Below are 57,194 nucleotides of genomic sequence, written 5' to 3' on the forward strand. Positions count from 1 at the left end.
GTCAAGCGCCTTTGCACATCCCCGCACCATTCGCATATTTTCATCGCAAATTTGCGATACCTTTTGCAGAATTACGAAACAGAGGCGCTCACCCCGCCGTACAAACGTGGCGGGACAGTGGCACAGCACTTGCTTTATCTGCTGATGAAAGGGGGGAGAGAAGGAGTCCATACGCTGTGATCTGATGATCGTGAATACTTCGTCAAGATGGAGGAGATGGGCTGTGAATTTACGAACTATTCTAACAAAGGAATATGTAGACAGGCATAAAACGCTTTGGCCGAACAAGACGATGATCGATTATCTCTCCGAGGCGATCCGAAAGTACCCTGACAAGACGGCAATCGTCGACCGCAAAAGCCGCTATACCTACCGGGAGTTGGGACATCTGGTCGACCGGGCGGCGCTCGGCTTGCTGGAGCTGGGGCTTTGCAAGGGGGATGTCATCTCCTTTCAACTGCCCAATTGGAACGAATTCGTGATTTTGCATCTCGCCGCGACGCGCATCGGGGCTGTCAGCAATCCTCTGGTTCCGATCTACCGGGAACGGGAGATCGGCTACATGGTCGGGATGGCGGAAGCGAAGATGATCGCCATCCCTGATGAGTTTCGCGGGTTCCGCTATCCAGAGATGATTGAGCGCCTGCGGCCCAACTGGCCCGCGCTGCAGTCCGTGATCGTGGTCGGGGATCGCGTGCCGGCCGGGATGCATTCCTTCCACTCGCTAATGCAGGAGCCGTGGGAGGAGCGGCGCAGCCCTGCCGAACTGGAACAGATAACGCTTGACCCCAACGAAGTCACCGAAATCATTTTTACCTCCGGAACGACGGGCGAGCCCAAGGGGGTTCTGCACACGCACAATACGCTTTGCGTGTCGCAGCAATTGATGATCGACCACTTGCAGATGGGTGCGGACGATGTCGTCTTCATGGCCTCTACCTTTGCCCACCAGACCGGTTTTCTCTACGGCGTGAGGATGCCGATCCAGATGGGCGGCACAGGGGTATACCAAGACGTCTGGAATCCCGCCGAATTCCTCCGTTTGATCGAACAGGAAAAGATCACGATGACGACGGCGGCGACTCCCTTTTTATTCGATACGACCCAGGCCGCAGAACGGCAACATCACGATTTGAGCTCTTTGCGGGTGTTCTCCGCGGTCGGCGCCCCCATTCCAAGGGCACTGGTACGGGAAGCGTCCGAGAAGCTGCCCTGCAAGATCTTGTCGGGGTGGGGGCAGACAGAAGACGGACTCGTCACCTTGACTTTCTTGACCGACCCGGAGGAGAAACTGGCGCAGACTGACGGATACCCCTTTCCGGGAATGGAAGTGCGGGTTGTGGATGCAAACGGGGATCCCTGTCCGCCCAATGTCGAGGGCGATCTGTTGTGCCGCGGTCCGGCTCTGTTCGTCGGCTACCTGAAGCAGATCGAGTACACGCTTGGCCAATTTCGGGACGATTGGTTTATCACCGGTGACCGCGCGGTGATGGACGAGGACGGGTATATCCGCATTGCCGGCCGCAGCAAGGACATCATCATCCGCGGCGGCGAAAATATCCCGGTCGCCTACGTGGAAAACGTGCTGCATGAACACCCCGATATTTCCGTCGCCCAGCTTGTCGCGATTCCGGATCCGCGGCTTCAGGAGCGGGCCTGTGCCTACATCAGCATGAGACCGGGAAAACAGGCGCTCACCTTGGCGGAGCTGCAGCATTTTCTGCAGCAAAAAGGGGTGACCAAACAGTATTGGCCGGAGTATTTGGAGGTCATTGAAGAGGTTCCCAGAACACCAAGCGGCAAAATCCAAAAATACGTCCTGCGGAACATGGCAAAACAGAAGGTGTCAGGACAGACGTGACAGGAGTGAACGACATGGCAAGCAAAACGATGGAGAAAATTTACATCGGGCAAATGGCCCGATTGCAGCGGACTTTTACCGAAGAAGATGTGAAGCGCTGCATCGCGTTGACGGGGGACGACAATGCTGTCTACCGGAGCGACGCGTTCCAGTGGGGGCCCTATCGGCCGGTCATTCCCGGATTGTTGAGCGAAGGGTTGATGACCGAGGTGATCACCAAAAAGCTCCCCGGCACCCCTGCCCTGCTGCTGCAAAAGGAACTGGTCTACTGTCATCCGGTCTACGTCGGAGACACGATCACGGCCGAGTTGGAAATCATCGATATCGACTTGAAGCGAAGCTGGATCACATCCATGGTCCGCTGTCTGAACCAATTTGGCAGGGAAGTCGTAAAGGGGCAGGTCGTCGTCTTGGTCGTTGCCGACATGGATGAGCAGGTGGTGTGAAACCTGTGGAAACGGCGCAAACCGGCAAATCGATGGGAAGTTACGGCACCTTCGAAGCAGATGCCAGAGGGAAGATTCGCTGTCTGTGCGATGATTTTTGCCGATATTTTGGGTTTGACCGGAAGGAGCTTGTCGGGCTGCCGGTTGAACGTCTGTTCAAAGGCCCTGTGCGGAACGACCTTGGCAGGGAGGCAGTGAGGAGGATCATTTTTGGGGTGATCGGGGAGGAACCGTGTCTGGTCCATGTATCGCCTGATCCTGATGGCGGTTATTGCTGCCGTGTGGTCTTGCGGGCACAAGACATTCAGGCAAATGAAGTCTTGGCTTTCTGGCAATCCATAAAGCCAGGAGAGGATTGGCAGGTGAGGAAGGCGGGTCGAAGCGATTATGCCCATCGCTACAGTTTTGACCAAATTATCGGTGTAAGTCCGGCGATGGAGAGAATGAAAGAACTGGCGGCCAGGGTAGCCAAAAGCAGTTCGACGGTCTTGGTCACAGGGGAAAGCGGTACGGGCAAGGAACTATTCGCTCAGGCGATCCACGATTTGAGTCCGCGTCGCAGCGGGCCCTTCGTCGCTGTCAATTGCGCGGCGGTCCCCGAGGAGCTGTTCGAATCGGAACTCTTCGGCTATGAAAGGGGAGCGTTCAGCGGGGCCAGACGCGAGGGGAAAGCGGGAAAGGTGGAATTGGCCCAGTACGGAACGCTGTTTCTGGACGAAGTCTCGGAGCTTCCTATGCCGGTGCAGGGAAAACTCCTGCGTGTCCTGCAGGAGCGGGAAGTGGAGAGGATTGGCGGAACGGGCCGAAGGGACGTGGATATCCGGATTGTCGCTGCCACCAACAAGAACCTGAGGAAGCTTGTCCAGGAGGGGAATTTCCGCCAGGACCTGTACTATCGCCTTCACGTTTTCGAGTTGAAAATTCCGCCGCTGCGCCATCGGAAGGAAGATATTTTGCGCTTGACCGAGTACTTTATCGACCATTTTAACAAGCGGATGGGTACAGACGTAAGGCAGATCGACGCTGTGCTCAAACAATGGCTGCTAGACTATCACTGGCCTGGAAACGTGCGGGAGCTGCAGGCCGCGATTGAAAGAGGCATGAATGTGGTGGAAGGCAGCACACTTACGCTCGAGCACGTCAGGGGGTACCCGGATGCGGATGAGCCAGAGTCAGATGAGGGGATGACGCAGGGCAGTTCACCCGCGGAGTGCTTGCCATTGGAAGAGGAGGTAGCTAAGGCAGAAATAGCCGCGATTCGCCGCGCCCTGAAAAAATCGGGCGGCGACCGGATGATTGCGGCGCAAATCCTGAAAATCCACATCGCCAGCTTGTACAGAAAGCTGTCGAAATACAACCTGAAGTAAGTGTTTGCGAAAAGAGGGAGTAGAACAGATGGTAGATTTCTCATTCACCGGGGAGCAGGAGGAGCTTCGCCGGGTTCTCAAGGATTTTTCCAGGTCTGAGCTCTTGCCGTACTACACGCGGTGGGATCGGCAGGGTACATTCCCTTGGGAGACGTGGAAAAAAATGGGTTCACTGGGGATTACGGGGCTGCGAGTCCCTGCCGAGTACGGCGGCAGTGAGGTGGACTGTGTGACGGCGGGGATCGCCGCTGAAGAAATCGGGCGCGGGGATTTCAATATGACCTATGCTGTGATGCTCAATGCGCTCATCGCAGAAATTCTCGCCAAGCATGCATCGGAAGAACTGAAACGGGACTGGCTGCCGCCGCTGGCCAGCGGGGACAAGATCATCGGCATCGCCATTACCGAACCGGGAGCGGGGTCGGATGCTGCGGGGATGCGCACGAAGGCGGAACGGCGGGGAGACGCCTATCTGATCTCGGGAGAAAAATCGGGAATCAGCATGGCGACGGTAGCGGATGCGTTCATCGTGTTTGCCAGAACGGGGGCTGAGCCGGGGGCCCGCGGCGTGAGCGCATTCCTGGTGCCGGCAGACCTTCCCGGCGTCGAACGCAGCAGGTATGAAGATATGGGGAACGTGCCGATCGGCCGGGGTTCGCTTTACTTCGACAAGGTAGAAATACCGGCGGCCAGCTTGATCGGCGAGGAAAATCACGGATTCTACCAGGTGATGAACGGGTTTGACCTCAGCCGCATCTTGATCGGACTGCAGTGCCTGGGCGCCGCCAGGCAAACCTTGGAGGAAACGATCGATCACGTCAAAACGCGGCACGCTTTCGGGCAGCCGCTGGCCAAGTTTGAAGGCGTTACTTTTCCGATCGTGACTCACTTCACACAAATGGAGCTGGTCCGCTGGCAGTGCTACCGGGGGCTGTGGCTGCGGGATCAAGGCAAGCCGCACACGACCGAAGCGGCTATGTGCAAATGGCTGGGGCCCAAAGTAGCCGAGGAGACGATTCACCAGTGCCTGCTGCTGAACGGGCATTACGGGTACACCAAAGAGATGCCGATCGAACAGCGGCTGCGGGATGTGATCGGCCTGGAGATCGGGGACGGCACGGCTCAGATACAGCAGATCGTCATTGCCCGGGAGCTGTTGGGCAAGGAATTTCGCCCCTATTAAAGACGACCATTAGGCAAGGAGAAAGATGGGAGGAAAAGCGATGGAACTGACGGATATTCTCTATGAAAAAAAACAGGGGACAGCCAAAATCACGATCAATCGGCCGCGTGTCTACAACGCATTTCGCGCCCGGACAGTCCGGGAGCTGATCTGGGCCTTCCGCGACGCCTGGGATGACAATCAGATAGGCGTCGTAGTACTGACGGGAGCGGGAGAGAAAGCCTTTTGCGCCGGGGGGGACCAAAAAGAACGGGATTCCGAGGGGTATGACGGTTCCGGCGGCCTCGCGGGCGGCATTGGCCTGGAGGTGGAGGCGCTGCACGCCGCGATCCGCAATATCCCCAAGCCGGTCATCGCCGCAGTAAACGGCTATGCGATTGGCGGAGGACATGTGCTGCACGTCATCTGCGATCTGACCATCGCTTCGGACCGGGCTATTTTTGGCCAATCAGGTCCCAAAGTGGGCAGCTATGACGCCGGTTTCGGAAGCGCCTATCTAGCCAGGATCGTAGGCGAGAAAAAAGCGCGGGAAATTTGGTACCTGTGCCGACAGTACACAGCGGAGGAAGCGCTGCAGATGGGGCTGGTCAACATAGTCGTCCCCCACGAAAAGCTGATGGAGGAAGTGGAGGACTGGTGCAGGGAAATTTTGGAGAAGAGTCCGACGGCGCTGAAGATGCTGAAGTACTCGTTTAATGCCGACAGCGCCAATATCGAGGGGATTTCCCAGCTGGCGATGGGCAGCCTGGCCATGTTCTACAACACAGAAGAAGCGATGGAAGGGCGCAATGCCTTCGTGGAAAAGCGGCCGGTCAATTTTGACAGGTTCAGAAAATAGCGGCTTCACGATGACACGGGAGGGGATCATGCTATGACAAAACAGCGCATTGCCTTTGTGACCGGCGCCGGAAGGGGGATCGGCCAAGCCATAGCGCGAACGCTGGCTGCCCGCGGGATGGCGGTGGCGGCGGCGGAGATCAATCTGGAGAACGCGAACGAAACGGTCCGTCTTATCGAAGAAAGCGGCGGGAGGGCCGTCGCGATCCCCTGTGATGTGACGAGTTTGGCCGCTGTGAGCGAGGCGGTGGAGAAGGTGAAGGCCCTTTACGGTAAGATCGACGTCCTGGTAAACAACGCCGGGTGGGATAAGGTGGAGCCTTTTTTGCAAAGCGAGCCGGACACCTGGGACAAGGTGATGAAAATCAACCTGATGGGCCAGATTCACACCTGCAAAGTGATCTTGCCGCTGATGATCGAACACGGGTACGGAAAAGTCGTCAACATCGCCTCCGATGCCGGAAGGGTAGGGTCGAGCGGAGAGGCAGTGTACTCGGCAGCCAAAGGCGGAGTGATCGCCTTTTCCAAGACGCTGGCTCGGGAAATGGCGCGGTACAAAATCAATGTCAACTGTGTCGCACCGGGTCCCGCCGACACGCCGCTGTTCGCGGAGATTGGAACGTACAACCGGGGGATTTCGGAGGCACTGGAGAAGGTGATTCCCTTCCGCAGGCTGGCGCAGCCAGAGGATATTGCCGGCGCTGTCGCCTATTTTGCCTCCGATGAAGCGAATTACGTCACCGGGCAAACCCTGTCGGTCAGCGGGGGGTTGACGATGGTATAAGGATGTAAAGCGGTTGTAGCCGTTTCCTCTCTATATAGGGGGACAAAAGTGCCATCCGCGAGCGGTCACATCCATGTTTTATGACAGAGTGCCTCAGCGTAACATCTAGCATCAGCTTCGGTAAAAACGTCGAGACGGATTTCACAGAGTAAAGCACGGATTTACTCGTTCGCGGGTTTTTCATTCGTGCTTGGTCGTGTATATACTATAACATAATCCTCGCATTGATCCGGGTTGGAGGTGGATGTATGGAACAGCAACAGGAGGAAAATAAACCAATTGTTTGAAATCCCCTGTCATGAATATAATCCGGAATTCCAAATCCGCCTGCTCGGAATGGAATTGTCCCAACTTCCAGAACCGATACTTGATATCGGTGCGGGAAAAGAGGGTAAACTGGTTCGCTTCCTGCGGGAAAACGGCTGTGAGGCGTACGGCATCGATAAATTTTGCGAGCCTGACGTCTATATGTATCGGGCAGATTGGCTCGCTTTTTCCTTTGAAGCAAACAGTTGGGGGACGGTTATTTCCCAAATGGCCTTTTCCAATCACTTCAGGCACCATTATCTGAGAAGGGATGGCCAGCCCCGCAAATACGCGGAAAAGTATATGGAGATCCGATTCCTTAAATAATGTACTGAAGTTCAACCGAGGAATCCGGGCGAATCTTTCCTTCCTGGGGGGAGATGGGAGAGGGGTAGACCGGATCCTCGGTTTATTGGTCGTATTGACGATTTGAAAGAGAAAAGTCTACGATGGACGCCCATATATTCCCCCGCTATGATTGCGAGCCGAAGGAACAAATCCCTTACCCGGTATGGCGGTACACCGACGAACAATACCAATACGATGGGAGCAAGCATGGCGTGATGAAAAGCGAGACTACCAGGCATTTGCTAGAGTTGATAAAGCAGGCGTATCGGCGATCGAGCAAGGAGCAGCTAAACTGTTGATTGCACAATATGAAAACGATAACCCGACCATTCACTAGATGAATCGGGTTTCTTCACTTGCTTGCACCCATTTTTTGAATTTCTGTTTGATCGGGCAGATGACGATACGAGATCAGACTGAGCGCAGTTCGGTCTATAATTTCAATTTTCCCGCGCTGGGTGATGATCCATCCGGCTCTTCTCCATTCCCCCAGTATTCTCGCTACAGTCTGCCTGGCCAAACCGCAGCGCTGGGCAAGGTATTCTTGCGAGACCGATAAAGATCCGCGCCCTCCTTCTTCTTGTTCCAATGAAAGTATCCGGTAGGCCAGGTAAGTGTTGGCGTCCATCAATGTGAGGGCAACCAGCCGCTCTCCGGAGATTTTTAATCGCTGTACAAGGGTTTTGAGCAGATACTGCATGAGCCCCAGCTCCGATCTCAGCAGCAACAGGAACTGATCACGGGGAATGGTGACAAGTGAGCTCGGTTGCGAGGCAATCGCGGTAACCAAGTGCGGCTCTTCGATTAACATGCCCATCTCACCAAAATAATCGCCTTCACACCGCTTCTTCACGACAATCTCCAGATCGTTAGAACCGGAGAAATACTCGGCAACACTGCCCGACCGGACAATATAGACCGCGTCAGCCGGATCGCCTTGGCTAAAGATGATATTGTCTTTGGGGACGTGCTTGATGCGGCAGTTGGCAGCCAGTACGGCAAGCGACGAATCGTCTATCCCATCCAACAGGGGGACACGTTTAAGGAATGCATGCAATTCATTAGAAGAACTACGCGGCTCCGTCATGGGATACCTCCTGTATATGTAACGAACTGTCGGAAGTACAAGTTGATGGGGGGTGAATTAACCGAATATTATCACATCTGAGCCCTACGATTCAAGACTTTGCACGGGATACGGCAAGTCCTGCCGCTTTGTGTCACAAATGCGATAGACAGTCATTCAGAAGGCCATCTAAACTGGAGTAAATTTTTAGAAGGAGGATAACAAATGACCGAACTTTTAGAAAAAACAGGACTCCCTTCCATTCCCCCTTATTGGGATGCAAGGTATGCTAAAAATCTCGACAAGCTCTCAAAACCGGTATACAAGGTAAAGGAAGAAAGAGATGTCAAGATGACCCTGCGAGATGGCACAACGATATATGTTGACATCTTTCGCCCGGATGCTCCAGAGAAGTTTCCCGCCCTGTTGTCATGGGCCGCGTACGGAAAGACCATTCAATCGATGAAAAGAGGATCACTGCCGGCAGCTTCGTTGCTGTTTGACCACAGCTTGGAGGCGGGAGACATCGATTTTTTCGTGACGAGAGGGTACTCTTTCGTCATTCCCGATCCCCGCGGAATCGGTAAATCGGAAGGGGAATTTTACGGCGTATACAATCCGCAAGAGCAAGAAGATACGTACGATGTAATCGAATGGATCGCCCAGTTGCCCTGGTGCGACGGGAATGTGGGGATGATCGGGTACTCCTATTTCGGGATTATTCAGATGCTGGCGGCAGCCCAACAACCGCCCCATTTGAAGTGCATCATGCCTTTATCGTTTACGAATGATTACTACCAGCACGGTTACTACGGCGGTGTGCCCAATACCTACATGAGCATCTATTGGGAGCTTAGTCCGGCAAACAATCCCGTTCCCTGGTCGACCAAGCTGTACTCCGAAGAAGACCTCAAACGAAAGATGGCAGAGAGGCTGGAAGACCCGGATATCGGCGTAAACTCTTATTTCACCAAAATTCTTACGACTTGGCCGCCCAGGTACCATACCTTTTATCTCGATTACCTGTTGCATCCGTTGGACGGCCCTTTCTGGCAGGAACGGTCTGCCAAAACGATATACGACAAAGTAAAGGTTCCGGTGTATTTGAAATGCGGTTGGGCTCCGTTGGGGAGGTGGAGCGCACCGGTCTTTCATGCGATGAATGATCCGCGTCTTGACGTACCTAAGAAAGCGGCGGTCATGGAGGCGTACAACGGGCTTGAATTGCCGTACCGGTTTATGAATGAAGAGTCGCTCAGGTGGTATGATCACTGGCTGAAGGGCATAGATACGGGGATGATGGACGAGCCTTCGATCAAGCTTAACATCATCGGCTCCGGCTTCCGGTTTGAGAACGAATGGCCGTTGGCCCGGACGCAGTGGCGCAGGCTGTATTTGCGCAGCTTCGGCAAACTCCGCTGGGAAGCTGATCCAGAGGAAAATATTCCGCCCGACAGTTTTAGCCACTTGCCGCCAAATATTACGGCAGATGTGCACTCGCTAACGTACACGACCGATCCTTTTACACGCCCGACAGAGTTTACAGGTCCGGTCACACTTTATCTCCATGCAGCGATAGATGCCGAGGACGCCAATTTTATCGTGAAACTGTGGAACATCCTGCCGAATGGAGATAGGCTGCCGATTTCACGCTGGGGGGCACTAAGAGCTTCGCACCGGTTGGACCAAGAGAAGTCCAAGCCTTGGGAACCTGTCCATGATCACACCAAAACGGTGCCGGTGAAGCCTGGGGAGATCAACGAGTTCGTCATAGAGATCAATCCCATCGGCATGGTGTTCCAACCCGGCCAACGGATACAGCTTGAAATAAAAAGCATGGACCCGGGGGCTTATCAGCAGTATAGCTGGACGGGAAAGGTAGGCAATATGGGGCCTGTCCCCAGCGCTAAGACGATCAACTACAAGATTTTTCGCGACGCGAAGTTCCAGTCTTATCTCCTGATGCCCTGCATCCCATTCACATCAAAGGAAAATCAGGTGCAGCCGCTGTCTTAAAGCAGCGTGTTTCTTGGGTTCACCCCGCAGCCTTTGTGCGATGTAGCGGGGTGAACGCGAATGAAAAGCAGGAGGTGTCGGTAAAAATGTCTAGCAATCCGTCTCATCGGACATTAGCGGGCAGAGTGGACAACATGCAGGTAAGCGGTTGGCACTGGAAACTGCTGCTGTTGTGCGCGATGGGGATTATGTTGGAAAACTATGATGCCATCTCGTTGGCAATGGTGATGCCGGTGATCGCGCGGGAGTGGGAAATACAGCCTTCTATGATCGGCGTGCTTCTATCGGGCAGTTCACTGGGCCTTTTAATCGGAGCTTTTGTTTTTGGAACGCTGTCAGATATCATTGGCCGAAAAAAATCCTTTCTCTTTACTACAGCCGTTTTCTCTTTGTTCGTATTTCTATCTACTTTTTCTAACAGTTTTACACAGCTTTACATCGCCAGGGTTCTGGCAGGGATTGGGCTTGGGGGGTTCATTCCGGTGGCATCTGCCTATGTCAGCGAATTTGCTCCCGTAAAAGTCAGGGGGCGTTTCATGGGTCTGTTCACGATAGGCAATGGAATCGGTTACTGCTCGGCTGTCGTGGCCGCCATGTTTCTTGTGCCGGCCATGCAGGACGGTTGGCGTTTGGTATTTGCGGTTGGCGGAATCGGGGTTCTGCTGATTCCTATCGTTTACAAAACGCTTCCGGAGTCGGTAAAGTGGCTTCAGGGCAAGGGGAGAATAGCAGAGGCGATCAGTACCGTGGAGGGGATAGAAAGGAAAGTTCTAGGCAAGATAACGGTGCCGCACGATGAGGCGGTCGAACTATCGCAACAGGGGGCGCAAGCATCTGGACCAAAACAGAATCGGTTTCGCACCCTGTTTACCAAAGATCTTCTTACTTCCTCCGTTTTGGCGGCGATAATCTGGTTTGTTTCGGGGTACACCTTCTACGGTTTTATCCAGTGGATGCCAACTTTTCTCACCAAGAACATGGGTTATACGCTAACCGCGGGATATACCTTTACTTTGATCGGCGCTCTTATTGGAACAGGTACACCCGGAATCCTTGTCGGATGGAGCAGCGATTACCTCGGGAGGCGTCCCACGCTGATTCTGTGCATGCTGATGTACGCAGCAGCGGGTTTTCTCTTTCTTTGGTTTGGGGGATGGTGGATTTTGCCTCTCTATTGGTTTTCATCGGCCATGACGTCCGCCCAGTATGTATATTCACCGGAATTGTTTCCCACCACGGTTAGAGGAACCGGTTTGGGGTTTTCCTCCAGTATTGGACGTGTAGCGGGGTTCCTGGCTCCGATGATGATCGGTTTGACGGTGCAAGATTACGGTCTTGGCGGGGTCATCACGATAAACGGAATTCTGCTGGTCATCTGCACAGTCGTTATTCTGCTTTTAGGGAAAGAAACGCGAGACCGGAGTGCAATGAAAAAACAGTCGCCTTCGCTCTAAAGAATCGAAAGATGACCTGTCTGCCAACAAGAAAACGACTGTCCGCTGCAGGAGCCGGACGGTCGTTTGCTAGTTTTACTCTTTTGGCTTGTACCCCAGTTTAGCGCAAATACGCGCCCCGTATGCGAGCACTTTTTCGATCAAAAAGTTCTCTCTTTCCTCTGTCACATTAAAATTGACATAGCCGATGCTGATGGCTCCCAACAGTTCATTCAGCTGATTAAAAACAGGTGCTGCGACTGACGAGGTGCCCTTCGTCTTTTCCCCGTGGCTGATCGCGTACCCCGCTTTTTTCACATCGAGCAGCATCTGCATAAAGTTCTCGGTCTCCTCTTTTTTCAGCAGCGAATTCACGATTTTCAAGGTATCATTCTGCGGCATATGTGCCAGCATGACTTTATTTGCGGCCCCGATGGTCATCGGGATCCGGATTCCCAATTGATCGTACACGCGAATCGAATTGGTGGGGCAGTCGATTCGTTCGACGATTAAGGATTCCAATCCGATCGGTTTGCTAAAGTAGACGCTTTCTTCAACCTCAAGCATCAATTTCTCCATCTCCGGACGAACCAGACTGACGAAATCGATCGTATCGTACATCTGCAAACCGTATTCCAGCCAGGTATTCCCCAATGAATAGAGTTTGGTATCCGGATCTTGCTGGATCAACCCGTGTTTCTTCATCGATTGGAGCAGACGATGCAGCGTACTTGCGGGCAAATCGCACTCTTTGGATAGCTCCGTAATGGAAAACCACTTTTTTGTTTCGTTTCCGGCTAGGATTGCTGTTACCTGCATGGCCCGGTCAATCGTTTGCATATATTCATCCCCTATTCAAGTATCCCTAACATAACTATAACTGAAATTATGGTTCCATTTAAATGGTTCGGTCAATTGGGAATATATTGACACAGGATGGCTGCTGCTATAATATCAACTTATAAAATTCCTGTCAAAGGAATCTCATTCCGATATGTGGAAAAGGAGGTGTGCAGACTTGAATTACTGCCAATCGATGTACAACAAGCTTCACACTGTCATCGTAAAACATCCCAAGGAAGCTTTTGTCAGTCAAGAGCACCTCAGCAAAGAATGGAAAACGTTCAACTTCATCGAAGAACCTGATTTTGCCGAAGCGTTGAATGAATACGAGCAGTTTCTCGACATCTTAAGGAAGCATGTGGAGCGCATTGAATTTTTGCCCGCTTCTGAAAGTGTCGGACTCGATTCCATCTATGCCCACGATCCTGTCAAGTTCACGCCGAAGGGAGCGATCCTTTTACGGTCGGGGAAAACGCTGCGTCAGCCCGAAGCTGCCGCCTATAAACGGTTTTTAGAAGAGAAAAACATTCCCATCGTAGGAGAACTGACCGGCAGTGCTGTCGCGGACGGGGGAGACCTGGTCTGGCTGGACGACCGGACGCTTGCCATCGGACGGGGCTACCGGACGAATGACGAAGCGATTCGGCAAATCAAGGAAATGACCAAGGGTGTGGTGGATGAATACATCGTTGTCCCGCTTCCGCATGATCAGGGGGAAGCCGAATGTCTCCATCTCATGTCGATCATCAGTCTCGTCGATGCCGATCTTGCCGTCGTCCATTCGAGGTTGATGCCGGTCTTTTTCAGGCAGTCCCTGATCGAGCGGGGGATTCAACTGATCGAAGTGCCCGAAGCCGAATACCAGAACCTCGGCTGCAATGTTCTCGCTCTGGCGCCCCGTGTTTGCGTGATGCTTTCTGAAAACCCTTACACCAAGCAGCAATTAATCGAGGCGGGGGCGACGGTGTACGAATACAAAGGGCGCGAAATATCTTACTTGGGAACAGGCGGACCGACTTGTCTGACCTGTCCGGTGATTCGCGTATAACGCTGACCAATACCATGAGGAGGGACCCAGCATGTTTACAAAGACGATTGTCAAAACACCCGGAGAAAGCTATATCCATGGACTGACCACGGCAAATCTCGGAACGCCGATTTACGAAAAAGCGCTGCAGCAGCATCAAGCATACAGAGAAGCACTGAAAACCTGCGGGGTAGAAGTGATCGTCCTGCCGCCAAGCCCGGAGTTCCCGGACTCCACGTTTGTAGAGGATACGGCGGTGCTCACTTCCGAATTCGCTGTCATTTCGAATCCCGGAGCTCCTTCCCGCAATGGAGAAATCAGGGAAATGGAGCCGGTGCTGAAAAACCATTACGAAAAAATCTACCATATTACAGCCCCTGGCACCCTTGACGGTGGAGACGTGCTGCAAGTAGACCGCCACTTCTATATTGGCTTGTCCGATCGAACGAACCTGGAGGGGGCCGAGCAGTTGCAAAAGATTTTGCAGTCGGAAAACTACCAGGCGACGATTGTCCCGTTGGAAAAATTCTTTCACTTAAAAACGGGCATCTCTTATTTGGGCAACCGAGTCATTGTCGTTGCGGGCGAATTCGTTGAGCATCCGGATTTTCGCGAATATACGAAAATCGTTGTTCCGCCTGAAGAGGAATACGCGGCCAATTGCATCCGGGTAAATGATTACGTCATCATTCCGGCCGGCTATCCGCAAACCAAACAAAAGATAAACGAAGCGGGTTATCAGACGATAGAACTGGAGATGTCTGAATTCCGCAAATTGGACGGCGGCTTGAGCTGCTTGTCGCTGCGTTTTTAATTTGGAATTTGTCCCGGCCATCCTAAGAGAGGTGTGAGAACCATGAACGATCAGGACCTGCAGAAAAATCAGTTGAATCGTTCGATGAAGAGCCGCCACTTGTTTATGCTGTCCCTCGGGGGAGTCATTGGAACAGGATTGTTTTTAAACGCCGGTTATACCATACACGAAGCGGGGGCGGGCGGAGCGCTGCTCGGTTATTTGTTCGGCGGCTTGATTCTCTATATGGTTATGGTGTGCCTGGGGGAACTTGCCGTCTACATGCCTGTTACCGGCTCATTTCAGACGTATGCGAGCAAATTCATCAGTCCTTCTGCCGGTTTTTCTTTGGGCTGGATGTACTTCGTCGGGTCAGCTACAACGGCCGGCGTCGAATTTACCGCGGCAGGCATCCTGATGCAGCGATGGTTTCCAGGCATCTCGATATGGCTTTGGTGCGCGATTTTTATCGTCGTCTTGTTTGTGCTCAACGCCCTGACCACGAGGGGCTTCGCGGAGGCAGAGTACTGGTTCGCCGGGATCAAAGTGCTGGCCGTCATGTTCTTCATCATCATCGGTTTTGGCGCTATTTTCGGTATGGTCCCCCTGGCCGACCGCCCTGCTCCATTTCTGGCAAATCTGGCGCCGGCCGGGCTGTTTCCAGCGGGGTTTGTCATCCTCTTCGTCACGATGATGAATGTGATCTTCTCCTACCAAGGGTCGGAACTGATCGGAATTGCCGCCGGGGAGAGCGAAAATCCGCAGAAGAACATTCCCCGTGCGATCCGCAACGTGCTGTTTCGAATCATCGTGTTTTACGTCGCGTCGATCGTCATCTTGTCTGCCATTTTCCCATCGGCTGAACTGGGACTATTGGAAAGCCCGTTCGTGACCCTCATGGACCTGGCGGGCATTCCGTTCGCGCCGGACATCATGAACTTCGTGATCCTGACCGCCATTTTATCTGTGGGCAATTCCTGCATTTACGCGTCAACCCGTTTGCTGTGGGCGATGGCGGGCGAAGGAATGGCGCCAAAGATGTTTGGCAGACTGTCGAAACGGAAGGTTCCGTTTTCTGCACTGGTGTTTACGATTCTCTTTTCCCTGTTATCTTTGCTGACCAGCGTGATCGCAGCCGACACGGTATTCGTTTTGTTGATGTCAATTGCCGGGATTTCTGTTACGATTTCATGGATTGGCATCGCTTTTTCGCAGCTGATGTTTCGGCGCAAATACTTGCAGGCAGGGGGGAAAGTAGAAGATCTGCAGTACAAAGTGCCGTTTTACCCGCTCATTCCCATTGTTTGTATCGTCTTTTGCGTATCCATCCTGATATTTTTAGCATTTGATCCGACCCAAATCGTCAGTTTGCTGATCGGCATCGGATTTTTACTGGCCTGTTTCCTGTATTACCATTTTAGACATGCGAAAAAACAGAAAGACATCACAAGTACGGATGTTGATTCATTATAAGTTGAAGGGGATATGGAGTCATGACACAGCTCAGATGGGGAACGCCAGAGGCTCGGCGCAGGTTATTGTGTGAAGCGGTAAGCTGGAAAAGCATGACGCTGACACAGGGAGAGCGAGACTTTCCGCTTAAAGTGCAGGAAAAGCTTCGAGAATTGGCGTATTTTCAGCAACATCCCGATTGTCTAAGGCTTCACGACGCCGATATTGGACGGCGCTTTGTAACCGCTTTATACAAGCATTCCTCCGCCGCCAAGACCATTGTGCTCATCAGCCATTTTGATACGGTAAATACAGAAGAGTATGGAGATCTCGAACCTTTTGCCTACCAGCCGGAAGAATTGACCCGGCTGCTGTGCGGGAGAATCGACGATTTGCCGGAAGAGGCCCGGCATGACCTGGCGTCTGGTCAGTATTTGTTCGGCCGGGGCACGATGGATATGAAGATGGGACTTGTCATGCACATGGGGCTGATCGAAAAGGCGTCTGTCGAACGTTGGCCGATCAATCTTCTCTTGTTGACCGTGCCGGATGAGGAAGTCAATTCGGCCGGCATGCGAGCTGCCGTCACCACTTTATTGGAGTTGAAGGAAGAGCATGGACTCGACTATCAGCTCTTCTTAAACGGGGAGCCGGTGTTTCCGCAAGGACCGGGAGACCACAATTATTACGTCTATTCAGGGACCATCGGCAAAATCATGCCGTCCGCCCTGTTTTACGGAAAAGAGACGCATGTCGGCGAACCGCTCAGCGGGATCACCGCCAATTACATCGCCTCGTTTTTGACCCAGCGAATGGAGTGGAACAAGAATTTTCAGGAGACGGTTATGGGCGAGACGACACCGCTTCCGGTCACCCTGCAGCAAAAAGACTTAAAAATGGAGTACTCGGTGCAAACGCCGTATCGCGCGGCAAGCCTCTACAATGTATTTGTGCTGAAGCGAACCGCTGCGGAAGTCATGGATATTTTCGAAGCGGTGGCGAAAGAAGCGGCCCAAGCTTGCAATGAAGCCTATAAGGCCGTTTGCCGGGAGCAGCGTATTGAACCTGTAGGAGAAGTGCGCGTCCTGCGTTACGAAGATCTGCTTGCCCATGCTGTCAAAAAACTAGGGACAGAATCCGTCGAAGCGATGAAAGCAAACATTCTCGCACACGAAGGCTGGGACGACCGCGAAAAATCGCTTCGCATTGCCGATACCCTGATGATTCAATGCCAGGAGCTGGCGCCGGCGATGGTCCTGCTGTTCGCGCCGCCGTATTATCCGGCGGTCCATTCTTCCGATGATGAGCTCGTCGTCAGATGTATCAAATACCTGAAGGAGCAGGGACAGCAGAAATTTGCTTTGCCCGTTCATCAGATTCACTTCTTCAACGGCATCTGCGACCTGAGCTATGTCAACTACCAGGACGACACGGAAGGCTGGACCTCATTCGTGACCAACACCCCCGTCTGGGGCGACAGCTACAGCATCCCGTTCGAAGCGATGAAACAGCTTCAAGCGCCGGTTATGAATGTCGGACCATTCGGGAAGGATGCACATAAGCGGACAGAGCGGCTGCACGTCAAAAGCGCGTTTGAAGAAGTGCCGGAGCTGGTGGAAGGCCTGATAAAAATGATGATTGGTGAAACGATCAAAACCAGCTGACATTGGTCGAAAAAAAACCTCCACATCATGGGGTTTCCCGGATGTGGAGGTTATTATTACCTTTTCCTCTATTGTTTCAGTTGAATCGGCACTTCCCATTTGACATCGCGATTTACCTTCGTAATGCTGTCAAAGGAAAGCGTCAGCTCTTTCGGCTGTTTTTCCAGATCGCGAATAAAGATCCAGGAGTGGAAGCTGATCGTGCCATCCGGATTTTTTACACGCTTGGTGGTGGCATCGTAACTCAACTTGTTTCCACTGGCATCCGCGACCTCAAACCTGGGAATATCAACCCTGTCTTTGGCGAATTTCCCCTCCACTTCCAGGATCGCAACCTTGTCGGAAAGAATCGCGTCTCCGGTTTGTTCTTGATTCGTGTCTGTCATGCTGACGTATATGCTGCTAAAGGACCTTCCATTGATATTCTCAACCTTGTCGGAAACAACCGCATTTCCGATCTGCTCTTGATTCGTGTCTGTTTTTAGGCGGAAGCTTTTGATGGTAAAGGAGCTTCCATTGATATTCTCCGTAATCGGTTGGCGAGACAGTGTGTCGGGATCAAAGGAGCGGGAGAAAAATACCGGCTCTTGCGAATAGATTCCGAGCAATTGGAACCTCAGATTCTGTTCTTTTAGGGGCGTGAAGGCGTGGGCCTGACTGATCTTGCCTCCCAGCTTGCCCTCTTCTTCTTGCATATCCTGTTCGGGAAGTCTGTTCTTCTCATCGTTGAATTCTCGATCGAACTCGTCATCATAAGCGGCGACCACCTGTCCCTGACCGTCCAAAATATGATAATGCAAGCCGTAACTGGCGATCGAATAGCCCAAGAGCTTTGCAACAGGCAGCGGCTTTCCTCGCTTCGCCATTGCCTCTTCCAGTTGCTTGATGCGGTCCGCGGTCAGACTGGTTTCCATCTGCAGCCGAGTGACGCTGGGCAGGAATTGAACATGCTGCAGGGACAGGTTGATTCCCTCTGGTGACGTGAACTGCTGGTTGATCTCCGTTGTTTTCACCGCCAGCTGTCCTTTTTCCAGGTCAACCGGAATCGTTACTTCCCACTTGCCCTTTGTCGAATCAATCTCTCTGATGTCAACGTGAATGTTGAGCTGTTTTGGTTCGTTGCCCTTTAAATTAAATTCAAAAACCCCGTCGACTGGGCTCCAGCCGCGCAGACCGCTAATTAGCTGTCCGGATGTGTCCTGAATCGTGCAGACGTCGTCAAAACCCTTCGCCCCCTTGATATCCTTCGCCTCAAAGTCATCGCCATTTTTATTTAACGTATACTTGACATACACACGCGAGGGGTCGGCAAACACCTCAGTTATGTTCAAGGTGATACCCTGATCTGTGACACTCTGATCGACCGTACTTGCGTAGCCGTTTGCGGCAGCTTGCCGGACTCCCTCATCGACCTTGTCGCTCGTGCCAAAAAAGATTTGTTTCACGTATTCAGGCACATGTTTGACGTATGCGGCAAAAGTCGGAGAGACAAACGCACCCAGCGATACGGCCAGAACAAAACCCGCTGCGGTAAAGGTTATTTTTTTCATCCATTCTTTCCCCTTGGTTTTTTGATGAGCTCTCATCGGCAGGCTGGTTCGCTGTTCCGGGTGTGGGCCTTGTTCGGGAAGTTTAGAGAGCAGGGCAGCCATCACTTCGTCCGTAAAGGATTCCGGCACATGTACCCGCATGACGACCTGGTCAAACGTCTGGAGGTCGGCAGCATACTGCTTCAGCGAACGTTGGCAGTGACTGCACTGGGTGAGGTGCTGCTCCATCTGTTCCCTTTCTTCATCGGCCATCTCTTGATCCAGGAATCTCATCATCTCTTCAGAAGTCATACACTTCACATGCGCTCCCTCCTTTTGCCTCTGCTGCCATGCGTTCACGCAGCTTCTGCCGCGCCCGGAACAAGCGAACCTGCACCGTATTGGTGGAGATATCCAGAATTTCTGCTATCTCCTGATAAGACAAATGCTGCGTATGGCGCAAGAGAAAAATAATGCGATAATCTTCCGGCAGCTTTTCGATATGCTCCTCCAGCCGATCTCTTTGCTCTTTTTTCAGGTAAATCGATTCTGGCGTGGTCTCCGTACGCACATTGATACTGTCCAAAGGTACGGTTGCGCCTTGTTTTTTCTTGCGCAGCTCGTCGATACAGTGATTAGTGGCAATCCGGTACAGCCAGGCCGCGAATTTCTTTTCGCCGGAATACTGCTGCAGACGATAGAAGGCTTTGATAAAAACCTCTTGGGCCATATCTTGGGCATCTTGCGGATGACCGGACATGCGATACATCAGAGCGAAAATTTTTTGTTTATATCTGGCAATGATCTGGCTGTATGCCTGGGTGTCACCGGTGAGCACCCTTCGTACCAGATCCTTGTCGTCATCCATTTTTTCTCCTCCCCTCTGCAAAGGCACTGCGCAGTTTTTTGCCCCTTTTCACTTTCACGTTAAGTAAGACGGAAGGAACCGATAAACCTTACAGGACTTGTGAAAATAATCGGCCGGCCTATTAAATAAGTTTTTCTTATTCATTTTCATAGAATATTTGTATTTCGGTTCTGCTCTGACAAAAAATATAATTCATACAAAGATCAACATTATGTTATAGGAAAAGGGGCAAGAGATTTTGCACGGTTTGGAAAAAGACGGGGTACGGCGGTTTACCTAAGGTTCTCCCGGATGCGTTCGTTTGACACCGATGCGGACATGCGGAAATACCCTTCGCCCGACGGCCCGAATGCGCTGCCCGGCGTCACGATCACATGTGTTTTTTCCAGGACGGTTTTGACGAAATCGCTGGATGTATAGCCCGCGGGAACGGGTGCCCAGACGAAGAAGTAGCTGGCTTTGGAAAAATCGACGTTGATGCCGATCGCCGTGAGGGCCTCGACCATCATTTGCAAACGTTCAGCGTATACGCCGTTGTATTCTTCAATGCAGCTTTGATCGCTTTGCAGTGCGAAGGCGGTAACCGTGGAAAGCCACCATATTGTAAGCGGAATCATTTGCGACCGCGGTTTGATGCTGACGGGCAAATTGAACGGCCCGTTCAAAAAAATCGAGATCTGCAACAGCCGTTGTTGGATTGTTCGGGTAATTCAGAAACATGAGTTTGGCTTGCTCGCGCACGTCCTGCGGAATGGAAGCGAAATCAGGGAGGTAGCCGTTCCCCTCCCGCAGGGGCATGTCGTAATAGCGGCCATTGGCCAGATGGGCAATCCCTTCTTTTGATCCGATGAGCGCCAGGACCTCTGTTTCCGGGTCGAGCTCTACCTGAAAATGCCGCTGGTAGTAGTCGGCTACGGCTTCTCTGAACTCTCGGCAGCCCTGGAATTCGGGGTCGCCCATTCCCAGATCGATCACGTCAATCCCGGACTGAACCATCTCTTCTTTTTTCTTTTTGATTTCCGCAAACATGTAGGGAGGAATCTGCGCAACTCGGTTTGATCTGAACATGATATCACCTCACTCAAGTAGTCAGCCGCTAATCGAAAATATGTTCCGTTATATATGAAAAATTATGTACATCTGAAATTTTCAGTAAGATATGGGTAAAAAAAGAGAGATGAAACCTTCTCTCTATCATTTTGTCCGTGATTCCTTCAGCTTTTTTCTCGCCTGCAGCGTATTTAGCTTGTGCATGCGGGCATATTGCTCGATTTCGGAGAACGGCCGCTTTTCTTCCAGTAAAGAAATGATCACTTCGTGTTCTTGGATCGATTCTTTTGCTCTGCTCGGAATGAACATCGAACCAGCTCGTCTGATGGTATCCAATCTGGACCACAAGTGCCGGATGTGATCCGTCAATAATTTATTGGGGCAAAATTCGTAGGTGTAGAAGTGAAATTCCTTATTTAATTCTCCAAAACGGACAAAATCAAAATCCTCCAAAGCTCCTTTCATCTGTTGATTGATGTTTCGCAGATTGTCAATCTTGTCGGCTGGAAAGGTCAGCGAGCTTAAGGCAATGGCGTACCCTTCCAACAGACTGAGCAGTTCCATCGTCTCGAAGTATTCCTGTTCGTTGATCAGAGCAACGATCGCGCCGCTGTTGTGTTTGGTCGTGACCAATCCGTCTGACTCCAGCTGACGAATCGCTTCGCGGACAGGGATGGGACTCATGGAAAGCTCCCTGGCTATTTGGTCTACTACAAGTCTTTGCCCGGGAGGATATTCACCCTCGACAATCCGGGAGTAGATCACCTGGTAGGCAAGCGCCTGTTTGCTGGTGCTTTGTTTTTTCTCTGTCATGAGCAGATTGTATATCAAATCATATATGATTTCAATACATTTCTTATATGATTATTTGTGGTATAATCAAATAAATAAATTTTCAAAATTTTTAAATCGAACGGGGTGTGCCTATGTTAGCGAGAGACTTTGTGCTGGAAACGTTCCGGAAATACGGGGTAGAGTACTTGTTTGGCAATCCGGGAACGACGGAACTGCCGCTGGTCGACGGCCTTGTCCACTATCCCGACATTCACTATGTGCTTTCTTTACACGAAGACATCTGTGTCGGCATGGCTGCAGGCTATGCAATGGCCACCGGCAAGCCCGGTGTAGTCAACCTGCATGTGGCGGCCGGTCTCGGGCACGGCTTCGGCAATCTTTACAATGCGTACCGGGCCGGGGTGCCGCTGATCGTGACGGCCGGACAGCAGGACACCCGGTTTGGCGTACAGGAGCCTGCGCTGTGGGGCGAGATGGTGGAGATGGTGAAGAGCTATACGAAATGGAGCTGGGAGGTGAAGAATGCGGCAGAACTCCCCGTCGTGCTGCAGCGGGCCTTTAAAGTCGCGCTCACCGAACCGATGGGCCCGGTGTTTTTGTCCTTTCCATCCGATGTGATGTGGCAGGAAACGGCGGCCGATCCGATCCCGTTGACGATGATTGCGGCAGACGTCCGCGGCGACCTGAAGGCGATCCAGGCGGCGGCGGAAGCCCTCCGGTCAGCGGCCAATCCGATTATCGTGGCGGGCGACCGCATCGGCAGCACCGGGGCTGTCCCTGCCTTGGTCGAATTGGCTGAGTTGACCGGGGCGATGGTTTATGCGGAACATCAGGTGTCCCGCTTGAATTTCCCTTATACTCATCCGCAGTTTCAGGGGCGTTTTTTGCCTAACGGGCCGTTTATCCGGCAGGCGCTGGCAGAAGCCGATGTCATCCTGTTTGCCGGCGTGATCAGCCAGGCGCCGCTGCTCTACTTTGACCAGCCTTTGGTGCAGAGGGAAGCGAAAGTCATCGCGATCGACAGCGGAGAGTGGGAGCTCGGCAAAAATATGTTTGTCGATATCCCGATTATCGCCAATCCGAAGACAGCCCTTGCGGAGATGTGCGAACTGATCGGCCAGCAGGCGACCGAGGAGGAGCGTAGGCAATTTGCCGCCCGCAAGGCCAGGGCCATAGCAAAGCGGCAGGAAAAAGAGGCGGCAAAAAGAAAGGAACTGGAGGAGACGTACGACAGCATCCCGCTGTCTCCGGCCAGAGTCATTCACGAGTTGAATCAATACCTGCCGAAAAACGCGTTTGTCGTCGACGAATCGGTCACGTCGGGAAAATACGTTCACAACTATCTCAATTTGCAGCAGCCAGACAGTCTGATTGCCTTAAAAGGAGGCGGGCTGGGGTATGGCATGCCGGCGGCTCTCGGCGCTCAGCTTGGACTTCCTGACCGGAGAGTCGTCAACATCATCGGGGACGGCTCATCCCTGTATTACATTCAGGCTTTATGGAATGCCGCCAAATACAGCCTGCCTGTCGTATTCGTGATCTTGAACAACCAGAGCTATATGATCCTAAAGGGCGGCATTCTCAACATCAACGGCGAATCGGCCAAGCAGCGCCACTTTCCGGGGATGGACCTGACTCCGCCGATCGATTTTGTGAGGGTAGCTGAAGGGCTTGGCATTGCAGCAGCCAAGGTAACTTCGCCGGATCAGCTTGCGCCGGCTTTCCAAAAAGCCTTTGACGAAAGGAAACCGATCCTGTTGGATGTCCATATTGACCCGACGGTAAAGGTGTTCCTGCAGTAAAGCTGCTGCCTGCTTTGTGAAACCAATCACGGAAATGTATAGATATAAATTGTCACTGATATCAAACTAGTAGGACAATATGTAAAATCCTCCAATTGGAAGCCGTCTATGGAGACACAGATGCTGTCGTTGAGGGCAAAGCCGCTGGGAAGCCAATTTCCCAGCGGCTTTGCTGTGTTTGGCCTGTTTAAAAAGAGCAGAGCGAGTATTGGCAAAAGTCCCAACTGGTGAAGATTTATGATTGATTGCAGCGAACCAGGTCTGTATAATTGCATATGTATTCATCATAAATCGGACCTGCGGTCCGATAATAGGTACAAGGGAGGGTTTATATGAAAAACGAGGAACAGAAAAAGCATCCCAAAGTAATCGAGCCAGGCACACTGGTACTGACGATTGTGACCGCAGCCCTTGGGGCCGCCATCGGGATGCAATTGATTTTGACCCTGGGCATTACCGCCAATACGGCGATTATTGGCGCCCTGCTGGCCATGATCATTGCCAGAATACCGGTAACCTTGTTTCGGAAGTTTCGTTCCATCCATCGTCAAAATATTATTCAAACTTCCATCTCGTCCGCCACATTCGGAGCGGCCAACAGTTTGTTGATTCCGATCGGCATTCCGTTCATCTTTGGAAAACCGGAATTGATCCTGCCGATGCTGATCGGGGCAGCGCTGGCCATGTTCGTTGACGGTTTTCTGCTGTACAAGCTGTTTGATTCGAAGATTTTTCCCGCGTCGGGGACCTGGCCGGACGGTCGAGCCACCGCTGAATCGATCCTCGCCGGCGACCAAGGAGGGAAGCGGGCAGGACTGCTCGGAGTCGGGATCGCAGGCGGAGTCGTCGGTTCCATCCTGGGCATTCCGATGTCGGCATTCGGTGTTGCGTTTATCGGTAACATGTGGGCGCTCGCGATGTTTGGCATCGGTCTGTTGATCAAAGGGTACTCCACCACGCTGTTTGGCGTCGATCTGAAGGACTCATACATTCCGCACGGTTTGATGATTGGAGCAGGGCTGGTCGCATTGATTCAGGTATCGCTGGTCATTTTCAAGAAAAATGGGAACAGTTCTTCAGACCAGGCTGCCGTGACGAAAAGTGAAAAAGACACCTCCCGGACACTGGTGCAAGGCCTCATTCTGTACGTTATTATCGCTGTGATTCTGGCAGTCGTAAGTGGACTCATTACGCACATGTCTATGGGAATGTTCATCGGGTTTATCGTCTTTGCTGCTTTCGCCGCCTACCTGCACGAATTGATCGTCGGGATTTCGGCGATGCACTCCGGCTGGTTCCCCGCTTTTGCCGTCGCTCTGATCACGTTGATCATCGGTTTGCTGATCGGTTTTCCCCCGGTTGCATTAGCACTCCTAGTCGGATTTAGCGCTGCAACCGGTCCGGCCTTTGCCGACATGGGCTACGATCTGAAAGCAGGCTACATTCTCCGCGGCAACGGGAAGGATCAGGCTTTTGAACAAGAAGGACGGAGACAGCAATTGATCGCTGCGATGATCGCGTTCGCGGTAGCTGTCGTGGTAGTGCTGTTGACATACAAAAGCTATTTTGCGCAAAATCTCGTGCCGCCGGTCGATAAAGTCTACGTCGCGACCATCGAAGCAGGGGTATCCGGCAACGTCGCTACGGAATTGTTCCTCTGGGCGATTCCAGGCGCTTTGCTGCAGCTGCTGGGCGGTTCCAAGCGCCAATTGGGAATCTTGTTTGCAACCGGTATGCTGCTTACCTATCCGGAAGCAGGATGGGCTGTTCTGGCAGGTCTCTTGATTCGCGCTGCCGTGTTGAAATGGAAAGGCACATCCTCAGAATCGTCGATGAGCATCTTGGCGGCAGGTTTCATCGCTGGCGACGCCCTGTACAGCTTCTTTAGCTCCGTCTTCTCGCTGAAAAAATAACAGAACAAAGGTGATAAAATGGCTGTTATCTCACTGGATGAACGCAAAATGGAGGCCGCTGTATTAGGCGGCGCCGTGCTTGGCGGCGGCGGTGGCGGACCGATTGAGGAAGGCATGCAGCTGGGCAGGCTTGCGCTGGAAATCGGCGAGCCGCGGCTGGTCACAGTAGATGAGCTGGATGATGAAGACTGGATCGTGACTGTCTCGGCCGTCGGAGCTCCCGCGGCTGAGGAACAGTACGTCAAACCGATTCACTACACCCGTGCCCTGGAGCTGCTGCTCGAGCGCTCCGAGCACAAAATCGCCGGATTGATTACCAATGAAAACGGAGCCAGCACGACTGTAAACGGCTGGTTTCAATCGGCTGCGACCGGCTTGCCCGTGGTGGATGCGCCTTGCAACGGCAGGGCTCATCCGACGGGAAGCATGGGTTCGATGAATCTGACAGAGCTGGAATCCTACGTGTCGATCCAGGCAGCCGTAGGGGGAAAGGGGAGCAGCTACATCGAGCTGTGCGCCCAAGGCTCCCTGGAGAAGATGGCTGCACTGGTGCGGCGCACCTCTGTGGAGGCGGGCGGCATGGTGGCCGTAGCGAGAAACCCGGTGCAAGTCGCCTACGTGAAGGAAAACGGATGTCCGGGGGCGATCCAGCAGGCGATCCAGATCGGGGAGCAGATGCTGGCCCACACCGGGATGAAGGCAGTCGAAGCCGTGACTTCGCTCTTGCGGGGTAGAATCGTGGAGACAGGCGTGGTCTCCCAGTACGAGTTGACCTCGACGGGCGGATTTGACGTCGGCAGGCTGAACATCGGCTCCCTCGAGCTGACGTTCTGGAATGAATACATGACCCTGGAGGCCAAGGGAGAAAGACTGGCGACGTTCCCTGATCTGATCATGGCCTTCGATGCGGAAAGCGGCTTGCCGCTCGAGTCGGCGCGGATCGCCAACGGACAGAAGGCGGCGGTGATTGCCGTTCCGCGCGAGAATTTGCTCTTGGGTTCGCCGATGAGAAACAAAAAGTTGTTTCTGCCGGTAGAAGAGGCCATCGGCAAGCCGATGATCAAGTATTTGTTTTAAAATAGAGAGGAGATGAATGCTGTGACGTTAAAGCAAACGATCACTGTTTACGAATCGATGGACAGCATGTACGCTTCCGGCAACAAAATCAAGGAATTGTTTGCCCCGTATGCTGATGTACAGGTGGATGTAGATACCGTTGCGGGAGAGAAGGGCAAGACAGACTTCGTCAAGATTTTGATTCCGGGTACGAATGGCAAGACCAAGGGAGGAGATGCGCCGACGCTGGGGATCATCGGGCAATTGGGCGGCATTGGCGCTCGTCCCAGCCGCATCGGTCTCGTCTCTGATGCAGACGGAGCGGTTGCGGCGGTGGCCAGCGCGCTGAAGCTGGCTGAGATGATAGTGAACGGCGACCGCTTACCGGGAGACGTGCTGGTGACGACGCACATCTGTCCGGATGCTCCGACGCAGCCGCATGAGCCGGTCGATTTCATGGATTCTCCTGTCGATGACCCGACGATCAACCGCTACCAGGTGTTTCCGGAGATGGATGCGATCCTCTCCCTCGATACATCGAAAGGGAACCGGATCATCAACGTAAAAGGCTTTGCGATTTCTCCCACCGTAAAAGAGGGCTATATTCTCCGCGTCAGCGAAGACCTCTTGCGGATTATGGAGATGACCACAGGTCAGCTGCCGGCGACATTCCCCGTGACGACGCAGGACATTACGCCATATGGAAACGGCGTCTTCCATTTTAACAGCATCATGCAGCCGACTGTCGCTACGTCAGCGCCGGTGGTCGGGGTAGCCATCACCACGCAATCGGCCGTTCCGGGATGCGGCACAGGGGCCAGTCATGAGGTAGACATCGCCGAGGTGGCCCGATTCGCAGTCGAGGTTGCCAAAGAATTTACCGCCGGAAAGTGTGTCTTCCACGATCAGCAGGAATACGAACTCCTCTGTGACCTGTACGGTTCGATGGCGGCGCTGCAAACACTGGGCAGTCCAGGGAAAAGGGGCTGACCGCGATGAGAAAGCTGGGAGTCGTAACCATCGGGCAGGCCCCGCGGGCTGACGTCGGCCCGATATTGGAAAAGTATATCGGAGACAAGGCCCAGATCATCCAAGTGGGAGTACTAGACGGGCTCAGCAAGGCGGAGATTGATGACGCCTTTTCCCCGGGCCAGGATGACTGCATCCTGACCAGCCGGCTGCTGTCCGGCGAGTCGGCTGTCATGTCAAGTGACAAGGTAGCTCCCGTTCTGCAGGCAAAAATTGATCAGCTGGAAGAGGCCGGCTGCAGACATATTCTCGTTCTTTGTACGGGTACATTTGAGGGACTGACGGCGAAACAGGCCTTGTTGATCGAGCCTGATCAGATCATCCAGTCGACCCTGTCGGCGATGCTGAAGCACAAAAAACTAGGCGTCATTGTCCCGCTGCTGGAGCAGCAGGAAGCCTTGTCCGGCCAATGGGGCGGCGGCCTTTCGGCAGTCTACTCCGCGGCGTCGCCGTACGCTGCCGGTCCGAGCGGAATTGAACAGGCGGCGGAAAAGCTGGCCGGCGAAGGGGTTGACGCCATCCTGCTGGATTGCATGGGGTATGTAGAAGAACACAAGGCGATCGCAGAAGCGAAGGCAAACCTGCCTGTCATTTTGTCGAACGCCCTTGTGGCCAAGATTGTTTCAGAGCTGTTTTAATTCATGGAGGTAATGAAGATGAATCCGCTGTTGATCGAAGCGAGCCGCAACATCCTGAAGACGAGTATCGGCCTGGCGCCGGGCGAGACGCTTCTGGTCGTATCCGACCGGCAAAAACAAGACATAGCGGAGGCGATCTGTCAGGCGGGCCTTGGTCTGGGAGCGGAAGCGATGCTTGTCGTCATGAAAGAGCGGCAAAAGGACGGAGAGGAGCCGCCCGGCGCGGTTGCGGCAGCGATGGAGCAGGCGGACGTGGTCATCTGCGTTACCGAATACTCGCTGACCCACACGAACGCCAGAAAAAATGCGGCGGCTAAAGGCGCCCGAATCGCGACGATGCCGGGAATCACCGCTGACATGTTTACGGAAGGGGCGATCACTGCAGACTACGGACAGGTGAAAGCCCGCACGGAAAAAGTCAGCCAATACCTCACGAACGGCCGTGAAGTGCGGATAGAAAAGGACGGCCGCACTCTGCGCTTTTCCATTGCCGATCGCGCGGGCATTGCCAGCACAGGGGTATACCTGAATCCGGGTGAATCGGGCAATTTGCCCTCGGGAGAGGCCTATCTTGCCCCCGTGGAAGGAACGGCTTTCGGCGAGATCGTTGTCGACGGTTCCATCGCCGGGATCGGGAAGGTGAGCGAACCGCTGATCGTCACGGTGGAGAAGGGGCGCATCGTCGGTGCCCAGGGAGCGGAAGCGGCTCAATTGTTGGAACTGCTCGGAGAAGGAGATGGGCTGGCATTGGGCGAATTTGGCATAGGTACGAATGACAAGGCCAGGGTTACAGGGAATGTGCTCGAGGACGAAAAGGTGTACGGCACCATCCACGTCGCTTTTGGGAGCAACCGCACCTTCGGCGGGTCCATCGATGCCGGCGTGCATATCGACCTCGTCGTCCACCAGCCTGACGTGTACATTGACGGGATAAGCATACTTCAAAAGGGAAGGTTGACCGTATAGCCATGATAGGGATTATTCGGGTCCTGACGACGTCCAATCCAGAGATCCTGGGTGAGCACGGAGTGATCATCGAAGAAAAATACGGGGTAGAGACCCGGAGTGCATGCATTCCGGATCAACCCCACGGCGTATACGATGAAGAAACGGAACGAATCGCCGTTCCCAAGATTGTCGCTTTGGGAAAAGAATTGGCCGCCTCCGGATGCCGTGTCTTGGTGGTGAGCTGTGCCGATGATCCGGGGGTAAAAGAGCTGCGCCGGCACGTATCCATTCCGGTGATCGGGGCGGGAAGCGCAACTGCATTCGTCGCCCGCGGATTCGGCGAACCTGTCGGGCTGCTCGACATTACCAGCACCCCGCCAAAGGTGATGCAGGAGGGATTGGGCGAGCAGCTGGCCTGGCACACCTGTCCTAAAGGGGTGACCAATACGACAGACTTGCTTGACCCTTCCGGCCAATTACAGGCGCTGCTGGCCGCCCAATCCCTGGTGGAGAAGGGAGCCCGGACGCTTGCCTTCGCTTGTACCGGCTACTCGACCGTCGGGATGGCGCAGCTGATTCGGAAGGAACTGGGGACGACTGTGATCGACCCGGTCGAGGCTGAGGGCTTGCTGGCCTTTTACGCCTTGAACAGATCTTGATTTGCATGTTTGTCAGCCGCTGTCAACGTGAGACGATAGCGGCTTTTTTCCATAAGGAAAGCTCCTGGGTTTTGGAGAAAGATGGCGAAAATAGCAAACTTGTACTATAATCAAGGCTGAATCTAGTGAAGCGAGGGAAAACGTGTAAAGATGGCACTGAAAACACTTGAAAACGCATTGGAAATCCTCAAATACTTCACAAGAGAGACACCGGCATGGGGTGTACGTGAACTCGCCAAAGAAGTGGAAGTAAGCCATTCCATTATTCATAGAATTTTAACCACGTATGTAAAATACGGCTTCCTGGTGCAAAACCAGGAGACCCGAAAGTACGAGCTCGGCATCAAGTTTTGGGAGTACGGCTTGCTGGTACAAGACCGGCTGCACATGTCCGATTTCGTCCACCCGGTCATGCAGACGTTGTGCGAAAAAACGGGAGAAACCGCTATCTTTACCTTGCTAGACGGCATCGAAGCGGTTGACGTGGAAATCGTGGAGAGTCCCCAGAAAGTCAAGTACCTGCTGACGCCTGGTACGAGAGCGCCTTTATATATAGGCGCTTCCAGCAAGGTGCTCATGGCCTTTCTCCCCGCTGAAAAGCAGCAGGCAGTGATTCAGAGCGGCCTTTTGTCCTACACGGGAAAAACCATCGTCGATCCGCAGACACTGCTGGCCGACCTGGCCGACATCAAGCACAAAGGCTGGTGCTTTTCGGAAGGAGAGTACTTCGAGGATACGTTTGGTCTCAGCGTTCCGCTGTTTGACAAAAAAGGCAAGGTTGTCGCTTCGCTGTCGATCGCAGGGCCGAGCTACCGGATGACGGAGGAGAAGATACCAGAGGCATTGGCCATGCTGAAAAGCAGCGCCAGAAGCATCCAGGAGTACCTGCATAAGTTTGACTTTAACGTTGGGCAGACGTAGTGCTTTTTCATATCCAGGGGGTAACGCCCTTTCGGTGGCAGAGAGCCCCCTTTAGAGTAGACATTGGAAAAACACCCTAGAGAAATCCGTGAACGATGACCCATAAGCTGGACACTTTGAAAAAAGTGATCCTCTTATGGGTCATCGTTCATCATGGCCGAAGAAGAGCTTTGATTCTTTACCGCACAACTAATACGGAGCATTTCGCATGATGCAGAACCTTTCCGCTGACACTGCCGAGCAGAACCGATGATACTACGCCATGCCCTTCCGCTCCGATCACGATCAGGTCATATTCACCTGTTTCCGCTTCCATGCAAATCACTTCAGGAGCGTTCCCCAACAGATTGTTATAATGCACGCGGCTTCTATCGGAAAACTGTTTCCACGCCTGAAAGGATGGCGTATCCTCCGGAGTTTCCAACACCGACGGATCAAACGGAATGGGAACGTACCCCATACTTGCAACCGCTGGAATGTACGGCCCAATGACATGCAGGAATGTAAATTGGGTATCAGGCATCTCGCTATAGACTTTCTTTGCCCATTCCACTGCTTTTTCGGATGCTTGAGAACCATCTACAGCCAACAGTACTTTTTGAAACATGCAGATTCCTCCCTACATTTGTTAGAACCCTAAGCTTCCATTGCTTTTTGACTTGGTAAACCGGTTTTTCATTAGTGGAAGCAGATAACGGTCAATTCCGATCGCACCGGCATTACGTCCGGAAAAGACGATAAACAAGGTGAACAAAATCATCCAGGGGTTGGTCGATACCGTCCCGGCAAACATGAATGCGAAGTTCATCATCATCCCAAAAAAACCAGCGGCTGTAGTCAAACATCCAAGAATTAGCCCAAGCCCGACCAGCACTTCCCCCCAAGAAACCAATAGGTTGAACAGCTCAGCATTAGGCAATGCAAAATGTTGCAGGAAGGCGTGGTAGATCGGGTAAACAAGCTCATCAGAACTTTTCACCGGGTTTTCCACTGCCTTTTGTAAAAAATTGTCGGCGTGAAAACCTCCTTCTTGGGTAATCTTGTGCCAACCGGCTTGAAGCCAATTCCACCCGATATAGAGCCGGGCCAGTAATAGCAGAACCGAAGCGTAGACATTTTCTCTTAACCATGTAACCGCCAAGGCAATCACCGCCATCTAAAGTTGTAGAAATCGAATGGTATTTCATCTGGTTCTGTCTGTATTGTATAAGAGGCGGAAACGAGTGTATGTAAGGGAGCTCCCTGAACTGTGTAAAAGATTCCCCTGTTTTTCCATATCGGGAACTCCTTATAAAGCCTGTGGATACGAAGAACGGCGAGACCTTTGAGCATTACCCCACATTTTCCATCTAGACAAAAATAATTGATATCGATTATCATGAAAACAGATCTGATAATGATTATCATTCGGGGTGTTACTATATGCTGTTAAGCGATTGCAGTATCGGGAAAAAAGCGAAAATCACGGCAATGTCGCTGGCCGATTCTTTCTCCAGGCGGATGATGGATCTCGGGCTGATGCCGGGAACAGAAGTGCAAGTGGTGCGGAAAGCGCCGCTGGGCGATCCGATTGTCGTACAAGTCCGCGGCTATCAGGTAAGTTTCCGCATGTCGGAAGCTAGCTGCATCGAGATAGAAGCGATGAACTAGAACGTAAAACAACATGTTAGAGCCCATGAGGAAGAAGTTGGTTGGATGAAACAGACAATCGCCCTGGTAGGAAATCCAAATGCGGGCAAGACTTCGCTCTTTAATGTCTTGACGGGGACCAGGCAGTACGTCGGGAACTGGCCCGGCGTCACCGTTGAGAAGAAAGAGGGATGGATTAAAGGGCTGGCCGGCAGCATGCTGATTGATTTGCCCGGAGTTTACAGTCTGTCGGCGCAATCCCTTGAGGAGAAGCTGGCGGTATCCTATTTGCTGCAAGAGACCCCGGATTCGATTTTAAATATTGTCGATGCCTCCAACCTGGAGCGAAATCTCTACTTTTCGGTGCAATTGCTTGAGATGGGGCTGCCGAGCATGGTGGCTCTCAACATGATGGATGTGGCAGGCTCCCGGGGGTTGAACATTGATGAACGGCTGCTGGAGCAAAAGCTGGGTGTGCCTGTCATTCCGATGATCGCCCGCAAAGGAACCGGGCAGCAGCTGCTCCTGCAGCGTCTCGCCGCGGAAGGTCCGGTGCGCAGCGCCTTGCACATTCCCTATCCCGAGCGGGTAGAGTCGGCGATAGCGGAATTGTCAGCGATACTCAGCAGGAGCAATCTAAGGCTGGCTCCGGATGTGCGCTGGCTGGCGACGATGTGGCTGGAGCGCAATGAGACGGTCGGGAAGCTGATCCGTTCGCAAGCGGAACCAGGATCGCTGCAGCAGATGGAGGACATTCGCGAAGCAGCGGGCGCCGCAGTTGACCATGAGATACGCAATGCCCGCTACGCCTGGATTGAGGCGCTGCTCAAAGAGGTCACCGAGCAGAAGAAGACCGTCGGGCAAACCTGGAGCGATCGGATTGACAGCCTGATTCTGCATCGCTATTTGGGCATTCCTATATTCCTGGCGTTTATGTATTTGATCTTCCAGATTACGTTCAGTTGGGTAGGAACAGCGCTCTCCGACCAACTGGATGCCTTTTTCAGCGGACCGGTCGCCGAAGGGCTGCAATCCATGCTCATCGGGCTCGACAGCCCGGAGTGGTTCAGCAAGCTGGCAACGGACGGCATCCTGGCAGGTGTCGGGTCGGTCCTGGTGTTTGTTCCGCAGATCGGGATTCTCTTTCTCTGCTTGTCCTTTCTGGAGGACTCTGGGTATATGGCCCGGGCGGCGATCTTGATGGATCGCTTCATGCGGGCGATCGGCCTTAATGGCAAAGCATTCATTCCGCTGATCCTGGGATTCGGCTGCAATGTGCCGGCGATTATGGCTACCCGGACGTTGGAGGATCAAAAAGGCCGATTAGTGACGGCGCTGATATCGCCGTTTATGTCCTGCTCGGCACGGTTGTCAGTCTACTCGCTGTTCGTGTCCGCCTTCTTTGTGAGCTATCGGGCGGAGATCGTGTTTCTGCTGTACCTGACCGGGATTCTGATGGCTGTGTTGACGGCACTTGTCCTAAAGCGGTTTGTAAAAGCGGACGAAGGGATGTTCCTGATGGAGCTTCCTCCCTACCGGGCTCCAATGATCAAGAATCTGCTCCTGCATACCTGGGATAAGGCGAAGGGGTTTGTACGAAAAGCAGGTACGATCATATTCGGCATGTCCGTCCTGCTGTGGTTCCTCGGAAGCTTTTCCTGGACCGGTCTTGCGCCGATGGACGAAAGCTTGCTGGCTTGGATCGGCGGTATTGTGGCGCCGTTGTTTGCCCCCTTGGGGTTCGCGACTTGGCAGGCCGGCGTTTCGCTGATCACCGGTTTTCTGGCCAAAGAGGTCGTGGTGTCGACCATGGGCATCGTTTACGGTGCCGGGGATTCCGCCAGTTCGCTCGGAACCCTGCTGCAAGGTTCTTTCACACCGGCGGCGGCCTTGTCATTTTTATTCTTTGTCTTGCTCTACACGCCTTGTGTCTCTACCGTGGTGGTCATGAAGCGGGAAACAGGGTCCTGGAAATGGACGCTGCTCTCTATATTGTACAGTTTCCTCGTGGCCTGGGTCTTTGCGTTCCTCGTCTATCAAATTGCCCGGTTCATCCTGTAAAATCATCTGGAAGCGGAGGGGAAGGAATTGATCTACGTCGTCATCGTCGCCGTCCTTGGGTTTGCCTTGTGGCAGTTGGTCTCTTTTGTGAAGCGGACAAAAGCGGGAAGCTGTGCCAGTGGCTGCAGCGGCTGCGGGTCAGACGGAAACTGCTCGATCCAAAAAGCAAAATTGCCTCCGTTAAAAGAAGAGTGAGTCATGCAAAGGGGAGCCGCGATTGCTCCCCTTTTTCACGTCTCCACCCGGGGTTTCGTCGGATAGCAGTTAGGGGCCTTTACGTCTGTAACCTCCGAGAGCTTCATCAGGTAATAGCACTCCTCCCGGGACATGTGGTCAGCCATAAGCGGCGACAAGGTGCCAAGTAGTTCGTCGGTCAGCCGCAGCTCCTCCAGTTCGCATAAGAATACCTGAAACATATGGATTTCCAGTTCTGCCTGGTGGTTGAACCGGCCCAGGGCAGGAAAGTCCGTCAGGTGTGTTCGCAGGTATCCGGCCAGTTCAATCGCTTTCAGGTAATAGTTTTCGAACTGCTTGGTAAAGTGCTCGCTCTTCTTTTGGTACTTTTTCTCGACCATATCCAAGGTGGACGTAATCGTGGCAGCATGGCCGGCGGCGTCGGACAGCCACAACAGGTGGTAGTGAATGGGATGATAGGAAGGCGGAGGATTCCCTTTGAGTAGCTCCCGCAGAATTTTTCGGTATTCATCCAGTTCATTTACCATGTGATTCAAGAAGGTAGGAGGCAAACTGATGGTTATGCTCCCTTCCAGATGCCTTCTCAATAAATGAAGCTTGAATTCCCTCAGTTCCTTCGTCAGTTCATAGGCCTTCCGGTTCACCATGTCGATTTCCCGCGGTGAGAGGTCCTCACGCGCCTCTTTCAAAAGCTGGTCAAATGAGCAGATAAAGGTATCAGCCTGATCAATTTCCGCTCGTTCTGTGGGGGCCAGTGCTTGAAAAATAAAGCGGGCGTGATCGCCGAGTATTTGCAGCCAGAAGCGGTGCTCGAACAAGATGGCATCGATCACCCTGTCAGGATTGTGCAAAATCGTCCTCCTCCTTTTTTCCTCCAAGATATGTACGTTTGCCCAAAAAGTGCTTGGAAAAATCCCGCTTGATTCTTTGACGATTTGTGTTTAATATTTAGTTAAATAACTAAATGTCTAAATCCGAAATGTGAGGAGAGGAATTTGAACGAGACATTTAAAGCTTTGTCTGACCCGACAAGAAGGAAAATCCTCGATTTGTTAAAAGAACGTGATTTGACTGCCGGGGAGATTTCGGACCACTTCGATATGACGAAGCCGAGCATTTCCCAGCATCTCAAGATTTTAAAGAATGCCCAATTGGTTCAGGATGAAAAGAAGGGCCAATTTGTCGTTTACTCACTCAATACGACAGTCTTTCAAGATTTGATCAGTTGGGCTTTCCACTTTACCCAGAAGACGGACAACAGGGGAGATGAGGTAGAAAAATGATGAAGAAACACGTGTTCCCGCTATTATTGATTGCTATTACCATCTTGATCTGGGTGATCGCGTTGCCCAACCTTCCGGCGAAGCTGCCTATACACTGGAATTTTAGCGGGGAAGTCGACCGATATTCGGGCAAGGCAGAGGCTATGCTCTTAATGGTTGGAATCATGGTTCTGATCTACGGATTGTTTGTCGCTGTTCCCCGGATCGATCCCAAAAGGGACAACTACAAGTACTTTTCCAAGAGCTATGGAATCATTATCAATTCTGTGCTGACATTGTTGGCGGTTGTGAATATCCTTATCGTCCTTGCCGGTTTAGGGTATGACATTCCAATCGTATCTTTTGTAAATTACATCTTGGGTGCCATTTTTATTGTCCTAGGCAACTTCATGCAGCAGGTCAGAATGAATTACTTTATTGGAATCCGAACTCCCTGGACGCTCTCCAGCGAGACGGTCTGGAAGAAAACGCACCGCGTTGCCGGCAAAGTGTTCTTTGTTTCCGGAGTGCTGCTCATCCTGGCTGCCTTTTTGCCGGCCGGCTGGAAGCCTGCCGTCACTTTGACGATTGTGATCATCTGTGGAGGATTGCCGCTGGCATACTCCTACTGGCTGTACAAAAAAGAGATCAGCAAACTGTAACGAAAAGAACACCGCCCCTTAAGCGAGCGGTGTTCTTTTATATGTTTGCATTGAGGTGGCGGGCTGCGTCTGTGCGGTACGCGCTGATCGCAGGCACGATGCCAGCCACGATTCCTAAGAGGCCGACGCCTCCGACCAGAGTCAAAAGTTTCCAGCTGTATGTGATACTAACCGTGATGGAAACCTGTGAACCGATGTACTGGGCCAATATCCAGGACAGGATGTATCCGAGAAAAACCCCGCCGGCACACCCGAGGAATACGACAAGCAGGGATTCCAGGAAAATAATCGTAAAAACAGAGCTTCTGTTTGCCCCGATCGCTCGCAGGATGGAAACGGTGCGCCGCCTCTCAACGGTCGTTCCGTACAGGGCGAGAATGATCGTCAACCCTGCCATCCCGAGTACCACCCAGCTGATATATTGCAGAATCTCTTCTCCGCTGCCCATCATGTCAAATATTTTGGCAATCACCTGTCCGGGAAAGACTGCTTGCGCCTCTTTTCCCTGATTGATTTCCTGGTACAGCTTCATCAGGTCCATGTAGCTGGCCGGTTTAATCAATGCAGCTGTAACACCTAAAGGCTCGTCATGGTCGTGTTCATCGCTGCCGGCGGCACTCTGAGCAGTGTCGTGATCGCCCCCTTGGTCATGCTCGTGGTGTTCATGGCTGATCCAGTAGCTGTCCATGCTCACGTAAATGCCTTGATCCGCTGGGGCAAAGACGCTGCGCAGGATTCCGACCACCGTGTACGGATGATCGCCGTGTTCCTCCGCTGATTCGATTGCCTGGGTTACGCCATGACCCGAGATAAAGCGGTCGCCGATTTTCAACCCGGACTCCTTGGCAGCTTTTGCCCCGATGACAGCTTCAAACGGTTTATTGAATATCCTGCCTGCCTCCAGTTGAAAGTACGGCGGATCAATCGGTCTTCCCTTTAGCTCAAAGAATTGCGGGCTGGTGCCGACAATCCGGTACCCTCGGTAATTGTCACCCAGGGCAAATGGGATCGCCTGGGTGACGCGCGGGTCTGCCTCAAGACCATGGTAATACTCCAGTGATATGTTTGCCAGCGGGTTATCCATCAGGAAAATCGTGTTGAACACCAATTGGTTCGCGCTGCCTTTGGACCCGACGATCATGCCGAAGGGCTCGCTGGCTTTGATAATCCCTTGCTTCACCCCGCCGGACAGCAGCATGATGCTGAGCGTCAAGGAGACTCCGATGGAGACGACGCCGATCGTGATCAGGGTTTGAATGCGCCGGTTGACGAGGTTGCGCCAGGCCATTTGCAAGAGTGACAAGTTTAATCGCCTCCTCCGGTTTCCGCCGTGGACAGATCGCGGATATGAATCATTCGATCCAATCTGCCTGCCAGTTCCAGATCGTGGCTGCAGAGCAGCAGTGCAGCGTTATTCGAACGGCAAGTCTCCATCAGCAAAGCAAAGACCTGGGCGGCATTGTCTCGGTCTAGACTTGCCGTCGGCTCATCGGCCAGAACGAGGGCAGGGCGGTTGGCCAGCGCCCGGGCAATCGACACCCGCTGCTGTTCCCCGGTGCTGAGCTGACCGGGTTTGTGATACAGCCTGTGCGCCAGCCCCACTTGCGAAAGGAGCTCAACGGCTCGCTGTCTCTGTTCTTTTGGGGGGATGGTTTTGCCAAACCGCATCGCTGTCAGGACATTCTCCACGACCGTATATCCCGGCAGGAGATGAAAGCTCTGGAAGACATAGCCGATGTGCCGGGCGCGAAAACGATCCAGCTTGGCCTCGGGCAGTCTTTCGAGCTGCTGGTCGAGCAGGTGAATCTGCCCGCTAGTCGGACGGAGAATTCCCGCGATGATGTTCAGCAGTGTGCTCTTGCCCGAACCGCTTGGGCCAACCAGGGCGACTCTCTCCTGCGCATTCATGTGAAAGCGGGCGATGTTCAAAACGTGGATCTGTTCTTTGCCGGGGAGCTGGTACGACTTCGTCAGGTTTGCAATCTCCAGCATTATTTGAGCACCTCTACGTGATCGGCGTTAATCCGGATCAAGCTGACAAAGCCTGTCTCTTCATCCGTCTGGGAACCGACACTAAGTGTCCCGGTCACCTTCACCTGGTGTTCCGTTGGAGTAATCTCCTTGCCATCCGGCATAAACACAACGACAATATCTGTCGGCCAGTCCGCATCCGTCGAACAAAAAGGACAGATGGTCAAGGCCACTTTCGTCAAAACAAAAAAACGGACTTGTGCGGTCAACGGAGGAGCCATGTACCCGATCATCTCCACCTTTTGGCCTGACAGTCGATTCACTTTATCCGAGATTTTTACTCCCCTTACCGTTACGTCAGAGTAGAGATCCTGAAAGGTCAGGCGGGTGACTGTACGGTTTTCCTTGGGAGCAGATGATTCTGTTGGGTTGGCCGCTGCTTCCCCGGTGGTTTGGTCCGGCTGTTTTGGCTGCTGCTTTGGTGCGGGCTGAGCTATGGTCTTCCCGACGCCCGGGCCGACTGTTGCCGGGGTGTTTGTCTGCGCCTTTGCCTGCTCGGGGTCTAGTTCGGCTGCTGCCGGGGCGATTGGCTGACCCGGCGTCTTCCCGGGCTCTGCTTCGACTTTTTCCGGAGTTTTTTGCTGTTCCTCGCTTTTTCCGGGGGATCCGGGGGCCGGTTCGACTGCTGCCGAGTCGCCTTGCAGTCCCTTAGCCTTCTCGCTGTCCGGAGGCTGGGTCTGACTTGGCTTGGCGGTTTCCTCGTCATCTGTTGATGGGACGGACACGGAAGCCGGCTCGGATATGGAATGAATAGTCAAATCACCCCCGCCCCCATTGGCGCGGGGAGCGGGGTGATTACAACCGGAGACGAGCAGCGCAAGGGGGAGGAGACAGGCAAACAGAGCGGTTATGCGCTTTTTTTCCGACAGCATGCGTGTGCCTCCGTCATTGCTCATTTTTGTTTGGGTTCCGGCAATTTTAGTCCAAGCGCATGGACCATGCCGAAGAATACGTCTGTGTTGTCCATCGTGCCTTTAAAGTAGCCGGAGCCCGGGCCGTACGCCATCAACGGCACATCGTCTGCCGTGTGCACCCCTTGGCTTTCAAGCGTCGGACTAATCGTTCCGGGCCGGAGGAAACGGTCGCGGTCTGGATCATCCGGATTCGCCAATTTTGCGGGGTTGGCTACGTACACGCCATCCTTGTTTTTAACGGTCGGTGAGGTTGGCACCGGGTCGAACTTGTAGTCCTCGTAGTAGTCAGGATGCGATCCGAAGACGACAGCCAGCTTGCGGTCGACATCGGGATTGTCCGGGAAGCCGTCGCCGTTGCTGTCGACATAGGTAGGGAACTTGGAAGCTTCATAGGTGCGTACAGCTTCCCTGCCTGATTTTCCGTCACCCTCCCAGTACGTGCCGGCAATGCTGACCGAGTGGGAATGGTCTGCTGTCACGATGACCAGGGTATCTCCGTTTTTCTCGGCAAAGCGCTTGGCAACGCCGACTGCTTTATCCATTTCGATGGTATCGTACGCCGCGCGCTCCCAATCCAGCGGATGGAGCTGCTTGTCGATGCTGGCCCCTTCTACCATCAAGAAGAAGCCGTTTTTGTTCTGGCTCAAAACGTCGATGGCTTTTTGCGTCATATCCCATAAATTGGGTTGATCCGTAAATGACTTCAGCTCTGCCTGGTTTTTCGTCGACCGGTCATAGTAGACGCTCATGTCGCCGGTGTGGAATAGCCCCAGCAGCTTGTCAGATTTTTTGGCTGCCTGCAATTGTGTCGCGTTCTCCACAACGGTGTACCCTTTTTGCTCGAACATATGAAACAGGTCTTTATCGTCTTTCCGCTTGGAACCAGGGGTCGATTGCGGCAGGAAGTAAGCCGATCCGCCGCCCATTACCACTTCGGGCTGCATGTTGTACAACATCTCGGCGATTTCCGCTTTATCCGAACGGCGGCGAGTGTGGGCAGCCACTGCGGCAGGAGTCGCATCCTCGATTTCGGAAGTGGTGACGATGCCGACAGACATGCCTTTGGAGCGTTTCAGCATTTCAGCCAAAGTCTCTACCTTAGGGTCGTCAAGGGAGCTTTCCGTATTGTCGGGATAGACGCCCAAGGCGTTGACAGCCGACTTGTGGCCCGTATTGTAGGCGCTGGCGCTATTGGCAGAGTCGGTAACCAAGGAGTCCATACCGGAAGTGGTCACCACTGCCCGCTGGTCGAATTGGTCCATCTCCAACAATCCGTTGTATTTTCCCTCCGTGATTCCTTTGGACATGATCCTTGCGATGGTAATGTCCGGCAATGCCATGCCGTCGCCGACGAAGAGGATGACGTTTTTCGCCTTTTTGCCGCTGTTGTCAGCTAAAACGACCTCGTACTTGACCGATTTGGAAAGGCCGTCTGCCTTCACGGTCACCTCATATGTACCCGCTTTGCTGATCGTCACGTCGCGGATGGTGAACTCCTGACTCTTTTCCGTTTGTGTTTTTTCAAAGGGTTTTCCAAAGAATTTTTCGGCATCCTGGCCGTTTACCTGGATGCTGACGGAACTTGGCAGTGCGGCAAGATCATTTAATTCCACGCGGAAGTCAAACATGCTGCCGGCCAGCATTTTTGCCCGATCGATCGGGGCGATGTAAACAGATGGTTTTCCGGTTTGCTCTGCAGCGTAAACCGCAGCAGGGTTGCCTGCGAAAAGCCCTGCGTTGTCAGCCAGCAGACAGCAGGCAAAGGCGAGACAGGTCACAGCTTTGAGTGCTTTTTTTCTCAATTTTAAATGGCACCTCCACAAGTAAAATGGCACTTTGATTATAGGAATTGATTGTTAATTCTCTTCGGGGAAGAGATTAAGAAATGGTGTTGGTTTTGTTGAGAAATTGTGGAAGCTGGACCGGCTGGAGGGAGCTTATCCATATTATGAACATCGGAGCGAATAACTTTTTGACGGATTTGGTTTGAGAAATTGGCGGTGATGTATTACACTTTTTCTATCGTTGAAGATACGTATCTTGTTTCAGGAGGCAGATGTTTTGGCTTTTTCTTTGAAAAGACGTCGGTTAAGCTCGGTTCAAATCATTGTGCTTTTTTATATCATTACCGTACTGATCGCTACAGTGCTGTTGTGGATGCCCGTATTTCACCGACCGGGCGTTACGATATCTTTCATTGATGCACTGTTTACTGCATCGAGTGCCGTCAGCGTCACAGGCCTTACCGTGGTTACGATTCACGAGGTATTCAATCACGCAGGGATTTTGCTGATCTCCTTGCTCCTGCAGATCGGCGGGATCGGCATCATGACGTTGGGGACGTTTTTCTGGCTGGTGTTCCGGCAAAAAATCGGGCTGGAGCAGCGGAAGTGGATCGCGACAGACCACAACCGGCCGACTCTGGCAGGACTGGTTGACTTGATGCGCAACATTCTGCTTTTGGCCATTTTTATCGAGTTGGCTGGAACGATTTTGCTGGGGAGTTACTTTTTGTGGGCTGGCTACCACGACAATTGGTACTCGGCCTATTACCATGGCTTTTTTGCTTCCGTCAGCGCCTTTACCAACGCCGGGTTTGACATCTACGGTACCTCTCTGACGGGATTTTCCCAGGATTACGTGTTTCAAATCATCAATATGCTGTTGATTGTGTGCGGGGCGATCGGCTTTCCCGTACTGATCGAGGTAAGAAGCTACCTGGCTCATCGCCGCATGAGGCAGCGGTTCCACTTTTCGCTATATACAAAAATTACGACGATTACCTATTTTTCCCTTGTTTTGGCGGGAACCGTGTTCTTTTACCTCTTTGAACACGGAGCGTTTTTGCAGGGGAAATCATGGCACGAAGCGCTTTTCTACTCTTTGTTCCAATCCGTTTCGTCACGAAGCGCCGGTTTGACGACGATGGATATCGGTTCGCTCTCCAACCCAACGCTGGTCATGCTGTCGGCGCTGATGTTTATCGGGGCCTCTCCCAGCAGCGTAGGAGGCGGGATTCGCACCACCACGTTTTTTGTCCTGCTGGCCAGCGTGCTGAATTACATGCGCGGCCACCAAAGCGTCAAAGTATTCGGCAGAGAACTTGTGGAAGATGACATCAAGCGCTCCTTCATGGTCTTTTTCGTCGCCATCACCCTGGTCTTCGCCGCGATTATCATGCTGCTCTGGATTGAAGAATTGCCTGTCCAGCACATCGTGTACGAGGTGTGTTCGGCCTTCGGGACAACGGGTTCATCGATGGGCATCACCTCTGCGCTCAGCACGCCCGGGAAATTGATCCTGATCATAACGATGCTGATCGGGCGCATTGGCATCATCAACCTGCTGCTCTTGCTGAAGCGAGACGAGCGGGCGATCCGCTATCACTATCCGAAAGAGCGGATTATCATCGGGCAGTAGCTTCTGTAACGGCAAGTTAAAGGCCATCCCACAGGAATGGCCTATTTTTTATGGGCATGAGCATTCGCCATGCCTCGCTTAAAGATTTCCCCAACTGTCGCTGGCAAGGTAATGTCGATGCCGGCGTCTTTTGCCGTATGAACGACGTGCACGACGCTCGCCAAGCTCATGGCAAGTCTGTCTACGTCGCCGGGGTGCTTGCCCGCGTCGAGACGCTGCGTGTGTCATAAATCGTCTAACGCAGACGCGGCCCCGGAACAAGAAGAAACGCTCTTGGGCCGTTGAAAGCACAAAAAAAATTTACATTCCCGTGTCTTATAGTTTTACGCTAATCGGAACAAATGTTTTGCGAACAAGTTACACTCTCCTTTTGTAAACAGCGCCACATTCAAGAGGCTCCTGAACTATCGATTCCCGTTAGTTTAACTGTTAAAGCTAATTTCTTTATTTAAGACTATTTCCTTTGGGGGTGTCTCCATTGGACTGGCATATGGAATTAATGCAAAAGTAATCTCACTGATATGATCGGGGAGACGCGGAATGACTAAAAAGCGTAACTGCGTCTGTCCACCGCCCCCATGGGAACCGTTTCTGCGAACAGTGTACTCTTCGCTCCCCTTCACTTCCAAGAGCAATTGCGGACGAATATGACCAATATTGTCGTTAATTTGACACTGGCTAATCTCAAGAAATACGATGCTTCCGTTCTTATGTTGCATGGAATGGGTTAAATGGTATTCAAAACCGTCTACAACGGACTTTTTCATGATAGGCAAGACATTAAGCAATTCCCCCGGTTCATTGGGTATTGTAGGGGTGATCCCCTCATTAAGAATGTGCATTAACCAACTGATATGAGGAATGTCCATATCGAATTCAGCTGCCCAGCTTATCATGATTTCTTTTTGGGGAAAGTACCTTTTACCTTTAGCAAGGTTTTTCCGATCCATCAGCAGCTTTATGATTTTTTCATCAATAGCCTTAAACTCATCATTGTATTCGTTTGGAATCGGTCGAAACTCACTCCAGCCCATTTGTAACAACTCCCTCCCAACTGGTATTTATTAATTATAACGAAATAGGATCGGTGTTCCAATTCGTGGAATTCACCAAGTATTCATCATAACTGCTCATTTAGTTGAATAGCGTAAAGCCAGTCTATTACCAGGTTGACCTATCTGAAACTTTTGTATCTCTGGACCACTTGCGAAGGGGATTTTTCCTCAAAAAACCAATACTGTTATAGTTATATTTTAATCCTGTATTAATCGTTGAATTACCTACTATTTATGGAATATTTGACTATATGTTAATACTGTATTATTATTTAACAGAAGTCTGTTTCGATCAGAAATTTAATTTGTTAAAACACATCGAGACACCCATTTAAGCAGGATGAGGAGGTAAACAGTATGTCTGACCATTCTACGATTCTTCCATTACGAAGCGGCAGCGGAAATCACTATGATCAAGCCTATGATGAAAGCCTTACTCTTTGGCCGGTCGGATACGAGACGTTCTACGTGTCTACTCGTTTCGGCAAAACGCATATTATCGCAAGCGGCCCCAACGATGCTCCGCCGCTCGTGTTGCTTCATGGAGCGTTATTTAGTTCTACCATGTGGTATCCCAATATCGCTTCATGGAGCAGCAACTATCGAACATATGCGATCGATATCATAGGTGACAAGAACAAAAGTATACCTGCAGATCTAAGCGGCACGAGAACGGGGTACGCCGATTGGCTTCTCGATGTATTTGACAATCTGGGGATCGAAAAGGCACATATGATTGGACTTTCGCTTGGCGGGCTTCATGTCATGAATTTTGTTATACGTGCGTCCCAGAGAGTGGAAAGGGCGGTTATACTTAGTCCCGCGGAAACGTTCGTATCATTTCATCAGGATTTCTACAGATACGCACTTGGCCTTGTTGAGCCGAACGGAGTTGAAAATTTTCTAAAGTGGATGATGGCAGACCGTCATGTGCTGCCAGCAAAGTTTGCGGATCAGTTTCATACAGGAGTTGTGTGGCGGGATGAAACAAGAAGCCAACAGCCTAAAGCCGACGGATTTCCATATGTCTTCACCGACGCCGAATTACAATCCGTAAAAGTTCCCATTCTTTTATTACTTGGGGAACATGAAGTCATGTACGACCCGCAAGCAGCCTTGCATCGCGCTTCTGCATTTGTACCTGGTATTGAAGCGGAAATTGTTAAAAATGCCGGCCACGTTTTATCGATGGAACAGCCGGAATACGTGAATGGACGTGTATTGAGTTTTTTGGGTAAATGAAAGGACGGCTTGGTAAAAGGTGGTACCCGACTCATCGGGTGCCGCCTTTTATGTACTGGCACAGTTGATCCCAAGCAATTTTTTTGAAAAAATGATAACTTATATGCATGATTATGATGCAAACATGGAATTAGAAGTTATCATTTTGGTGGAGTATGATAGAAGGCGAGGTAAGGATAGTGGAACTGCATCAAATTCAATATTTCCAAACAGTTGCCCGCACCCAGCATTTTACCCAGGCGGCAGAGCTCCTCTCCATTTCGCAGCCGGCGCTCAGCCGGTCGATCAACAAGCTGGAAAAAGAATTAGGGGCGCCCCTGTTCGAACGGCGGGGGCGGAACGTTGTGCTCAACCACTACGGTGAGCTGTTTCTGCAGCGGGTAGAACGCGCAATTGAGGAGCTTGAAGTCGGGAAGCGTGAGATCCAGGATTTGATCAACCCGGACCACGGCACGGTCGCTTTGGCCTTTTTGCATTCGTTGGGCAGCCAGTTTGTTCCGGAACTGCTCAGTTCGTTTCGGATGAAGCACGCCAACGTCAACTTCCAGCTGTATCAAGCGGCGACAAAGATGATTCTGGAACAGCTGAGGTCAGGGAGAATCGACCTTGCCCTCACTTCGTTTCAGGAAGGATTGGAAGGGATCTGCTGGGAACCGCTGCTCACGGAGGAGCTTTTCCTGATCGTATCCATCCATCACCCGTTGGCACAGCGGGATCAGGTCGAGCTTTCGGCGGTTGCCGAAGAACCGTTTATCGCCTTTAAGGGCGGCTACGGGATGCGCACGATCACGGACCAATTGTGTCAACTGGCCGGGTTTGCGCCCAAAGTGACGTTTGAGGGCGAGGAGATTGCCACTGTTGCCGGGCTGGTGGCTGCCAGGCTGGGGGTCGCCTTGGTTCCCGATGTAAAGGTGCTGGACAAGACAAAGGTCAAGCTGCTGCGCGTTTCCAACCCGCCCTGCAGCCGTACGATCGGGGTAGCCTGGGAAGAGACGAAATACATGTCTCCGGTCTCGAAGGTCTTTCTGGATTATGTCAAAAATTCCTGCCGTTCTGCCCGAAAGTAAATTTCATATGGAAAAGAGAGCTTGACATCATGGATTATCTAAAACGAGGAACAGCCGGCTTTCGCAGGGCCAATTTCGCCTTGTTTGCCGGCGGATGTAATACGTTTGCCGTGCTGTACTGCACGCAGCCGCTGCTTCCGGAGATCGCCAAAGAGTTTCACATCCCGCCTGCCGCAGCCAGTCTGTCGCTGTCGCTGGCGACCATCGCGCTGGCGGTCAGCATGCTGTTCATCGGCTCGCTTTCCGAAGCCTGGGGGCGGAAGGGGATTATGACCGTCTCCTTGGTTGCCGTGTCAGCGCTCTGCCTCTGGAGCTCGTACAGCGCGAACTTTTACAGTCTGTTGGCCTTTCGCATTGCGCAGGGAGTTGTTTTGGCCGGACTGCCTGCGATTGCGATGGCATACCTGGGGGAGGAAATCGAACCGAAGAGCCTGGGGGTCGCCATGGGGCTGTACATCAGCGGAAATTCCATCGGCGGGATGGGCGGACGGGTGATTACCGGGATGCTGACCGATTTCTTCGATTGGCGCACAGCGATCTTCGGGCTTGGCGTACTGGGTATCGCCGCCAGCCTGCTGTTTTGGCTTGCGCTGCCGCCCTCGCGCAATTTCAAGCCGCGCCCGCTGCAGGTCGGCAAAATGGTAAGGTCATTGGCCAGCCAAATGAAAGAGCCCAGGCTCCTGTGTCTGTACGGACTGGGTTTCATGCTGATGGCCGGCTTCGTCACGCTGTACAATTACATCGGGTTTCAACTGACAGCTCCTCCCTACTCGCTCAGTCAGACCGTCGTGGGCTGGATTTTTGTGGTCTATATCGTGGGAACGTTCAGTTCGACCTGGATGGGGCTAATGGCGGATAAATACGGTCGTTCAAAAGTGCTGAGAAGTGCGCTGTTGATCATGCTGATCGGCGTTTGTTTCACCCTGAGCGGCAGCCTGCCGGTCAAAATTCTCGGCATCGCCGTGTTTACCTTTGGCTTTTTTGGCGGTCATTCCATCGCCAGCAGCTGGGTCGGGAAGCTTGCCGTCCGAGATAAAGCCCAGGCCGCGTCGCTTTACCTGTTCTTTTACTACACGGGCTCCAGTATCGGCGGCACGGTCGGCGGCATTTTCTGGACTGATTTCGGATGGAGCGGCGTGGTCGGTATGATTGTATGCTTCCTGGTTCTGGCTTTTCTTTTGCTGGCGCGGTTGTCTGCAAGCGTTGGAAAACAGCAGGGGCGCCCGGTACTGGAGGCAAGACAATAAAGTTTAACGACAGGCGAATCTTTGCGAACAGCAGAGATTCGCCTGTTTTTGCATAAAAAATCCAAAACACAAGCATAGTAAAACTAAATGGCCAAACCTGGGTGGTGAAAATCTGATACTTAAACGGTTTTTACGCAGGCTGTTGGCGAATAGAAAGGGCTCGATTGAACGAAGCGCAGAGGAGACAAATGCTAAACCGTCGCTCGCCCATACGCTGCGTGAGCTGGAAGATTGCATGGACCTGGTTCATCGGACTTTTCCGGAAATACATACTCATGTACTCTATTTTGGCCATTTGGTAAATTTGCAGCAGCTAAACGGGGATGTCATCTCTCCGCTACTGCATGTGCGAATGGAGGAGCTCCCCCTGTTATTTCGGCAGTCCCAGTTTGTGCCGGCTGCCGATGCCAAAGAGTTGATAACGGGCATCCTCGACGGAAAAGCCGCCATCTTCCATCATGACCTGGCCTATCTCGCAGATGTCTATGGGCCCGAAGCCCGTTCCATCCAATCGTCTGAAACAGAAAGCGTCATCATTGGGCCGCATGAAGCTTTTACGGAACAGGCAAGTTCCACTTTGTCGATGATACGCAAGCGGGTCAAGAGTTCTCATTTGAAAGTGATTCAACTGTCGGTCGGTGAAGTCACGAAAACCAATGTTTACATTTTGTACATCAAAGACATCGTCAACATGAGCTACGTTCGGGAATTGATAGACCGGATCAAAAAGATTGAAGTCGACGCGGTTTACGATACCAACATGCTGATCCAATATATTGACGATCACCCCAATTCGATCTTCCCGCAGTATCTCACCACAGAGCGTCCCGACAGTGCGGTATCCAAACTGGTCGGCGGAAGAATGATCGGGTTTACGGAAGGAAGTCCCTCCGTATTTTCTGCTCCATCCTCCCTGTTTGAATTCTTCTCTTCGTCAGATGACTATTACCAGAGGTGGGCGCTGGGTACAGCAACACGTCTGCTGCGTTTTATCGCTTTTGTCATAACGATCTTGTTTACAGCTCTGTACGTATCCATCACAACGTTCCACTACGAAATGATACCGGAGAACCTGCTGATTACCCTGGCGGAATCCCGGAGCAAAGTTCCGTTTCCCCCTGTCTATGAAGCGCTGCTGATGGAGGCTACGATCGAATTGCTGCGGGAAGCGGGTGCCCGATTGCCGAACAAAATCGGCCAGACGATCGGGATTGTAGGAGGGATTGTGATCGGTCAAGCGGCAGTCCAAGCGGGACTTACCAGCAATATTTTGATTATCGCGGTAGCTTCATCTGCCATCGCTTCGTTCGTCGTCCCCAGCTATGTGATGAGTGCCTCCGTTCGTTTGATCCGCTTTGGCCTCATCTTGTTGGCCGGTTTTTGGGGGAATTTCGGGATTACGGCCGGGGTCGCCTGGATCGTGGTCCATTTGAGCGGACTTACCTGTCTGGGGGCATCCTATCTGAATCCTGTTGCCCCGGCCAGGTTTATAGACTGGCTGGACGTGTTTATCAGAGCTCCTTTTGGATTGCTGAAGGAAAGACCTACCCAGGCAGAGCCAGCCAATATGCGAAAAACTAAAATGAGGAAGTAGGCGTATGAACAGGAAGCATGGATGGCTCGTGGTATTGGCTTGTTCGCTGGCGCTGACCGGTTGCGGCGATCAGCGGATTTTGGAGCGGTTGGGCTTCATGCATACCATCAGCTACGATGCCGTACCCCATAAGAAACTGCGGATTACGGTGAGCATTCCCGAAACGGAGCCGCAATCAAAATCCTCGAGAGAGCTGTTAACGACGGTCGCGAACAGCAGCAAGGAAGCACATATACAACTGGCCAGAAAGACGAATCTGGAAATGGTGAGCGGTCAGCTGCGAGGCGCGTTATTCGGCAGCTCATTGGCGGAAAAAGGGCTTTGGGATGTCATCGACACGCTGCTGAGAGATCCTTCTATCTCTCCTAACGTGAAAATCAGTGTGGTCACTGGCAGCAGTGCCGACGGTCTGCTGAGGACAAAACTAAGCCAGCACCTGAGAACCGACCGCTTCATTGATCGTTTGCTGGAAAAGGAGATCAAGACGCATTTGGTGCCGCGAACTACTTTGTACGACTTTTCCAGGGACTTTTTCGATGACGGGATCGACCCGGTGGCTCCGCTGTTAAAGCGGCAAAAAAACAGCATTACTCTTGATGGCATCGGGCTTTTTCGGGATGACAAGTACGTTCGCGATTCATTCAAGCGGGGAGAAATGAGTCTCGATCTGAGCAAACAAAACGGCGGCCATCGGGAATTGGTGATGCTGAGCTCGCTGAAGAGCCAAAGAAAAGTAAAGGTGGAGGTGGCAGAGGACGGGAAGAAGCATGTAAAAGTGGACGTCAAGATGAAGTGTTCCATTCTCGAGTACATCGGTCCGTTAAAGCTGGGAAATGACGCCGATAAGCGCAAACTGGAAGCGAAGATGTCCCAATACCTGTCGAAAAAAGGAGAAGAGATGATTCGCTTCATGCAGCAGAACCGAGTCGACGGGCTCGGGATCGGAAAGTACGTCCGCAACAGTATGGATTACGACGCCTGGAGGAAGTTGGATTGGCATGAGGAATTTCGCCGTATGAACGTATCATGCAATGTCGCTGTCAAAATCAAGGATACCGGCAAACTGAATTGAACTTGCATAGGAGTGCTGCGTCATGACGGAAAAACTAAGCCAGTTCCATGCTGCCGTGTTGATATTTATGATTCAATCGGGAGTAGTGGTCTTATCCCTTCCCAACCTTGAAGCCCGGTACTTTGGTACAAATGGATGGTTGTTTTTGATCGTCTGTTTTTTGGCCGTTTCGGTAAATATTTGCCTGATATCGATTGTATTTCGCCTCGCTAAAGGGAGGTCTGTATTTGCCATCCTGGAGCAATCAGTCCCGAAGTTTATCCTCTATCCTCTTTACTTTGTAGTAAGCATGCTCTGGGGGATTCTCGGAAGCATCATCGCAAAAGAATACGTGCTCATTTTTCAGATGGTGGCCTTTCCTACGATAGATCCGATGCTTTTTTTACTGGCGCTGCTGTTCCTCGCCTTTTTGCTGGTCACAAAAGGGATCAATAGCATATCCAAATCGGCGACTGTATTTTTCTGGCTGTATATCTGGATGCTGCTTTTGCTGTTTTACTTTTTTTCGGATTTTGAATGGGGGAGGTTGACGCCCTTTGTCTTTAAGGGAGGACACGATCAATGGAGGGGCGGTCTTGATATTTTCTCTGCATTTCTGGGATATGAGCTTTGTCTACTGCTGTTTCCGTTTGCCGATAAAAATACAAAACTGATGAAGGCGACTTTTGTCGGCAGCATCCTGTTAATCGTGACCTACCTGGCTGTCAGCGTCGTTTCATTTGGTTTTTTTAGTCTGGGACAGTTGAAAATATTGACCTTTCCCGTCATCGAACTGCTGGCGTATATCAAATTCCCCTTTGTGGAACGGGTTGAGAACTTGCTTTACGGATTCTTTCTGTTCAGCTCCTTGATTACGTCGACCATGTACATTTGGGCGGCAAAAGAGACCTCGCAGCGAATCTGGAAAAGGGCCGACACCAGCCTGCTCACTTTTTTCATCATCCTGATCACATACGGGTTCACCTTTATTCCCAGGGTGCTGAACGAAGTCTGGGAATGGCTGGAGTATGTAACCAGGATTCAAACAGGACTCGTCTTTGGGCTGCCGTTGATCCTGATCTTCCTTTTGCAGTTTCAACGGGGGAGGGAGGGGATCGAATAGGAGAAGGCGCTCCCCAGGGGGTGTCCCATGAGCGGTTTTCACCGCTGGGGACAGCCCCTTCATTGCATATGTTACGCGCCGTAGTCCTCCAGCATCATGATCTTTGCCTCTTCGATATGGGCCGCCAGAAGATCGATGGCCTTCTCGCGGTCCTTTCTTTGAATCGCCTTCAAGATCTCTTTATGCTGCTCGTTGGAGTGATAGGGACGGTCAAAATTTTTGGTGGTCAGGACAGAAAACCATTGGAGCTGGTATTCCAGGCTTTCCATGATCTTGATGACGTAATCGTTGTTGGAGTATCTGATGATGGTAGAATGGATGTTCCTGTCGATGGAGAAATACCCCTTGTAGTTGTTCTGCTGCAGATACAGGGTTGCCTGGTTGGCGTCTTCAAGAAGCTGGCTGACGATCTCTTCCGGGATTCGCTCCAGCCCCAAGCTGAGGGAGAGACATTCTAGGGCTTTGCGGACGTCGTAGATATCCGTAATGTTTTTGGCATGCGGTTGGTAGACGAAGGTCCCGGAACGGGGCTTAACCTCGATCAGTCCATCCTGCTGCAGGCGGTTTATCGCGTCCCGCAGAGGTGTTTTGCTGATGCCCAATTCTTCGCAGAGCAAGTCATAGTTGATTCGCTCGCCGGGTTTCAATTCTTTATTCAAGATTTTGTCTCTGATGAGCAGGTAGACTCGATCAGTCAGGTTCGATTTGTCAATCATCCAGTTCACCTCTAGTGCTTCGGCCGAGCAGTTTTTATTCGTGGTAATATTACCTGAATTACACAGTAAAGTAAACGATAAACATGTGAGTGTTTTGATTTGCGTGAAAAAGAAGTTGATTCTGGAAAAAAGGAAGAATATGATAGTTTTACAAAAGTTAATCGTTATACGATAACGATTAACTAAGGAGGCACACATGAAAAAGCGACTCGCAAAGATCACAATCAAAGATGTAGCCGAACACGCGGGTGTATCGACCACGACGATCTCCCGTTTCCTGAACGGACGCTTTGAGGCGATGAGCCGGGAAACGAAAATGCGCATTCAGCAGTCTGTCGAACAGCTTGACTACAAGCCCAATCAAATGGCTCGCGGGCTTCGCAACGAACGAAGCAATACGATCGGGTTTGTCGTGGCCGACATCGGCAATCCGTACACGGTCTCCGTCATCCAGGGAGTGGAGGAGGTGTGCACCCAGCTTGGCTACAGTATCATCATCAGCAATGCAAACGAGAATCCGGAGAAAGAACGCGATTGCCTGACCATGCTGGAAACGAAGCAAATCGACGGGTTGATTATCAATTCCACCGGAAAAAACAACGATCTGCTAATGCGGATCGGAAAATCCGTCCCTGTCCTGCTGATCGACCGCAAGCTGCCGGGAATGCCGTTTGACACGGTTACGACCAACAATACCCAGGGAATCATGCTGGCCATCGAGCATCTGCTGGAACGCGGCTGTCAAGGAATACACCTGATGATCGCTACTCCGGACGGGATCAGCCCGAGATACGAACGGATTTTTGCCTTCGAACAGTTTGCGAAGCAAAACCGTCCGCCCAAAACCTCGCTAACCATCGTAGAGTCCTATTCCCAAGAACGGATTACGGCACATGTGAAGGAACTGGTGGAGAACAGATCCTCCCAAGAGATGACCGGGTTGATCCTGGGGAACGGAAAGCTTTCCCTGATGGCACTCAAAGCGGTTCACCAGCTGCATTGCCAAGTGCCGAAGGATTTGCTGCTGGTCGGCTTCGACGATCCGGAGTGGGCCTCGATCGCTCGCCCAACGCTGACCGTGATCGCCCAGCCAACCTATGAGATAGGCCGGCAGGCTGCAGAAATGATCATTGCCCGGATTCAAAAGGAACAGGAGTATTTGCCGCGGACAGTCGAGTTGATGATGCAGTTGATTCCAAGAGAATCAACCGGCCGCCAAGATATTTGATCATGAGGCATACAGCTGCTGATAATTCAGAAAATGCCATAAAGAAAAAATAGACGGCGAATTAAAAAAACTCTTGATATATGTCGGCAGCATTATTTATAATACAGCTAAATCGATTTCCTAAATCGTTTTCCCAATGAATTGCGCGGCAAACGGGCGTTCCCTAACCGGGAGATCATCCATTTTGCTGAGGGTGTCTTTTTGTCTTGCAACTGATATATTAGATATTTTATCTTATATATCAATATATTTTCAAGACCTTTTACGAGAATCACCAGCAAGAGGGCTGAATCTCAGCAGGGAAGGCCGGCGTAACAAGTCAGACTTGCATCTCATATCCATCCTTCAAGGAGGAGCAATCATGAAAGCGTTATCAGAAACCAGAAGCGCCCTGCCTCGCTCAGGGATACGGGAAATCATGGATTACTCGGCCAACATGCCGGATGTAATCCACCTGGAGGTAGGGGAACCCAATGTAAACACCCCGCTTCACATTCGCGAGGCAGCATTTTTCGCCATGAATGACGGATTTACCCACTACACGCCCAATGCGGGGCTGCTCTCGCTGCGCGAGGCGATCAGCGGACACCTGGAGCGGCAATACGCTCTTCGCGTCAAAGCAGACCAGATCGTTGTGACGGCCGGAGCGGTCAATGCGCTGGCAGCAACGGTGCTGTCACTTGTCGAGTCCGGAGAGGAGGTCCTGATACCCGACCCGGGGTGGCCCAACTACGAGCAAATCATCCTCAGCCAGGAATCGATTCCGAAGCGTTACAAGCTCAGCCCGGATGCCGGATTCATACCGGATATGGCGGATCTGGAGCGTGTGGTCACTCCGAAGACCAAGGCAATCATCATCAATTCTCCCGGCAATCCGACTGGCGGCGTGCTGCGCGAAGAAAACATCAAAGAGCTTCTCGCTTTCGCTTCCAAGCATGACCTGTACGTCATTTCTGACGAAGTCTACGACGGCATCGTCTTTGAAGAGAAGCACATCTGTCCGCTTTCGTACGATACGGAGGGGCGAGTGATCAGCGTCTTCGGCTTCTCCAAGAATTACGCGATGACAGGCTGGAGGGTAGGCTATGCGGTTGCTCCCCAGGAGATTGCTGCGATTATTTCGAAAGTACTGGAGCCGCTGATCTCCTGCGCATCCTCTGTCTCCCAGAAGGCGGCCGAGACAGCAATCTCTTCCCCGCAGGACTTCGTGAGTGAAATGTGCGGCGTCTACAAAGCCCGCCGCGACCACGCCTACAAGCTGTTGGAAGAAGCCGGCATCAAGGCGTACAAGCCCAAGGGCGCCTTTTACATGATGATCGACTTCTCGGATGTTGAGACGAATGGGGAAAATCCCGCCCTTGCTCTGCTGAAGGAATCAGGGGTGGCGGTGGCGCCGGGAGCGACATTCGGGTCGACCACGAAACAGATGATCCGCATCTCGCTGGCTACGGAAGATTCGAAATTATTTGAAGGCGTCAGGCGGATCTGTGATTTTGCAAGAAATCATAAAAGAAAATGAAAACGAGGGGGAGTCTCAAAATGTTTCTGAAAAACAAAAGCGTCATTGCCGTTCTCGTCATGTCGATGATCCTGCTGATCTCCGGGTGCAGTTCTGATGCGAGCACCACACCTTCGCAAAACGCGGAAAGCCATCTGGACAAGATCATCAAATCGAAAAAGATCAGGGTGGCCACCTATGCCGACAGTCCGGGTTGGAGTGTTTTGAATGCAAATGGCGAGTATGAAGGATACGACCCTGATATCGCCCGTTTGCTTGCCGAATCTCTGGGAGCAGAGGTCGAATTCGTGACTACGGACGGCGTAAACCGGATTCCGCTGCTTGAATCGGACAAGGTCGACGTAGCCATCTCGGTCTTTACTCCAACCAATGAACGGGCGAAATCGATCAACTTTACGATCCCGTATTCCGCTGCGGGTCTGGTCCCGATGTATCCCAAGGACAAGCCGATCAAGAGCTGGGACGATTTGAAAGGCAAGAAAGTATCTGTCTCCAAGGGTTCGACAGGGGACATCGCACTGACCAAGTACTACCCTGAGGCCCAACTCGTCCGTTTCGACGCAACCGCAGATGCCTTTATGGCCTTGAAAACCGGAAAAGTAGACGTGTTCGTTGAAGAAGATGGCATTATCCTCGACCTCTTGAAGAAGAATTCGGAATTCGAATCGCTGCCGGGCCAACCATTCAAGTCTTCCTACATTGCGATGGGTGTGAAAAAGGGCGACCAGGAATGGCTGAACTACCTGAACCAGTTTATCCGCAACCTGAATTACTCCGGAGATGGTGCCGAGCTGTACAAGAAGCGGTTTGGCGTAGAAGCTCCGAAACTGTTGACCTATTAATCCTCAAGCTGCGCAATATCAATCGGAACGCGGGGAAATCTCCTTCCCCCGTTCTGATCACCCTGAAAATGAGGTGATTGGTTCGTGAATTTGGTTTTCCACGATATTATTCCGTACATCCCCCAGTTGCTGAGCGGTTTGGCTGTAAGTTTGTACGTCACTGTCATCTGCATGGTGGCGGGGACGGTGCTGGGTCTGTTTGTCGCACTGTGCAAATCGAGCAAGAACGTCATTTTGCGTTTTCTTGGAAATGCTTACATCGAACTGATTCGCAATACTCCGCTGATCGTCCAGTTGTACATCCTCTTTTTCGGTCTGGGACAGCTTGGCATCGACATCAGTCCGCTCTGGTCCGCTTTGATCGGGATCACCATCAACAACGGCGCTTACACAGCCGAAATATTCCGGGCCGGTTTAAGCAGTGTACCCAAAGGGCTTAACGAAGCGGGAAGCGCGCTCGGCATGAATAAAGCGCAAATTTTTCGGCACGTCATACTGGCCCCCGCATTTCGCACTGCCTTTCCGGCTTTGACCAATCAACTTATTCTGTTGTTCCTGTTCTCTTCCGTCGCTTCGATTATTTCGCTTGAGGAATTGACGTACCAGGTGATGAATGTAGAGACGCAAACATCGCGGACGCTGGAAATTACGCTGATCGCCGCCGTGCTCTACTACGGCTGTTCATCGATTTTTATCTATCTGTCAAATACGCTGGCTAAGAAAGTGTTCAAATGGTAAAGGGGAGGGGATAACAGGTGACACAAGATTTCAGTTGGATTCATATCATCCCGATCCTGAAGGGTGCATGGCTGACGATTCAACTTTGTTTCTTTTCCTTGCTCTTTGGCGGGATCATCGGGGTCATTCTCGGCTTGGCAGCGACATCCAAAAACAAGCTGGCAAACGTCCTCTCCGGATTGTATATCAGGCTGGTCAGAGGTGTTCCGCTGCTCGTCATCATCTTCCTGGTTTACTTCGCACTCCCCATGCTCAACATCGGGATCAATTTTTCCAAAGGGTTTTCCGCTGTCCTGGCCCTCTCCGTCTATGCCGGCGCATACATGGGCGAGATCGTCAGAGGCGGCATCCAATCCGTTCCCAAAGGACAATTTGAAGCTGCCGAAGCATTGGGGATGAGCTACTTCCAAAAGTTCCGGCACGTGATCGTTCCGCAGGCGCTCAAATACATCATTCCGCCTGGCATTGGATTTTTTATCGCGCTGATCAAGGATTCGTCCCTGGTTTCCATCATTGGATACATCGATCTGACGAAGGCGGGAAAAGTCGTCAGCAATCTCACTTTTAACCCGATCGCTTCATTCCTGGTCGTGGCAGCTGTCTATTTTGTCATCTGTTTCGGATTGTCGAAGGCAGCGTACTACTTTGAAAGAAGATTTTTGCAGACGAATGTGTAGGCTCTGCGCTCAGCCGCGAAGGCATGGAAAGGGAGGGAAGAATCCGCATGAATATTCAAGTGAAAAATTTGCATAAAAGCTATGGCAAGCTGGAGGTCTTAAAAGGAATCGACTGTCAGATCCGGGAGGGCGAGGTCGTTTGCGTCATCGGTCCCTCGGGGTCCGGGAAGAGCACGTTCCTCCGCTGCCTCAACCTGCTGGAGGAGATCACCAGCGGCCAGGTGCTGATCGGGGATTACGATCTCACCCACGGGAAGACGGACATCAACAAGGTGCGGACGGAAGTA

At 52.2% G+C, this 57,194-nt stretch carries 57 protein-coding genes and 1 pseudogene (1 of these 58 running past the window's edge); 41 read left to right on the forward strand and 17 right to left on the reverse strand.

Going from position 1 to position 57,194, the window contains the following annotated elements; all coding sequences use genetic code 11:
• Positions 1-223 precede the first annotated feature (223 nt).
• The 8 genes from ACI7RC_RS05980 (at position 224) to ACI7RC_RS06015 (ending at position 7,431) form a co-directional block, all read left to right on the forward strand.
• Positions 224-1,861 carry an AMP-binding protein gene (locus ACI7RC_RS05980; protein ID WP_408107324.1) on the forward strand — a complete coding sequence of 546 codons (1,638 nt, stop codon included), beginning with the start codon at positions 224-226 and terminating at the stop codon, positions 1,859-1,861.
• A gap of 14 nt (positions 1,862-1,875) precedes the next feature.
• On the forward strand, positions 1,876-2,307 hold the full coding sequence (locus ACI7RC_RS05985; RefSeq protein WP_408107325.1) for a hotdog family protein: 432 nt from the start codon (positions 1,876-1,878) through the stop codon (positions 2,305-2,307).
• A 5-nt stretch (positions 2,308-2,312) separates the two neighbouring features.
• Complete coding sequence (locus tag ACI7RC_RS05990) at positions 2,313-3,674, forward strand: sigma-54 interaction domain-containing protein (RefSeq protein ID WP_408107326.1); 1,362 nt, start codon at positions 2,313-2,315, stop codon at positions 3,672-3,674.
• A 28-nt stretch (positions 3,675-3,702) separates the two neighbouring features.
• Entirely contained in the window at positions 3,703-4,857 is a 1,155-nt protein-coding gene (locus ACI7RC_RS05995) for an acyl-CoA dehydrogenase family protein (RefSeq protein ID WP_408107327.1), read from the forward strand.
• Positions 4,858-4,897: 40 nt separating this feature from the next.
• On the forward strand, positions 4,898-5,695 hold the full coding sequence (menB, locus tag ACI7RC_RS06000) for a 1,4-dihydroxy-2-naphthoyl-CoA synthase (RefSeq protein ID WP_408107328.1): 798 nt from the start codon (positions 4,898-4,900) through the stop codon (positions 5,693-5,695).
• A 33-nt stretch (positions 5,696-5,728) separates the two neighbouring features.
• Complete coding sequence (locus ACI7RC_RS06005) at positions 5,729-6,478, forward strand: SDR family NAD(P)-dependent oxidoreductase (protein WP_408107329.1); 750 nt, start codon at positions 5,729-5,731, stop codon at positions 6,476-6,478.
• Positions 6,479-6,757: 279 nt separating this feature from the next.
• Complete coding sequence (locus tag ACI7RC_RS06010; RefSeq protein ID WP_408107330.1) at positions 6,758-7,111, forward strand: class I SAM-dependent methyltransferase; 354 nt, start codon at positions 6,758-6,760, stop codon at positions 7,109-7,111.
• Positions 7,112-7,233: 122 nt separating this feature from the next.
• Complete coding sequence (locus tag ACI7RC_RS06015; protein WP_408107331.1) at positions 7,234-7,431, forward strand: hypothetical protein; 198 nt, start codon at positions 7,234-7,236, stop codon at positions 7,429-7,431.
• 53 nt (positions 7,432-7,484) lie between these two features.
• On the opposite strand, the gene ACI7RC_RS06020 is transcribed toward ACI7RC_RS06015, so the two are convergent.
• The gene (locus ACI7RC_RS06020) at positions 7,485-8,219 is read right to left on the reverse strand and encodes a Crp/Fnr family transcriptional regulator (RefSeq protein WP_408107332.1); all 735 of its coding nucleotides are present in this window, start codon (positions 8,217-8,219) and stop codon (positions 7,485-7,487) included.
• A gap of 204 nt (positions 8,220-8,423) precedes the next feature.
• Between ACI7RC_RS06020 and ACI7RC_RS06025 the strand changes: the two genes are divergently transcribed.
• Positions 8,424-10,214, forward strand: coding sequence for a CocE/NonD family hydrolase (locus ACI7RC_RS06025; protein WP_408107333.1), 1,791 nt, complete (start codon positions 8,424-8,426; stop codon positions 10,212-10,214).
• An 86-nt stretch (positions 10,215-10,300) separates the two neighbouring features.
• Positions 10,301-11,668: an MFS transporter gene (locus ACI7RC_RS06030; RefSeq protein WP_408107334.1), complete on the forward strand. Its 1,368-nt coding sequence runs from the start codon at positions 10,301-10,303 to the stop codon at positions 11,666-11,668.
• 75 nt (positions 11,669-11,743) lie between these two features.
• On the opposite strand, the gene ACI7RC_RS06035 is transcribed toward ACI7RC_RS06030, so the two are convergent.
• On the reverse strand, positions 11,744-12,487 hold the full coding sequence (locus tag ACI7RC_RS06035) for an IclR family transcriptional regulator (protein ID WP_408107335.1): 744 nt from the start codon (positions 12,485-12,487) through the stop codon (positions 11,744-11,746).
• Positions 12,488-12,683: 196 nt separating this feature from the next.
• Between ACI7RC_RS06035 and ACI7RC_RS06040 the strand changes: the two genes are divergently transcribed.
• The 4 genes from ACI7RC_RS06040 to ACI7RC_RS06055 are packed head-to-tail and all read left to right on the forward strand — an operon-like array spanning position 12,684 to position 17,426.
• Positions 12,684-13,538 (forward strand): dimethylarginine dimethylaminohydrolase family protein, encoded by an 855-nt coding sequence (locus tag ACI7RC_RS06040; protein WP_408107455.1) that lies wholly within the window; start codon positions 12,684-12,686, stop codon positions 13,536-13,538.
• Between the two features lie 31 nt (positions 13,539-13,569).
• The gene (locus ACI7RC_RS06045) at positions 13,570-14,331 is read left to right on the forward strand and encodes a dimethylarginine dimethylaminohydrolase family protein (protein ID WP_408107336.1); all 762 of its coding nucleotides are present in this window, start codon (positions 13,570-13,572) and stop codon (positions 14,329-14,331) included.
• A gap of 42 nt (positions 14,332-14,373) precedes the next feature.
• Positions 14,374-15,783: an amino acid permease gene (locus tag ACI7RC_RS06050; protein ID WP_408107337.1), complete on the forward strand. Its 1,410-nt coding sequence runs from the start codon at positions 14,374-14,376 to the stop codon at positions 15,781-15,783.
• A gap of 20 nt (positions 15,784-15,803) precedes the next feature.
• Positions 15,804-17,426 (forward strand): M20/M25/M40 family metallo-hydrolase, encoded by a 1,623-nt coding sequence (locus ACI7RC_RS06055; RefSeq protein WP_408107338.1) that lies wholly within the window; start codon positions 15,804-15,806, stop codon positions 17,424-17,426.
• Between the two features lie 68 nt (positions 17,427-17,494).
• Here ACI7RC_RS06055 and ACI7RC_RS06060 read toward each other — a convergent pair whose 3' ends face one another.
• From ACI7RC_RS06060 to ACI7RC_RS06080, 5 genes are all read right to left on the reverse strand, one after another.
• Positions 17,495-19,267, reverse strand: a complete 1,773-nt coding sequence (locus ACI7RC_RS06060; RefSeq protein WP_408107456.1) for a DUF4179 domain-containing protein — start codon at positions 19,265-19,267, stop codon at positions 17,495-17,497.
• On the reverse strand, positions 19,257-19,823 hold the full coding sequence (locus ACI7RC_RS06065; RefSeq protein ID WP_408107339.1) for an RNA polymerase sigma factor: 567 nt from the start codon (positions 19,821-19,823) through the stop codon (positions 19,257-19,259). The genes ACI7RC_RS06060 and ACI7RC_RS06065 overlap by 11 nt, the downstream gene beginning before the upstream one ends.
• Before the next feature lie 272 nt (positions 19,824-20,095).
• Positions 20,096-20,440 carry an aminotransferase class I/II-fold pyridoxal phosphate-dependent enzyme gene (locus ACI7RC_RS06070; protein ID WP_408107340.1) on the reverse strand — a complete coding sequence of 115 codons (345 nt, stop codon included), beginning with the start codon at positions 20,438-20,440 and terminating at the stop codon, positions 20,096-20,098.
• On the reverse strand, positions 20,367-20,891 hold the full coding sequence (locus tag ACI7RC_RS06075; RefSeq protein ID WP_408107341.1) for an aminotransferase class I/II-fold pyridoxal phosphate-dependent enzyme: 525 nt from the start codon (positions 20,889-20,891) through the stop codon (positions 20,367-20,369). Before ACI7RC_RS06075 ends, ACI7RC_RS06070 begins: the two co-directional genes overlap by 74 nt.
• Positions 20,892-21,017: 126 nt before the next feature.
• On the reverse strand, positions 21,018-21,686 hold the full coding sequence (locus ACI7RC_RS06080) for a GntR family transcriptional regulator (RefSeq protein ID WP_408107342.1): 669 nt from the start codon (positions 21,684-21,686) through the stop codon (positions 21,018-21,020).
• Positions 21,687-21,799: 113 nt separating this feature from the next.
• Between ACI7RC_RS06080 and ACI7RC_RS06085 the strand changes: the two genes are divergently transcribed.
• The 9 genes from ACI7RC_RS06085 to ACI7RC_RS06125 all read left to right on the forward strand — a co-directional run bounded on the left by ACI7RC_RS06085 (position 21,800) and on the right by ACI7RC_RS06125 (position 30,634).
• Positions 21,800-23,470 carry a thiamine pyrophosphate-binding protein gene (locus tag ACI7RC_RS06085; RefSeq protein ID WP_408107343.1) on the forward strand — a complete coding sequence of 557 codons (1,671 nt, stop codon included), beginning with the start codon at positions 21,800-21,802 and terminating at the stop codon, positions 23,468-23,470.
• A 108-nt stretch (positions 23,471-23,578) separates the two neighbouring features.
• Positions 23,579-23,701: a hypothetical protein gene (locus ACI7RC_RS06090; RefSeq protein WP_408107344.1), complete on the forward strand. Its 123-nt coding sequence runs from the start codon at positions 23,579-23,581 to the stop codon at positions 23,699-23,701.
• A gap of 101 nt (positions 23,702-23,802) precedes the next feature.
• A complete protein-coding gene (locus tag ACI7RC_RS06095) occupies positions 23,803-25,383 on the forward strand; it encodes an OPT/YSL family transporter (RefSeq protein ID WP_408107345.1) in 1,581 nt (526 codons plus the stop codon).
• A gap of 18 nt (positions 25,384-25,401) precedes the next feature.
• A complete protein-coding gene (locus ACI7RC_RS06100) occupies positions 25,402-26,460 on the forward strand; it encodes an S-methyl thiohydantoin desulfurase family protein (RefSeq protein ID WP_408107346.1) in 1,059 nt (352 codons plus the stop codon).
• A gap of 21 nt (positions 26,461-26,481) precedes the next feature.
• A complete protein-coding gene (locus ACI7RC_RS06105; protein ID WP_408107347.1) occupies positions 26,482-27,429 on the forward strand; it encodes a DUF1177 domain-containing protein in 948 nt (315 codons plus the stop codon).
• Between the two features lie 5 nt (positions 27,430-27,434).
• On the forward strand, positions 27,435-28,106 hold the full coding sequence (locus ACI7RC_RS06110) for an AroM family protein (RefSeq protein ID WP_408107348.1): 672 nt from the start codon (positions 27,435-27,437) through the stop codon (positions 28,104-28,106).
• Positions 28,107-28,124: 18 nt separating this feature from the next.
• On the forward strand, positions 28,125-29,072 hold the full coding sequence (locus ACI7RC_RS06115; RefSeq protein ID WP_408107349.1) for an aminopeptidase: 948 nt from the start codon (positions 28,125-28,127) through the stop codon (positions 29,070-29,072).
• A gap of 2 nt (positions 29,073-29,074) precedes the next feature.
• Positions 29,075-29,713 (forward strand): aspartate/glutamate racemase family protein, encoded by a 639-nt coding sequence (locus tag ACI7RC_RS06120; protein ID WP_408107350.1) that lies wholly within the window; start codon positions 29,075-29,077, stop codon positions 29,711-29,713.
• Positions 29,714-29,863: 150 nt separating this feature from the next.
• Entirely contained in the window at positions 29,864-30,634 is a 771-nt protein-coding gene (locus tag ACI7RC_RS06125) for an IclR family transcriptional regulator (RefSeq protein WP_408107351.1), read from the forward strand.
• Positions 30,635-30,812: 178 nt separating this feature from the next.
• Here ACI7RC_RS06125 and ACI7RC_RS06130 read toward each other — a convergent pair whose 3' ends face one another.
• Together ACI7RC_RS06130 and ACI7RC_RS06135 are read right to left on the reverse strand one after the other, a co-directional pair.
• Positions 30,813-31,241 (reverse strand): universal stress protein, encoded by a 429-nt coding sequence (locus ACI7RC_RS06130; RefSeq protein WP_408107352.1) that lies wholly within the window; start codon positions 31,239-31,241, stop codon positions 30,813-30,815.
• Between the two features lie 21 nt (positions 31,242-31,262).
• The gene (locus tag ACI7RC_RS06135; protein WP_408107353.1) at positions 31,263-31,784 is read right to left on the reverse strand and encodes a DoxX family protein; all 522 of its coding nucleotides are present in this window, start codon (positions 31,782-31,784) and stop codon (positions 31,263-31,265) included.
• A gap of 272 nt (positions 31,785-32,056) precedes the next feature.
• Between ACI7RC_RS06135 and ACI7RC_RS06140 the strand changes: the two genes are divergently transcribed.
• The 3 genes from ACI7RC_RS06140 to ACI7RC_RS06150 are packed head-to-tail and all read left to right on the forward strand — an operon-like array spanning position 32,057 to position 34,519.
• Positions 32,057-32,284, forward strand: a complete 228-nt coding sequence (locus tag ACI7RC_RS06140) for a FeoA family protein (RefSeq protein WP_408107354.1) — start codon at positions 32,057-32,059, stop codon at positions 32,282-32,284.
• A 45-nt stretch (positions 32,285-32,329) separates the two neighbouring features.
• Complete coding sequence (gene feoB / locus ACI7RC_RS06145; RefSeq protein WP_408107355.1) at positions 32,330-34,324, forward strand: ferrous iron transport protein B; 1,995 nt, start codon at positions 32,330-32,332, stop codon at positions 34,322-34,324.
• A gap of 27 nt (positions 34,325-34,351) precedes the next feature.
• Positions 34,352-34,519, forward strand: a complete 168-nt coding sequence (locus ACI7RC_RS06150; RefSeq protein ID WP_408107356.1) for a FeoB-associated Cys-rich membrane protein — start codon at positions 34,352-34,354, stop codon at positions 34,517-34,519.
• Between the two features lie 35 nt (positions 34,520-34,554).
• Here the strand turns inward: ACI7RC_RS06150 and ACI7RC_RS06155 are convergent, their stop codons facing one another.
• Positions 34,555-35,370 (reverse strand): DUF2935 domain-containing protein, encoded by an 816-nt coding sequence (locus ACI7RC_RS06155; protein ID WP_408107357.1) that lies wholly within the window; start codon positions 35,368-35,370, stop codon positions 34,555-34,557.
• Between the two features lie 144 nt (positions 35,371-35,514).
• Between ACI7RC_RS06155 and ACI7RC_RS06160 the strand changes: the two genes are divergently transcribed.
• Entirely contained in the window at positions 35,515-35,802 is a 288-nt protein-coding gene (locus ACI7RC_RS06160) for an autorepressor SdpR family transcription factor (protein WP_408107358.1), read from the forward strand.
• A complete protein-coding gene (locus ACI7RC_RS06165) occupies positions 35,802-36,443 on the forward strand; it encodes an SdpI family protein (RefSeq protein ID WP_408107457.1) in 642 nt (213 codons plus the stop codon). Before ACI7RC_RS06160 ends, ACI7RC_RS06165 begins: the two co-directional genes overlap by 1 nt.
• Positions 36,444-36,480: 37 nt before the next feature.
• Here ACI7RC_RS06165 and ACI7RC_RS06170 read toward each other — a convergent pair whose 3' ends face one another.
• The 4 genes from ACI7RC_RS06170 to ACI7RC_RS06185 are packed head-to-tail and all read right to left on the reverse strand — an operon-like array spanning position 36,481 to position 41,190.
• Positions 36,481-37,746 carry an ABC transporter permease gene (locus ACI7RC_RS06170; RefSeq protein ID WP_408107359.1) on the reverse strand — a complete coding sequence of 422 codons (1,266 nt, stop codon included), beginning with the start codon at positions 37,744-37,746 and terminating at the stop codon, positions 36,481-36,483.
• A gap of 2 nt (positions 37,747-37,748) precedes the next feature.
• Positions 37,749-38,435 (reverse strand): ABC transporter ATP-binding protein, encoded by a 687-nt coding sequence (locus ACI7RC_RS06175; protein ID WP_408107360.1) that lies wholly within the window; start codon positions 38,433-38,435, stop codon positions 37,749-37,751.
• A complete protein-coding gene (locus tag ACI7RC_RS06180; protein ID WP_408107361.1) occupies positions 38,435-39,346 on the reverse strand; it encodes a hypothetical protein in 912 nt (303 codons plus the stop codon). Before ACI7RC_RS06180 ends, ACI7RC_RS06175 begins: the two co-directional genes overlap by 1 nt.
• A 20-nt stretch (positions 39,347-39,366) precedes the next feature.
• The gene (locus tag ACI7RC_RS06185; protein ID WP_408107362.1) at positions 39,367-41,190 is read right to left on the reverse strand and encodes an alkaline phosphatase; all 1,824 of its coding nucleotides are present in this window, start codon (positions 41,188-41,190) and stop codon (positions 39,367-39,369) included.
• 259 nt (positions 41,191-41,449) lie between these two features.
• Here ACI7RC_RS06185 and ACI7RC_RS06190 point away from each other — a divergent pair, with 259 nt between their 5' ends.
• Positions 41,450-42,808, forward strand: coding sequence for a TrkH family potassium uptake protein (locus ACI7RC_RS06190; protein WP_408107363.1), 1,359 nt, complete (start codon positions 41,450-41,452; stop codon positions 42,806-42,808).
• A 41-nt stretch (positions 42,809-42,849) separates the two neighbouring features.
• Here ACI7RC_RS06190 and ACI7RC_RS06195 read toward each other — a convergent pair.
• Positions 42,850-43,032 (reverse strand): annotated as a pseudogene (locus ACI7RC_RS06195) (imine reductase family protein); the annotation flags it as partial.
• A gap of 198 nt (positions 43,033-43,230) precedes the next feature.
• Positions 43,231-43,842 (reverse strand): hypothetical protein, encoded by a 612-nt coding sequence (locus ACI7RC_RS06200; protein ID WP_408107364.1) that lies wholly within the window; start codon positions 43,840-43,842, stop codon positions 43,231-43,233.
• A 378-nt stretch (positions 43,843-44,220) separates the two neighbouring features.
• Between ACI7RC_RS06200 and ACI7RC_RS06205 the strand changes: the two genes are divergently transcribed.
• The 6 genes from ACI7RC_RS06205 to ACI7RC_RS06230 all read left to right on the forward strand — a co-directional run bounded on the left by ACI7RC_RS06205 (position 44,221) and on the right by ACI7RC_RS06230 (position 51,187).
• On the forward strand, positions 44,221-45,105 hold the full coding sequence (locus ACI7RC_RS06205; protein WP_408107365.1) for a carboxylesterase: 885 nt from the start codon (positions 44,221-44,223) through the stop codon (positions 45,103-45,105).
• A gap of 179 nt (positions 45,106-45,284) precedes the next feature.
• A complete protein-coding gene (locus ACI7RC_RS06210; RefSeq protein ID WP_408107366.1) occupies positions 45,285-46,172 on the forward strand; it encodes a LysR family transcriptional regulator in 888 nt (295 codons plus the stop codon).
• Between the two features lie 29 nt (positions 46,173-46,201).
• On the forward strand, positions 46,202-47,419 hold the full coding sequence (locus tag ACI7RC_RS06215) for an MFS transporter (protein WP_408107367.1): 1,218 nt from the start codon (positions 46,202-46,204) through the stop codon (positions 47,417-47,419).
• A 142-nt stretch (positions 47,420-47,561) separates the two neighbouring features.
• A complete protein-coding gene (locus ACI7RC_RS06220; protein ID WP_408107368.1) occupies positions 47,562-49,013 on the forward strand; it encodes a spore germination protein in 1,452 nt (483 codons plus the stop codon).
• Between the two features lie 4 nt (positions 49,014-49,017).
• The gene (locus ACI7RC_RS06225; protein ID WP_408107369.1) at positions 49,018-50,085 is read left to right on the forward strand and encodes a Ger(x)C family spore germination protein; all 1,068 of its coding nucleotides are present in this window, start codon (positions 49,018-49,020) and stop codon (positions 50,083-50,085) included.
• A 22-nt stretch (positions 50,086-50,107) separates the two neighbouring features.
• Complete coding sequence (locus tag ACI7RC_RS06230; RefSeq protein ID WP_408107370.1) at positions 50,108-51,187, forward strand: GerAB/ArcD/ProY family transporter; 1,080 nt, start codon at positions 50,108-50,110, stop codon at positions 51,185-51,187.
• A gap of 71 nt (positions 51,188-51,258) precedes the next feature.
• Here the strand turns inward: ACI7RC_RS06230 and ACI7RC_RS06235 are convergent, their stop codons facing one another.
• Positions 51,259-51,903: a GntR family transcriptional regulator gene (locus tag ACI7RC_RS06235; RefSeq protein WP_408107371.1), complete on the reverse strand. Its 645-nt coding sequence runs from the start codon at positions 51,901-51,903 to the stop codon at positions 51,259-51,261.
• Between the two features lie 196 nt (positions 51,904-52,099).
• Between ACI7RC_RS06235 and ACI7RC_RS06240 the strand changes: the two genes are divergently transcribed.
• The 6 genes from ACI7RC_RS06240 to ACI7RC_RS06265 form a co-directional block, all read left to right on the forward strand.
• Positions 52,100-53,131, forward strand: coding sequence for a LacI family DNA-binding transcriptional regulator (locus ACI7RC_RS06240; protein WP_408107372.1), 1,032 nt, complete (start codon positions 52,100-52,102; stop codon positions 53,129-53,131).
• 361 nt (positions 53,132-53,492) lie between these two features.
• The gene (locus ACI7RC_RS06245) at positions 53,493-54,650 is read left to right on the forward strand and encodes a pyridoxal phosphate-dependent aminotransferase (protein ID WP_408107373.1); all 1,158 of its coding nucleotides are present in this window, start codon (positions 53,493-53,495) and stop codon (positions 54,648-54,650) included.
• Positions 54,651-54,670: 20 nt separating this feature from the next.
• Positions 54,671-55,492: a transporter substrate-binding domain-containing protein gene (locus ACI7RC_RS06250; RefSeq protein WP_408107374.1), complete on the forward strand. Its 822-nt coding sequence runs from the start codon at positions 54,671-54,673 to the stop codon at positions 55,490-55,492.
• Positions 55,493-55,576: 84 nt separating this feature from the next.
• Positions 55,577-56,230, forward strand: a complete 654-nt coding sequence (locus ACI7RC_RS06255) for an amino acid ABC transporter permease (RefSeq protein WP_408107375.1) — start codon at positions 55,577-55,579, stop codon at positions 56,228-56,230.
• A gap of 17 nt (positions 56,231-56,247) precedes the next feature.
• A complete protein-coding gene (locus tag ACI7RC_RS06260) occupies positions 56,248-56,907 on the forward strand; it encodes an amino acid ABC transporter permease (RefSeq protein WP_408107376.1) in 660 nt (219 codons plus the stop codon).
• A gap of 47 nt (positions 56,908-56,954) precedes the next feature.
• Positions 56,955-57,194, forward strand: partial view of an amino acid ABC transporter ATP-binding protein gene (locus ACI7RC_RS06265; protein WP_408107377.1) — the start only. The gene runs 486 nt beyond the window's last position; only the first 240 of its 726 coding nucleotides appear in the window; it begins with the start codon at positions 56,955-56,957; its stop codon lies beyond the right edge, outside the window.

Source organism: Brevibacillus sp. B_LB10_24 (assembly GCF_046036945.1).
GTDB lineage: Bacteria > Bacillota > Bacilli > Brevibacillales > Brevibacillaceae > Brevibacillus_C.

Excerpts from the sequence above, each read along its gene's own strand:
- ACI7RC_RS06060 (WP_408107456.1), bottom strand. The coding sequence starts at position 19,267 with ATGACTTCTGAAGAGATGATGAGATTCCTGGATCAAGAGATGGCCGAT.
- ACI7RC_RS06165 (WP_408107457.1), top strand. The coding sequence starts at position 35,802 with ATGAAGAAACACGTGTTCCCGCTATTATTGATTGCTATTACCATCTTG.
- ACI7RC_RS06115 (WP_408107349.1), top strand. The coding sequence starts at position 28,125 with ATGAATCCGCTGTTGATCGAAGCGAGCCGCAACATCCTGAAGACGAGT.
- ACI7RC_RS06225 (WP_408107369.1), top strand. The coding sequence starts at position 49,018 with ATGAACAGGAAGCATGGATGGCTCGTGGTATTGGCTTGTTCGCTGGCG.
- ACI7RC_RS06245 (WP_408107373.1), top strand. The coding sequence starts at position 53,493 with ATGAAAGCGTTATCAGAAACCAGAAGCGCCCTGCCTCGCTCAGGGATA.
- ACI7RC_RS06095 (WP_408107345.1), top strand. The coding sequence starts at position 23,803 with ATGAAAAACGAGGAACAGAAAAAGCATCCCAAAGTAATCGAGCCAGGC.
- ACI7RC_RS06030 (WP_408107334.1), top strand. The coding sequence starts at position 10,301 with ATGTCTAGCAATCCGTCTCATCGGACATTAGCGGGCAGAGTGGACAAC.
- ACI7RC_RS06085 (WP_408107343.1), top strand. The coding sequence starts at position 21,800 with ATGTTAGCGAGAGACTTTGTGCTGGAAACGTTCCGGAAATACGGGGTA.
- ACI7RC_RS06015 (WP_408107331.1), top strand. The coding sequence starts at position 7,234 with ATGGACGCCCATATATTCCCCCGCTATGATTGCGAGCCGAAGGAACAA.
- ACI7RC_RS06175 (WP_408107360.1), bottom strand. The coding sequence starts at position 38,435 with ATGCTGGAGATTGCAAACCTGACGAAGTCGTACCAGCTCCCCGGCAAA.
- ACI7RC_RS06040 (WP_408107455.1), top strand. The coding sequence starts at position 12,684 with ATGTACAACAAGCTTCACACTGTCATCGTAAAACATCCCAAGGAAGCT.
- ACI7RC_RS06235 (WP_408107371.1), bottom strand. The coding sequence starts at position 51,903 with ATGATTGACAAATCGAACCTGACTGATCGAGTCTACCTGCTCATCAGA.
- ACI7RC_RS06025 (WP_408107333.1), top strand. The coding sequence starts at position 8,424 with ATGACCGAACTTTTAGAAAAAACAGGACTCCCTTCCATTCCCCCTTAT.
- menB (WP_408107328.1), top strand. The coding sequence starts at position 4,898 with ATGGAACTGACGGATATTCTCTATGAAAAAAAACAGGGGACAGCCAAA.
- ACI7RC_RS06065 (WP_408107339.1), bottom strand. The coding sequence starts at position 19,823 with ATGGATGACGACAAGGATCTGGTACGAAGGGTGCTCACCGGTGACACC.
- ACI7RC_RS06045 (WP_408107336.1), top strand. The coding sequence starts at position 13,570 with ATGTTTACAAAGACGATTGTCAAAACACCCGGAGAAAGCTATATCCAT.
- ACI7RC_RS06250 (WP_408107374.1), top strand. The coding sequence starts at position 54,671 with ATGTTTCTGAAAAACAAAAGCGTCATTGCCGTTCTCGTCATGTCGATG.
- ACI7RC_RS06050 (WP_408107337.1), top strand. The coding sequence starts at position 14,374 with ATGAACGATCAGGACCTGCAGAAAAATCAGTTGAATCGTTCGATGAAG.
- ACI7RC_RS06020 (WP_408107332.1), bottom strand. The coding sequence starts at position 8,219 with ATGACGGAGCCGCGTAGTTCTTCTAATGAATTGCATGCATTCCTTAAA.
- ACI7RC_RS06125 (WP_408107351.1), top strand. The coding sequence starts at position 29,864 with ATGGCACTGAAAACACTTGAAAACGCATTGGAAATCCTCAAATACTTC.
- ACI7RC_RS06035 (WP_408107335.1), bottom strand. The coding sequence starts at position 12,487 with ATGCAAACGATTGACCGGGCCATGCAGGTAACAGCAATCCTAGCCGGA.
- ACI7RC_RS06070 (WP_408107340.1), bottom strand. The coding sequence starts at position 20,440 with ATGATTCCGCTTACAATATGGTGGCTTTCCACGGTTACCGCCTTCGCA.
- feoB (WP_408107355.1), top strand. The coding sequence starts at position 32,330 with ATGAAACAGACAATCGCCCTGGTAGGAAATCCAAATGCGGGCAAGACT.
- ACI7RC_RS06205 (WP_408107365.1), top strand. The coding sequence starts at position 44,221 with ATGTCTGACCATTCTACGATTCTTCCATTACGAAGCGGCAGCGGAAAT.
- ACI7RC_RS06080 (WP_408107342.1), bottom strand. The coding sequence starts at position 21,686 with ATGACAGAGAAAAAACAAAGCACCAGCAAACAGGCGCTTGCCTACCAG.
- ACI7RC_RS06120 (WP_408107350.1), top strand. The coding sequence starts at position 29,075 with ATGATAGGGATTATTCGGGTCCTGACGACGTCCAATCCAGAGATCCTG.
- ACI7RC_RS06005 (WP_408107329.1), top strand. The coding sequence starts at position 5,729 with ATGACAAAACAGCGCATTGCCTTTGTGACCGGCGCCGGAAGGGGGATC.
- ACI7RC_RS06090 (WP_408107344.1), top strand. The coding sequence starts at position 23,579 with ATGGAGACACAGATGCTGTCGTTGAGGGCAAAGCCGCTGGGAAGCCAA.
- ACI7RC_RS05985 (WP_408107325.1), top strand. The coding sequence starts at position 1,876 with ATGGCAAGCAAAACGATGGAGAAAATTTACATCGGGCAAATGGCCCGA.
- ACI7RC_RS05995 (WP_408107327.1), top strand. The coding sequence starts at position 3,703 with ATGGTAGATTTCTCATTCACCGGGGAGCAGGAGGAGCTTCGCCGGGTT.
- ACI7RC_RS06180 (WP_408107361.1), bottom strand. The coding sequence starts at position 39,346 with ATGCTGTCGGAAAAAAAGCGCATAACCGCTCTGTTTGCCTGTCTCCTC.
- ACI7RC_RS06130 (WP_408107352.1), bottom strand. The coding sequence starts at position 31,241 with ATGTTTCAAAAAGTACTGTTGGCTGTAGATGGTTCTCAAGCATCCGAA.
- ACI7RC_RS06230 (WP_408107370.1), top strand. The coding sequence starts at position 50,108 with ATGACGGAAAAACTAAGCCAGTTCCATGCTGCCGTGTTGATATTTATG.
- ACI7RC_RS06240 (WP_408107372.1), top strand. The coding sequence starts at position 52,100 with ATGAAAAAGCGACTCGCAAAGATCACAATCAAAGATGTAGCCGAACAC.
- ACI7RC_RS06100 (WP_408107346.1), top strand. The coding sequence starts at position 25,402 with ATGGCTGTTATCTCACTGGATGAACGCAAAATGGAGGCCGCTGTATTA.
- ACI7RC_RS06140 (WP_408107354.1), top strand. The coding sequence starts at position 32,057 with ATGCTGTTAAGCGATTGCAGTATCGGGAAAAAAGCGAAAATCACGGCA.
- ACI7RC_RS06110 (WP_408107348.1), top strand. The coding sequence starts at position 27,435 with ATGAGAAAGCTGGGAGTCGTAACCATCGGGCAGGCCCCGCGGGCTGAC.
- ACI7RC_RS06215 (WP_408107367.1), top strand. The coding sequence starts at position 46,202 with ATGGATTATCTAAAACGAGGAACAGCCGGCTTTCGCAGGGCCAATTTC.
- ACI7RC_RS06075 (WP_408107341.1), bottom strand. The coding sequence starts at position 20,891 with ATGTTCAGATCAAACCGAGTTGCGCAGATTCCTCCCTACATGTTTGCG.
- ACI7RC_RS06200 (WP_408107364.1), bottom strand. The coding sequence starts at position 43,842 with ATGGGCTGGAGTGAGTTTCGACCGATTCCAAACGAATACAATGATGAG.
- ACI7RC_RS06055 (WP_408107338.1), top strand. The coding sequence starts at position 15,804 with ATGACACAGCTCAGATGGGGAACGCCAGAGGCTCGGCGCAGGTTATTG.